Annotated in this window: 61 protein-coding genes, 1 tRNA gene, 1 rRNA gene, 1 other RNA gene and 1 pseudogene; 48 read left to right on the top strand and 17 right to left on the bottom strand. The window is 32.5% G+C overall.

Going from position 1 to position 53991, the window contains the following annotated elements:
• Positions 1-94: 94 nt before the first annotated feature.
• The 7 genes from BDW31_RS09875 to BDW31_RS09855 all read right to left on the bottom strand — a co-directional run bounded on the left by BDW31_RS09875 (position 95) and on the right by BDW31_RS09855 (position 3642).
• Positions 95-1309, bottom strand: a complete 1215-nt coding sequence (locus tag BDW31_RS09875; RefSeq protein ID WP_110709610.1) for a tyrosine-type recombinase/integrase — start codon at positions 1307-1309, stop codon at positions 95-97.
• 48 nt (positions 1310-1357) lie between these two features.
• Positions 1358-1591: a hypothetical protein gene (locus tag BDW31_RS09870; protein ID WP_037551762.1), complete on the bottom strand. Its 234-nt coding sequence runs from the start codon at positions 1589-1591 to the stop codon at positions 1358-1360.
• 51 nt (positions 1592-1642) lie between these two features.
• Entirely contained in the window at positions 1643-1780 is a 138-nt protein-coding gene (locus BDW31_RS12510) for a hypothetical protein (RefSeq protein WP_176743793.1), read from the bottom strand.
• 40 nt (positions 1781-1820) lie between these two features.
• Positions 1821-2225, bottom strand: coding sequence for a sporulation protein (locus tag BDW31_RS09865; protein ID WP_053023591.1), 405 nt, complete (start codon positions 2223-2225; stop codon positions 1821-1823).
• A 65-nt stretch (positions 2226-2290) separates the two neighbouring features.
• Entirely contained in the window at positions 2291-2452 is a 162-nt protein-coding gene (locus BDW31_RS12505) for a hypothetical protein (protein ID WP_176744458.1), read from the bottom strand.
• A gap of 279 nt (positions 2453-2731) precedes the next feature.
• The gene (locus tag BDW31_RS12770) at positions 2732-2866 is read right to left on the bottom strand and encodes a hypothetical protein (protein ID WP_256268614.1); all 135 of its coding nucleotides are present in this window, start codon (positions 2864-2866) and stop codon (positions 2732-2734) included.
• A 77-nt stretch (positions 2867-2943) separates the two neighbouring features.
• Positions 2944-3642: a helix-turn-helix domain-containing protein gene (locus tag BDW31_RS09855; protein ID WP_053023590.1), complete on the bottom strand. Its 699-nt coding sequence runs from the start codon at positions 3640-3642 to the stop codon at positions 2944-2946.
• 162 nt (positions 3643-3804) lie between these two features.
• Between BDW31_RS09855 and BDW31_RS09850 the strand changes: the two genes are divergently transcribed.
• The 21 genes from BDW31_RS09850 to BDW31_RS09755 all read left to right on the top strand — a co-directional run bounded on the left by BDW31_RS09850 (position 3805) and on the right by BDW31_RS09755 (position 16703).
• Complete coding sequence (locus tag BDW31_RS09850; protein ID WP_053025272.1) at positions 3805-4014, top strand: helix-turn-helix domain-containing protein; 210 nt, start codon at positions 3805-3807, stop codon at positions 4012-4014.
• Positions 4015-4017: 3 nt separating this feature from the next.
• On the top strand, positions 4018-4290 hold the full coding sequence (locus BDW31_RS09845) for a helix-turn-helix domain-containing protein (RefSeq protein ID WP_053023588.1): 273 nt from the start codon (positions 4018-4020) through the stop codon (positions 4288-4290).
• Positions 4291-4306: 16 nt separating this feature from the next.
• Positions 4307-4465 carry a hypothetical protein gene (locus BDW31_RS12500; RefSeq protein WP_176747284.1) on the top strand — a complete coding sequence of 53 codons (159 nt, stop codon included), beginning with the start codon at positions 4307-4309 and terminating at the stop codon, positions 4463-4465.
• Between the two features lie 91 nt (positions 4466-4556).
• A complete protein-coding gene (locus tag BDW31_RS09840; protein WP_370863313.1) occupies positions 4557-4901 on the top strand; it encodes a pathogenicity island protein in 345 nt (114 codons plus the stop codon).
• Positions 4870-5178, top strand: coding sequence for a type II toxin-antitoxin system toxin TscT (gene tscT, locus BDW31_RS09835; RefSeq protein WP_053022415.1), 309 nt, complete (start codon positions 4870-4872; stop codon positions 5176-5178). The genes BDW31_RS09840 and tscT overlap by 32 nt, the downstream gene beginning before the upstream one ends.
• 82 nt (positions 5179-5260) lie before the next feature.
• The gene (locus BDW31_RS09830; protein WP_110709609.1) at positions 5261-6874 is read left to right on the top strand and encodes a phage resistance protein; all 1614 of its coding nucleotides are present in this window, start codon (positions 5261-5263) and stop codon (positions 6872-6874) included.
• A gap of 170 nt (positions 6875-7044) precedes the next feature.
• Positions 7045-7866, top strand: coding sequence for a bifunctional DNA primase/polymerase (locus BDW31_RS09825; RefSeq protein ID WP_053023584.1), 822 nt, complete (start codon positions 7045-7047; stop codon positions 7864-7866).
• Positions 7841-8122, top strand: coding sequence for a hypothetical protein (locus BDW31_RS09820; RefSeq protein ID WP_053023583.1), 282 nt, complete (start codon positions 7841-7843; stop codon positions 8120-8122). The genes BDW31_RS09825 and BDW31_RS09820 overlap by 26 nt, the downstream gene beginning before the upstream one ends.
• Positions 8119-8763: a pathogenicity island protein gene (locus BDW31_RS09815; protein ID WP_053023582.1), complete on the top strand. Its 645-nt coding sequence runs from the start codon at positions 8119-8121 to the stop codon at positions 8761-8763. The genes BDW31_RS09820 and BDW31_RS09815 overlap by 4 nt, the downstream gene beginning before the upstream one ends.
• Positions 8760-9344, top strand: a complete 585-nt coding sequence (locus BDW31_RS09810) for a hypothetical protein (RefSeq protein ID WP_053023581.1) — start codon at positions 8760-8762, stop codon at positions 9342-9344. Before BDW31_RS09815 ends, BDW31_RS09810 begins: the two co-directional genes overlap by 4 nt.
• 348 nt (positions 9345-9692) lie before the next feature.
• Entirely contained in the window at positions 9693-10025 is a 333-nt protein-coding gene (locus BDW31_RS09805) for a hypothetical protein (protein ID WP_020477383.1), read from the top strand.
• Positions 10026-10034: 9 nt separating this feature from the next.
• Positions 10035-10391 (top strand): hypothetical protein, encoded by a 357-nt coding sequence (locus tag BDW31_RS12495; protein ID WP_257643515.1) that lies wholly within the window; start codon positions 10035-10037, stop codon positions 10389-10391.
• Entirely contained in the window at positions 10388-10786 is a 399-nt protein-coding gene (locus BDW31_RS12765; RefSeq protein WP_257643514.1) for a hypothetical protein, read from the top strand. The genes BDW31_RS12495 and BDW31_RS12765 overlap by 4 nt, the downstream gene beginning before the upstream one ends.
• 14 nt (positions 10787-10800) lie before the next feature.
• Positions 10801-11391, top strand: coding sequence for a BAR domain-containing protein (locus tag BDW31_RS09795; RefSeq protein ID WP_053023579.1), 591 nt, complete (start codon positions 10801-10803; stop codon positions 11389-11391).
• Positions 11391-11603: a hypothetical protein gene (locus BDW31_RS09790; RefSeq protein ID WP_002476277.1), complete on the top strand. Its 213-nt coding sequence runs from the start codon at positions 11391-11393 to the stop codon at positions 11601-11603. Before BDW31_RS09795 ends, BDW31_RS09790 begins: the two co-directional genes overlap by 1 nt.
• A gap of 54 nt (positions 11604-11657) precedes the next feature.
• Positions 11658-12107, top strand: coding sequence for a pathogenicity island protein (locus BDW31_RS09785; protein ID WP_053025274.1), 450 nt, complete (start codon positions 11658-11660; stop codon positions 12105-12107).
• The gene (locus BDW31_RS09780; RefSeq protein WP_053025275.1) at positions 12104-12442 is read left to right on the top strand and encodes a sigma-70 family RNA polymerase sigma factor; all 339 of its coding nucleotides are present in this window, start codon (positions 12104-12106) and stop codon (positions 12440-12442) included. Before BDW31_RS09785 ends, BDW31_RS09780 begins: the two co-directional genes overlap by 4 nt.
• Position 12443: 1 nt before the next feature.
• On the top strand, positions 12444-13016 hold the full coding sequence (locus tag BDW31_RS09775) for a terminase small subunit (RefSeq protein WP_053025276.1): 573 nt from the start codon (positions 12444-12446) through the stop codon (positions 13014-13016).
• Positions 13017-13426: 410 nt separating this feature from the next.
• Positions 13427-15343, top strand: a complete 1917-nt coding sequence (locus BDW31_RS09765) for a CDP-glycerol glycerophosphotransferase family protein (RefSeq protein ID WP_053025278.1) — start codon at positions 13427-13429, stop codon at positions 15341-15343.
• Positions 15333-15971 (top strand): YdcF family protein, encoded by a 639-nt coding sequence (locus tag BDW31_RS09760; protein ID WP_245151269.1) that lies wholly within the window; start codon positions 15333-15335, stop codon positions 15969-15971. Before BDW31_RS09765 ends, BDW31_RS09760 begins: the two co-directional genes overlap by 11 nt.
• A 300-nt stretch (positions 15972-16271) precedes the next feature.
• On the top strand, positions 16272-16703 hold the full coding sequence (locus tag BDW31_RS09755; protein ID WP_180529085.1) for a GNAT family N-acetyltransferase: 432 nt from the start codon (positions 16272-16274) through the stop codon (positions 16701-16703).
• A gap of 6 nt (positions 16704-16709) precedes the next feature.
• Here the strand turns inward: BDW31_RS09755 and BDW31_RS09750 are convergent, their stop codons facing one another.
• From BDW31_RS09750 to BDW31_RS12955, 3 genes are all read right to left on the bottom strand, one after another.
• The gene (locus BDW31_RS09750) at positions 16710-17138 is read right to left on the bottom strand and encodes a GNAT family N-acetyltransferase (RefSeq protein ID WP_053025279.1); all 429 of its coding nucleotides are present in this window, start codon (positions 17136-17138) and stop codon (positions 16710-16712) included.
• 33 nt (positions 17139-17171) lie between these two features.
• Positions 17172-17531: a DUF1304 domain-containing protein gene (locus BDW31_RS09745; RefSeq protein WP_037551719.1), complete on the bottom strand. Its 360-nt coding sequence runs from the start codon at positions 17529-17531 to the stop codon at positions 17172-17174.
• Between the two features lie 377 nt (positions 17532-17908).
• Complete coding sequence (locus BDW31_RS12955) at positions 17909-17971, bottom strand: alpha family phenol-soluble modulin (protein ID WP_089046351.1); 63 nt, start codon at positions 17969-17971, stop codon at positions 17909-17911.
• Positions 17972-18487: 516 nt separating this feature from the next.
• On the opposite strand from BDW31_RS12955, the gene BDW31_RS09735 reads away from it, so the two are divergent.
• The 8 genes from BDW31_RS09735 to BDW31_RS09700 all read left to right on the top strand — a co-directional run bounded on the left by BDW31_RS09735 (position 18488) and on the right by BDW31_RS09700 (position 26594).
• Complete coding sequence (locus tag BDW31_RS09735) at positions 18488-19987, top strand: NADH dehydrogenase subunit 5 (RefSeq protein WP_037551718.1); 1500 nt, start codon at positions 18488-18490, stop codon at positions 19985-19987.
• A gap of 15 nt (positions 19988-20002) precedes the next feature.
• Entirely contained in the window at positions 20003-22573 is a 2571-nt protein-coding gene (locus tag BDW31_RS09730) for a DUF2309 domain-containing protein (RefSeq protein ID WP_053025280.1), read from the top strand.
• A gap of 69 nt (positions 22574-22642) precedes the next feature.
• Positions 22643-23005 (top strand): Na-translocating system protein MpsC family protein, encoded by a 363-nt coding sequence (locus tag BDW31_RS09725; protein ID WP_011276808.1) that lies wholly within the window; start codon positions 22643-22645, stop codon positions 23003-23005.
• Positions 23006-23204: 199 nt separating this feature from the next.
• Positions 23205-23897 carry a GNAT family N-acetyltransferase gene (locus BDW31_RS09720; protein ID WP_037551714.1) on the top strand — a complete coding sequence of 231 codons (693 nt, stop codon included), beginning with the start codon at positions 23205-23207 and terminating at the stop codon, positions 23895-23897.
• Positions 23898-23956: 59 nt separating this feature from the next.
• A complete protein-coding gene (locus BDW31_RS09715) occupies positions 23957-24643 on the top strand; it encodes a phosphatase PAP2 family protein (RefSeq protein ID WP_053025281.1) in 687 nt (228 codons plus the stop codon).
• 32 nt (positions 24644-24675) lie between these two features.
• Positions 24676-25533, top strand: coding sequence for a patatin-like phospholipase family protein (locus tag BDW31_RS09710; RefSeq protein ID WP_053025282.1), 858 nt, complete (start codon positions 24676-24678; stop codon positions 25531-25533).
• Between the two features lie 66 nt (positions 25534-25599).
• Entirely contained in the window at positions 25600-26331 is a 732-nt protein-coding gene (locus BDW31_RS09705) for an alpha/beta hydrolase (RefSeq protein WP_053025283.1), read from the top strand.
• Positions 26332-26345: 14 nt separating this feature from the next.
• On the top strand, positions 26346-26594 hold the full coding sequence (locus tag BDW31_RS09700; protein WP_037551707.1) for a hypothetical protein: 249 nt from the start codon (positions 26346-26348) through the stop codon (positions 26592-26594).
• Positions 26595-26949: 355 nt separating this feature from the next.
• Here the strand turns inward: BDW31_RS09700 and BDW31_RS09695 are convergent, their stop codons facing one another.
• Entirely contained in the window at positions 26950-27237 is a 288-nt protein-coding gene (locus BDW31_RS09695) for a hypothetical protein (RefSeq protein WP_037551705.1), read from the bottom strand.
• A gap of 149 nt (positions 27238-27386) precedes the next feature.
• Between BDW31_RS09695 and BDW31_RS09690 the strand changes: the two genes are divergently transcribed.
• Complete coding sequence (locus BDW31_RS09690; protein ID WP_053025284.1) at positions 27387-28715, top strand: sodium-dependent transporter; 1329 nt, start codon at positions 27387-27389, stop codon at positions 28713-28715.
• Between the two features lie 52 nt (positions 28716-28767).
• Here the strand turns inward: BDW31_RS09690 and BDW31_RS09685 are convergent, their stop codons facing one another.
• Positions 28768-29307 carry a hypothetical protein gene (locus tag BDW31_RS09685; RefSeq protein ID WP_053025285.1) on the bottom strand — a complete coding sequence of 180 codons (540 nt, stop codon included), beginning with the start codon at positions 29305-29307 and terminating at the stop codon, positions 28768-28770.
• 121 nt (positions 29308-29428) lie between these two features.
• Positions 29429-29959, bottom strand: a complete 531-nt coding sequence (locus BDW31_RS09680) for a pentapeptide repeat-containing protein (RefSeq protein WP_037551702.1) — start codon at positions 29957-29959, stop codon at positions 29429-29431.
• 178 nt (positions 29960-30137) lie between these two features.
• On the opposite strand from BDW31_RS09680, the pseudogene BDW31_RS09675 reads away from it, so the two are divergent.
• The 4 genes and pseudogenes from BDW31_RS09675 (at position 30138) to BDW31_RS09660 (ending at position 34470) form a co-directional block, all read left to right on the top strand.
• A pseudogene (locus BDW31_RS09675) lies at positions 30138-30810 on the top strand (IS6 family transposase).
• Positions 30811-31038: 228 nt separating this feature from the next.
• Complete coding sequence (locus BDW31_RS09670; protein WP_110709607.1) at positions 31039-31935, top strand: PLP-dependent cysteine synthase family protein; 897 nt, start codon at positions 31039-31041, stop codon at positions 31933-31935.
• Between the two features lie 2 nt (positions 31936-31937).
• Positions 31938-33083 (top strand): bifunctional cystathionine gamma-lyase/homocysteine desulfhydrase, encoded by a 1146-nt coding sequence (locus BDW31_RS09665; RefSeq protein WP_037552590.1) that lies wholly within the window; start codon positions 31938-31940, stop codon positions 33081-33083.
• A gap of 397 nt (positions 33084-33480) precedes the next feature.
• Positions 33481-34470, top strand: coding sequence for a LysM peptidoglycan-binding domain-containing protein (locus BDW31_RS09660; protein ID WP_053025618.1), 990 nt, complete (start codon positions 33481-33483; stop codon positions 34468-34470).
• A 62-nt stretch (positions 34471-34532) separates the two neighbouring features.
• Here the strand turns inward: BDW31_RS09660 and BDW31_RS09655 are convergent, their stop codons facing one another.
• Positions 34533-34811, bottom strand: coding sequence for a hypothetical protein (locus BDW31_RS09655; protein WP_011276795.1), 279 nt, complete (start codon positions 34809-34811; stop codon positions 34533-34535).
• 128 nt (positions 34812-34939) lie between these two features.
• Here BDW31_RS09655 and BDW31_RS09650 point away from each other — a divergent pair, with 128 nt between their 5' ends.
• Entirely contained in the window at positions 34940-35329 is a 390-nt protein-coding gene (locus BDW31_RS09650) for an NUDIX hydrolase (protein ID WP_037552586.1), read from the top strand.
• Between the two features lie 7 nt (positions 35330-35336).
• Positions 35337-35801 (top strand): GNAT family N-acetyltransferase, encoded by a 465-nt coding sequence (locus BDW31_RS09645; RefSeq protein WP_037552585.1) that lies wholly within the window; start codon positions 35337-35339, stop codon positions 35799-35801.
• Between the two features lie 97 nt (positions 35802-35898).
• On the opposite strand, the gene BDW31_RS09640 is transcribed toward BDW31_RS09645, so the two are convergent.
• The 3 genes from BDW31_RS09640 to gltC all read right to left on the bottom strand — a co-directional run bounded on the left by BDW31_RS09640 (position 35899) and on the right by gltC (position 38833).
• Positions 35899-36708 carry a YibE/F family protein gene (locus BDW31_RS09640; RefSeq protein WP_053025617.1) on the bottom strand — a complete coding sequence of 270 codons (810 nt, stop codon included), beginning with the start codon at positions 36706-36708 and terminating at the stop codon, positions 35899-35901.
• On the bottom strand, positions 36705-37787 hold the full coding sequence (locus BDW31_RS09635; RefSeq protein ID WP_037552594.1) for a YibE/F family protein: 1083 nt from the start codon (positions 37785-37787) through the stop codon (positions 36705-36707). Before BDW31_RS09635 ends, BDW31_RS09640 begins: the two co-directional genes overlap by 4 nt.
• 158 nt (positions 37788-37945) lie before the next feature.
• The gene (gene gltC / locus BDW31_RS09630) at positions 37946-38833 is read right to left on the bottom strand and encodes a glutamate biosynthesis transcriptional regulator GltC (protein WP_053025616.1); all 888 of its coding nucleotides are present in this window, start codon (positions 38831-38833) and stop codon (positions 37946-37948) included.
• A 163-nt stretch (positions 38834-38996) separates the two neighbouring features.
• Between gltC and gltB the strand changes: the two genes are divergently transcribed.
• The 12 genes from gltB to BDW31_RS09570 all read left to right on the top strand — a co-directional run.
• Positions 38997-43517: a glutamate synthase large subunit gene (gene gltB, locus BDW31_RS09625; RefSeq protein ID WP_110709606.1), complete on the top strand. Its 4521-nt coding sequence runs from the start codon at positions 38997-38999 to the stop codon at positions 43515-43517.
• An 18-nt stretch (positions 43518-43535) separates the two neighbouring features.
• Complete coding sequence (locus tag BDW31_RS09620; RefSeq protein WP_053025615.1) at positions 43536-44999, top strand: glutamate synthase subunit beta; 1464 nt, start codon at positions 43536-43538, stop codon at positions 44997-44999.
• Positions 45000-45111: 112 nt separating this feature from the next.
• A tRNA-Ser gene (locus BDW31_RS09615) sits at positions 45112-45204 on the top strand.
• A 198-nt stretch (positions 45205-45402) separates the two neighbouring features.
• On the top strand, positions 45403-46851 hold the full coding sequence (gene treP, locus BDW31_RS09610; RefSeq protein WP_053025614.1) for a PTS system trehalose-specific EIIBC component: 1449 nt from the start codon (positions 45403-45405) through the stop codon (positions 46849-46851).
• A 93-nt stretch (positions 46852-46944) separates the two neighbouring features.
• The gene (gene treC / locus BDW31_RS09605; RefSeq protein ID WP_053025607.1) at positions 46945-48579 is read left to right on the top strand and encodes an alpha,alpha-phosphotrehalase; all 1635 of its coding nucleotides are present in this window, start codon (positions 46945-46947) and stop codon (positions 48577-48579) included.
• Between the two features lie 32 nt (positions 48580-48611).
• A complete protein-coding gene (gene treR / locus BDW31_RS09600; RefSeq protein ID WP_037552567.1) occupies positions 48612-49337 on the top strand; it encodes a trehalose operon repressor in 726 nt (241 codons plus the stop codon).
• A gap of 90 nt (positions 49338-49427) precedes the next feature.
• Positions 49428-49697: signal recognition particle sRNA large type (gene ffs, locus BDW31_RS09595), an RNA gene on the top strand.
• Between the two features lie 306 nt (positions 49698-50003).
• A complete protein-coding gene (locus BDW31_RS09590; RefSeq protein ID WP_053025604.1) occupies positions 50004-50531 on the top strand; it encodes a GNAT family N-acetyltransferase in 528 nt (175 codons plus the stop codon).
• A 68-nt stretch (positions 50532-50599) separates the two neighbouring features.
• Positions 50600-52315, top strand: a complete 1716-nt coding sequence (gene dnaX / locus BDW31_RS09585; RefSeq protein WP_053025601.1) for a DNA polymerase III subunit gamma/tau — start codon at positions 50600-50602, stop codon at positions 52313-52315.
• Positions 52316-52467: 152 nt separating this feature from the next.
• Positions 52468-52785: a YbaB/EbfC family nucleoid-associated protein gene (locus BDW31_RS09580; protein WP_001213992.1), complete on the top strand. Its 318-nt coding sequence runs from the start codon at positions 52468-52470 to the stop codon at positions 52783-52785.
• A gap of 6 nt (positions 52786-52791) precedes the next feature.
• On the top strand, positions 52792-53388 hold the full coding sequence (gene recR / locus BDW31_RS09575) for a recombination mediator RecR (protein WP_011276782.1): 597 nt from the start codon (positions 52792-52794) through the stop codon (positions 53386-53388).
• A 510-nt stretch (positions 53389-53898) separates the two neighbouring features.
• Positions 53899-53991 (top strand): 16S ribosomal RNA (locus BDW31_RS09570); the annotation flags it as partial.

Here is a 53991-nt window from a genome sequence, read left to right as displayed (position 1 = left end):
TAATAATTATAGAGGTAATTGTGCCATTTTTGTATTCAAACATAAAAATTGGACTGATGATTTTTAGTCATCAGTCCAATTTATTATAGAGCCATTAATTTCCAACTTTTTCTAATTTATTCATCATATCTTTATCCATTTGCTCGGTGACGTGGCTATATATTTCTAATGTTGTTTTATGGTCTGTGTGACCTACACGCTCCATTATAGCTTTAAGAGATACACCTAATTGCGATAATAATGATATGTGAGTGTGACGCATGGTGTGAGTTGTCACATGTTTTTCTATCCCTATATTTTGTGTAGCTATTTGTATGTTTCTGTTTATTGATGTGAGAGGTAGAGGGTTGCCTCTGTGACTTGTAAATATAAAACCTCTATCAACATACATGTTTTCCCATTGTATCGCTTTCTTATTTTCCAACATAACCTTACGCAAAATATCACAACTTCTAGTAGTTAAAGATATAGTACGATATGATGACGCTGTTTTTGTAGTATCTTTGAAACCTATTTTGTTACCATCTTTGTACCAGTGTATAGTGCCATCAATGAGAAGTTTCTTATTTTCAAAGTCAATATTATCGGGTTGAATTGCTAAGAGTTCGCCAATACGCATGCCATTTAATGCTTGAAATTCAACTATGTAAGCAGTAAATAAGTATGATCTTTTCATATAACTAGCACGCTTTTTATTTGCTATGCGTTTTAATTCTACAGCAATAGCCAGAATTTCAGCCATTTCTAAATAATTTTCACGTTTAGCTTTAATTTCTTCTCTTGTAGTCGCTTTTTTAGGCATAACAACATCATCTATGTATGATATATCAGTGATGTTATATTTCTTTTGAGTATATCGAAGTATATTTTTGATGATACTTAAATCGTCTTTAACTACTTTATGGCTTAGTCCATCTTTTAATGATGAGTTAATTAAATCTTGTATAACTTTAGCATTCATATTTTGAACAAGAATATCTTTGTCTATATTTCTTTTGATGTGAGCAACCTTATAGCTTTTAGTAGTAATAGTTGACTGTTTAGATCCAGATATTAATTTATAATGTTCAAACCACTCATCACATGCAGCATGGAAAGTTAGCGTCTTGAGTGTAGTAGGTGTCTTATCATTCACCTTTGCCTCTATACGCTCATTTAAGCGTTTCTGAGCCTCTTTTTGTGACTGCTTACCATTCTTATTAAGTACCACGCTAACACGTCGCCATTTATTTGTGAGTGGATCTTTATACTTCTCATAATAGCGATATTTAGTTTCACCATGTTTATTAGTAAATTTCTCATGCCACATGTGTAAGAGCCTCCTTAACATATTATGAATTTTTTCTCTTTTGTTTAATTATTCATCATCTTCTAGTAAGTTTGTTACATTAACTGTGATTTCTTTTGTTATAGGGTTGATACATACATCCTCTCCATAGCCTAATGATTTCACTTGAATAGTATCATTTACTAATTTTAATGCTATTTCAACATGTTGATAATCTTGCAAAATTAACAAAGTATCTTCATTTGTCACAACATCATGTGAGCCTTTTCCGTTAATAGTAACTTTCCAATCATTAAAGTACATTCTACATTTCTCCTTTAAATTAATTCATATTAAAGCGCCACTAGGGCGCTATTAATCGAAAGTTTGGTAGTTATAAATAACTTTCCCTATTACTTCGATTTCATCAATATGAGTCGTTGGGTACTTTAAGTCATTTATCAATGATTTTACATGTTCATCATTAAGCTTGTGTAAATCAAGTTTTTCCATCCCTCAATCTCCTTATTTATGTTGAAAAAGTAGAACACAATTAATCAATCAACCTTATTTCATCTTCATCGTAAGCATCAACAGAATGAGAAAGGTAAGCATGTGTTTTTAAAATCAATTTATTAGGATTAGTTTTAAATTCTAGTTCATCAATATTAAATTGGAAATGTTCAATTTCTTTGGTATTTTCACATATACTACGGTCTACATGTAAAGTAAATGTTTGTAATTCATTTTCTAAAATAGGAAATTGACTTCGCTTATCGGGATTATCATATCTTTCAATTAATGTAAGCTCAATTTGATTAATAGTTTGTTCAGATGCGCCGCTTTCTATGACCACGCTCCCGTCCAACACACCATTACTATGAACTTGTTGTGTTTTTAACACAGTGTTTATTTCTAATGATTCTATACCTATTGAAGTTAATAATTTTTCGAACATCTCAATTCCTCCTTTATTTATATTAAAGCACCACTAGAATGGTAAAATAATTAATCTGTGAAATGTTATTTTAGCTCTTTTTCAATTTTTTCACCCTTAGCTCTACCTTTATCATCCACTTCAGTTTTAGGATCTTTCCTTTTCTTTGTGCTATCTTCCACATCTTTAGTGTCACATGCTCCTAAAATTAATGTGCTTACGAAAATTAATGCTAAGAATTTTTTCATTCTACATTTCTCCTTTGTTTAATTTATATTAACTCGCCACTAGGATGCTAAAAGATAAGTTTTATATTCCTAAATAATGCGAAGATAAGTACTGCAGAAGGTAACCCATTAAGCAAAGCACCCCAATTGCAATAAAAATAATAGATATAGTTCTACAGTTATTTTTATAATATAAACCTTCATTTTGAGCTAAAAAGAAACTTAATATATACAAAATGGCACTTATTAAAAATATAATAATGATGAGTATTAACATAAAATCCTCCTTTATTTATATTATTATTCTTTCTCCAATCCTATAATTAGCATTATCACTACTGAAATAAGCATGAACGGTACAAAAATAGAAGTTACTAAAAACCCACCAATCATGATTAGGTAAAATTCATCAATCTTGAAGTTACCGAATTTCATAATACCTCTCCTAATTCATTTGTATTATTTCATTTAGTAGTTATTTAGATTAATTTCATGATTCCCATTTGTTTATTTTATTTTTTCTTTTTAAGTGATTGGATATTGTTTTGGATAGCAAACATTTTTAATTGCTTTTTATTTAACATAGATTCTTTTCTAAAATCATTAAAGTCTTTTTGTAGTTGTTCAATATCTTCACTTAAGTCAACCTGTTCTTGGGATAATTTAGTGACTAAAAATGAGTTGATGATTTCATTTATCATATTTTTATCATAATCATTTAATATTACACCGTTATAAAATTTTTGGTTTTCACTGTCTTTTAGATGAAATGCTATATCATTTATAGGCTTTTCTAAATTAATTAATTGTAAAGTTTTCTTATCATCCTCATATGCAAATATATTCTTGTTTTTATTTCTTTCATCTTTATTTCCAATTTTATTGTGCAAATCTTCATAAAAGGTATTGAAATCGTTATACAAATTTTCTAGTTCTTCATTATCAATATCGCTATCTTCAGCAGTTATAAAATTATTTAAAATATCTTTAATTTCACTGTCTATATCTTGTTTTGATTTAGATTGGTCGTTTATTTTTGAGTTTTTAAATCCTACTAATAACAAGAATAATGTCCTAGTGGTGGGGAATTTTCTTTTATTGTTCTCAAGTTTACTAATATAAGCATTTGATACTCCAGATAGTTTTGAGAGATTATTTACGGAAATATTTTCTTGCAATCTAATATCTTTTAATAACTTTGAAAATTTCATTCTGTCACCTCTAATCTATAATAAAACATATTGTACTTCGATACAAATAAAAATCAGTGATAACAATTCAATAAAAATTGTTGACAACAATACTTGAGAAGTGTTAACTTAATATTGTACTTTTAACTGTACACAGTTAACAATAACAAAAGAGGTGATAATATGAATAATAATTTAAGCATGCTAATGGGCAGAGATCGAGTAAGTGCCTTGAAATTAAGTAAAGAAACTGGAATTTCAAGAACTACAATTCATGGTTTATATCATGAAAGAACTAAAAACCCAGATATGCAAATTGTTATGAAGTTGTGTGACTATTTTAAAGTTACACCTAATGAGTTTTTTGGAATTAAAGAAAAAGAGGAGGCCTAAACTATGCCACATGTTAAGCTGCAAGATTTACCAACTCAAGAAAATGTAGTTACTGAACCTAAACAAGTGATAGTAAAGCCTATCATGGCAAAACCTAATGCCATTGCTAAGTTATTCGGAATTTCATACAGTTCAGTCAATCGTATTCTTAAAGAATATGATAAAGATAACCAAGGTGTAGAGGATCTATATTATAGTTTGTCGTCTACAATGACAGTTATCTCTATTGATGGCTTTAAAGAGTATTTAAGCAAACGTCATAAAGGTTGGCTTTAAATGGAGGTGATACAACATGGCTAAATTCATAGTCACACTAATGTTAATTTCAGTAATCTCATTCCTTAGTGGTTGGTTACTAGGAATACATGTAGCTTTCGCAATTTACATGTTAGGTAGTTTGATCGCAGTATTAAATATTGAAGAAAATGGAGGAGCAGTAAATGAAGATTAAAGAAAAATATCAATTATCAAAAGTAGTAAAAGTATTAGAGAAAGTGGTTTACAAAGATAATCAAAACGGAGAACTATTCACACCGAAACAAATGTTTCATTCATTCACGGAATATCGTTATGACGATACAGCATTTTATGAACATATGCTTAAACTTATTCACAAAGAGTTATTTAATATTCTTGCTGAACTGGATTTTGAAGATGAGGTATTTTCTATACTTGATGAAGTAACAATGACGTTAGGTAATGTCATGAATGAAGATAAAGAAGTTTATCATTACAGCGTAATTGATGATAAAGGTGAAACAAAATATACAACAGATCGTAAAGGACACATAGTCGGAATTTTAGAATGGGCGTTTGATTATATTGTAGGAAATATTGAAGTGGAGGAAATGGAATATGAATTGGGAAATGAAAAATTTACTTTGTGATTTAGAAATAGTAAAACAGAAAATTGACGATGTGATTACTTCTTTCGCATGGTTTGATGAAGAATATTTTACACACGAACCTAATCACGTATTAAGTATGGAAGAAATTAAGGGACACGGTTACAGATACCATGAACATAGAATACAAAACACGCAAACAATCGATTTAATGCTGATGTATATGAAGGAATTTAATGAATTAATCAACAAATTCCACGAAATAGAAAAAGCGTCATCTGATGTAAGTTTGGCGACAGAATCAGATAACGCTGAGTAAGTGCAATTTGCAAATCAAAAGCACAGGAATAATATACCATTTCTGTGCTTATTCTTAAAACATAAAACGAAAGGTTGATTAAATGGATGAAGTTTCTTTATATAAAAAACATTATCAATTCCATTCTAAATTAGATAATGTTGATACACCTAATTTATCTCGTATAAAAGAGATTAGTAAACGAATTTACTTTGCTGCAATTACAACAGAAAAACAAATTTTTAATAATAAAGGAAGTGTTTATCACCAAACAAAAGATGAATTTGCAGGTGATTACATTAATAACCTTACTTTAGATTATACCATAAAACCTAGAGAAATAGGTGCAGTCTATGGAACTATTTCTGTAAAAACAACAGTAGAGAACGGTGAGGAGAAGAAAGAGGCACATTTTAAGCCTAGTAAAACAAATAGCTATGCAAAGTTTATTATTGATCTAATTACTGAAAAAGTAATTTACTCAAAAGAATTGGATAGCTTTATCAAACTAAAAAATAATCAATATGAAATTATAGATAATACTAATTTTTCATTAGGGTATCCAGTAGACAATAAGTATCATATCAATGATTTTCTTGATGTAATGCTAGAGGTTTACAAAGAATATTTCATTAATGATTATCAATATAATATCTATCCTTACGCTATTGCAGGTAATGATTGGATATATAATTGCAAAGAATTAGAATTTGTAGATAAGAAAATTAATAGTAACGATTACTATATCATTAAATATGATGTATATAAGAAGAATATAAACATTAACTTAGCACAACAATTCTTTGACTTAGTAAGTGACAATGAACGCAGTAAGAGTAATTTAATGTTGGTGCATGCTTATACTATGTATCGAAAAATGAAACTTATTCAAGCTGAAAAATGGTTCTTAATTAAAGATTTTGGGAGATCTGGTAAAGGTTTGTTTATGGAAACTTTTGAGAAACTTCTAAATGTAAATAAAGTCAATTTTGATAGCTTATTATCATCTGGCTTTGAGGCTGTAAATGAATGGCTTAACTTTTATGGTGCAGATATTGCTCATGCAAATGAAACAGGTGAAATAAATAAAAGCATGATGAGAATATTACGCAAAATAGCTACTGGTGAGAATATATCAGGGCGTGGCATACAACGAAATAACGTTAAGTTTAAAAATAATGCAGTGTTAATCTTAGATACTAATGAAAGTGTTGATACTGGTGAAATTACTGCTAATAGAACACGTACAGTTAAGATTGCATTTAAGGATAGACCGAAGAACGAAACTGATGAAGAACGTTATAAAGTATTTAAACCATTTTGGGACTTTGTTAAGCCTAACGGGGAAAACTCAGTCAATGCGTCAGTATCATTTTTGATATTAAGTCTTGAGTATCTTAAACGAATAGGCAGGGAATTTAAGTTTAATAATGTAACACTTAAAAACTATTACACCGAAGATGAATTGACGGACACTCAAATCTTAATACTAGAAACATTATCTAAACAGGACTTCATCTTTTCAGGTGATGAGATACTACAAAAAACTATTGAAGAAGATTATAAAAATCTGAGATATAAAAAAGCAAAAGAAGATATGAAAAAAATAGGTGTAGCTATCAATAAGCAAAAATGGATAGAGGGACAAAATACTAAAGTTCATATTGTAGAAAATAAAGAACTATTCAAAATGGCTTTAGATTTAATTGAAACTTAAGTTAGTTTAACTCTTACTAACCTTTGTACTAACTTTGAAATCACTTTAATAACAGGCACTAACCTTTATAACTTAAATATTCTTTAGCATATTTTATGTATAAATAAATAGATGTATGTATAGAGAAAAGAAAGAGTTTAAAGGGTTAGTGTTCTATTGGAGGTATTCTCATGAAAATGTACAATGCAGCAAAGTATCTACTTAATAAAGATGTGCAAGTTGTACCCTTAAACGATAATAAAAAGCCAACAGTATCATTTAAGAATGTAACTATTGATGATGATTTTATAGATAATAACTTTTTAGCATATGCAAACACAAATGTATTAGGTGTCCTTACTCGAGGTTTATGGTGTATCGACATTGATATTAATCACGTAAACGGTGAAAGTGGCTTTGATAGTTTGAAAGACATTCCTTACTATGATGAGTTTGTTTCTAATGCACAAAATACGCTAGTGCAGACAACAGCAAGTGGAGGAAAGCATGTAATATTTAAAAAACGTGATGGCGTTGAATATGCTCAGAAAATAGGATATTTACCATCAGTAGACATTAAAGCACATGATAATAACTATTTTGTATTAGCTGGAAGTAAAACAGTTAAAGGGCTATATACAAGTAATAAGAAACCAGTAATCGCTTATGATGGTGAATTTGAAGATCGTATATTTTCAAAACGTGGGAATTACCTACAACAGACTATGGAAAAGTTCTCAGTAAAAAGTGTGTTGCCTAACCACAATTTCAATCATTTACAACATACTGGTAAAGGTGGACTAGGTAAAGAGGCATACAATCGTGTAATCAATGGTGAAAGCGTAGAACGTAATAATGATGTATATAAGGCTATTAGTTACGCATTACAATGTAACGTGGATATAGAGCCTCTAAAAGTAATTATTGGTGATATTAAAGCAAATGGTGATGAATTTACTTTAGAAGAGTGGGAGGCCTCATATAACAGTGCAAGAAACTCATTACGAATTTAATTTAGATGACGAATTAAGAAAACTAGGTTTATTAGTTGGAATATCCGAAGAAATGTACTACTGCTCAATTAGTCGCATATCAACATTGTATCTTGAAAACTTTGGGACAAAATGGGTAGCTTGGCGTGAAACTTACGATTTACAGAATAATAAAAGAGTATCGTATAGAACAATAGCAGATGGCAGTTTTGAATTAGTAGCTGCAAGAACTAAAAACTATTTAAATTACATTAAAAGAAAGCAGGGAATAAAATGAACGTTGAAATTATAGCAAATGAATTTGAAACTAGAGCAGCAACGCTATTAAGATATTTTACTGGACTATGTGAAAGTAGTTATAAATTACCTTTTGCATTTAAGATATATAACGATCCGTTTAATATTGTGTATCTAGTAAGTAAAGGTAAAATGTATGGTCATGTATTAATAAAAGATTGTGAAGTGAGAAAAACTTTTGAGATTGCCTCAGAAAAGCATACTGAGAGACTTATAGAGAGTATCGAGGGTCATTATGCAGGTTATGAAATACCAGATGGCACACATGACACTATAAGCGATATGATGGCTAGTTTCATGTTTGATAACGATTATTTCATGTATGGCCTAGAAACTTTTGCAGAAAGTAATAATAGTGACATGTTCGACTACATGAGTAAAGATTTTAATATAGATGAACTTGAGGGCGTTCAAACTAGTAATGCTGATGTGATAGGTAATATGGAAGCGTTGTACCAGTTAGCTACTGGAATTAATGAACCAGAACCAGAATTAGTTGAGGGCTTGAAAATTATTACTGAATTTATTCAGAATGAAAAGGCTAATGAAGATGATAGTAAAGTATTAATTGAACGATTAAATGAGTTGAAACACTCTTATTACAATGGAGTGAGCCAATGACAATAATTGATAAAGACATTAAAGACTTAAATCTAACTGATGATGTGTTGATAGAATTTCTAAAACTAAATGAAGAAGATTATACGCTAAATAGTAATGAATATGTATTGATAGATCATCATGATAATGTAGTAGGTAACTTATTGCCATTGGTCGTTGCATTAGATGTAAATAAATCATCTGTAACATGTGAGTATGTAGAAGTTGCTACTATTACTTATTATGAGAAAAGTATTATTCCAACTATTCCTTACAAGTGGGATAACAGCAAAGCTAAGTATATTAATATTTGCTTAGAATTAGAACAGGTAGAAAAACATTTTGAGTTTGCAGCATGGAAATTATATTGTGTGTTGAATGGTATCAATAAAAATAATTATGATAAGTATAAGTGGGTGCTAGAGAGAATTAAGAGAACGCCAGATGATATGCCTAATGTAGATATTCCGATAGGTCGAGCATTTGAAATTGCTCAATTACCTAAAAACTTGATTGAACATACTTATAACGTAAATGGTAAATCTAAACCGATTTATAAGATGAATATTAAACAGATTAAAAATTTAAAAGAATATGTATAAATTTATAGGTCATGCACTTAGTAGGTGCATGGCTTTTTTATATGTAAATCGTAATTGTTAAGATTTGTTAATGATTTTAGATTGAGTTTAGGTAAAAGGGAACACTAGTTCTATAAAAGAAGGTGTGTGAAATTGTATGAAAAATAGTATAAACGCTTTATTTATAGTGTTAAATGGAGTGTTAAGAAGTTATATAAACGTTATAAAAATAAGAACATACGTTTGTAATTTGAGTGTAAATTTAGTATAATAGAGTTGTAGGGAACTCCTGCACAATCGAAAGGAGTAATAGTGGAATTGTTAAGCATTAGATGATTGTATTAACTAAAAATAAAATGGAGGTTCACAATGCCCACTATTATAAAAAATGAATTAACGAATGATCATATTAAGGTGTTAAATGTATTACGCAACACTAAGCACAATATTATTACTAAACAAAATATATTCAATCAATTGAATATGGAGTTTACTAAAAACAATGAAAGATGGTTACAACATACTATTAATAGTTTAGTTGTAGATTATGGTTATCCAATCGGATATAGCTATAAGAAAGATACTAGGGGTTATTTCTGGATAAAGTCGAAAGAACAAAAAGAATTGGCCTTACTAAGTATTAAGCGTCATATTGAGGGCAGTATGAAACGATATGAGGCACTAAAGAAAACTGAGATTTAAGGTGATGTAGTGAGTGCAGCGATTGAAATTATTCAAGAGAAAGTTAGCGATTACGAATTGTTCACTAGATTTAATACTTACTACATTCAATCAAAAATAGCACTCATAGAAAGTGATATAGAAGATATGTATAACCGAACTACACCTAGCTTATGTAGTGATACGGTATCAGAAAACATTTACTATGAGAGTTATTCCGTTGAAAATCTAGTAATCGCTATATTAGAAGAACGTCAGAAATTGGAACGGTATAAGAGTAGAAGTCAAAGAGATTTAAACGCCTTTTATACTGTTCTAGGGCGTTTCTCTACTAAAGAACAAAAGTATATAAAAACTATATTAATACACGCTCAGAGGCTCATATGAATGTGATAGAGCGTTTTAAGATTGAACTATACAAATATATTCAAACAAATAGAAATGAGCGTAATAAAGGTATAGAAAACAATTATTCATATATAAATGACAAGCATCAAAAATTAAAGACTTATCCTCATAAGTTGACGCTTAACCAAGAGAAAGCACTCAGGGAAAAAGAAGATGGTGCTACTGAAAAGAATATGAATAATGATGAGTTTGAAGCAAAGTTGAATGATCTAGATAAGAAATCATTTAAAGAATTTATTTATAACAGAAATGAAAATAATATCGACTTTGAGAAAGTCTTAATATTGCTGCAAACTATACCGAAAAGATTACCACAAAAAGAGATCAAAAAGCCATATAACTACATAAGAGAAATAGGCTTAAATACTAATTGAAACGAGGGACTTAATTGAAAACTGCAAAATATTTTGATGAATACAACGAATATGTCACAGGTCAAAGAGAGAATATCAATAAAATTGAAAATGAGCGTCAAGAGTTATCGCAACGAATTAAAGAAGATAAAGCAAAGTATAAAGAATTAATTGCTAACTCACAAGATGATGAGGCTGACGCACTCTATACTACATTTGATAGTAATGAGAAGAAATTGAAAGCCTTAGAGAAACGCTTATCGACTAAAAAAGAAGTATTTGATGAGGCTAGACGTAAAAAGGCGATTGAACTAATTAAACATCAAGCAGATTTACCTCATTTGTACAAAAAGGATAAAGAACGTATATTAGCAAAATTCAAGCCAATTATTGAAGAATTTAACACAGTATTAACTGAAATTAATGATTTAAATGCTAAATACGAAGAAGAGTATAACCGTTACACTATTCCATATCATAGAGAAAACTTTGATGAAGATGATGAAGTAAAAAGGGAATTGCGAAATCACTTTAGAGATATTCTATACAGTCCATACATTACAGGTATAGAATTACCATTCACAGATCAATACAATCATAAACTTAAATTTAGAGGTGATAAATAATGACTAGAAAACACAATTTAGATAAGGTATCCAATCACATCATGTTAGAAACTGATTTGTCAGATAAAGATCGTGATAAATTATTAGATGTCGTTGAGGCTCAAATTAACCAAAATAATAATGAACAACGTAGAAAAGAATTATCACAAAAATCAAAAAGAGATGTAAGTCTTATGCAGATGGCTAGAGAAAATCGCATTATCAAAGGTTAATATCATACACGCCTATCCTTAGCGATAGGCTCATTTTATTTGTGAGGTGCATACATGAACCTTAAAAGAGTAAACTACTCACTATCCTATTATGAAACTAAAATATCTGAATATACTTTACTAACTGAGTATAACCCTAAATTTATTAATACCAAGATTAAGGCCATCACTATACAAATAGAGATGATGTATCACTTAAATATCTCACATATGACTACAAATGATGTTCATGGCGTTGTATCAATATCCTATCCACTAGAAAAGTTAGTGATTGATATTATAGGTGAAAAAGAAAAATTGAAATGTTTCAAAACAAAATCGAATAGAAATATGCAGCAATTAAAACAAGTTATTAAGCGATATACACCAGGTGAACAAAAAGAAATCATGTATTATATGCAGTCCAATGGTTCGACAATAGATTATGACCTCATAGAACGCCTACAACGTGATTTATACAAGCTAAGACATGCAAATAAACAGAAAGTAAATGTAAGGGCATGAGTTACGACAGAGAGGCTATTAAGCAGTTTATATGTGACTACTCAAAAGAGAACCATAATACTACATATAATGATAAAAATACCAATATAGATGATTTCTTTTCACTGAGTGATGAAGTCGAACCCTTTGAACTAAGTGAGAATACTAGTAAGCAAGTATTCTTTAATGAACTGGATCAACTTATTTATGTAGTAGGGACTAGAAGGGAATACTACATATTTTTCTTACTATGTGAAGGGAAATCTATGAATGAAATCGCAAAGATATTTGAGTTAAGTAGAGAAAGAATACGTCAACTATGGAATGATTTATTAGACAAATTAGAGGAGGGATAACATGAGTGATTTAAACCCTAGACAAGAAAAGTTTATATCTGAATACCTAAAGACGTTGAATGTAACACAAAGTGCAATTAAGGCTGGTTATAGTCCTCATACTGCAAGTGTACAAGGTAGTAGATTGCTAAAGAATGAAAAAGTGGCTAAGTACATTGATGAGCAACGTAAGAAAGTGATTGATGAGGGCGTGCTATCAGCTAACGAACTACTTCATATCCTAAGTAATGCAGCAGTAGGTGATGAAAGTGAAGTGAGAGAGGTCGTTGTTAAGCGTGGGGAATTTCAACGCAACCCAGACACTGACAAAATGAACTTAGTTTACAATGAACATGTAGAAATGGTGGAAATACCTATTAAGCCTAGTGATAGATTGCGTGCTAGGGATATGTTAGGTAAGTATCATAAGTTATTTACTGATAAAAAAGAATTATCCACTGACACGCCTATTATTGTAAACATTGGTGATTGGCCGGATGATGAGGAAGAAGAAAAACAAAAAGCACTAGATGAATTACATGAGCAGCACCCTAACAGAACAATGATTATTGATGATGTACCATTAGAGGACTGATAACCATGTGTTCAAAGATAGAACAGATTAATGTAAATGATATGTTCGATAGGGCTATGAGCATTAAAAAGAATACTGTGATTACTTATACTGATCTAATGACGGATAAGGAAATAGAGATATGGAACGAACTAAACGCAGCAGAGCGAGTAGGCATTATACTATCCTTTAATTTAATGCTAGTGAAGAATGATGTAGACAGAAGAATAGTGCCATCTATAAAGTTAGATGATGAAAGGATATTTATAAATAATAATTAAATATGGCCACACAGTATTTTTTTGATAAAGTTGGAAAATTTAAAGAAAGCATTAATATTTTTTTCAAACCTTCAAAACCACAAAAATAAATGTTAAAATTTTTAATAGTTTTTTTATTTAATCGTAAAATTTTAGAGAGGGAAATATTAAATGATAAATATTGATGGTTTTCAAGTAAGTTTGTCTAATGGTTTTCATGATTTTAATTATACAAAAGTTATCAATAAGAAAAAAAGGTTGGAATTCAAAAAGTTTTACATATATGAAGATGGAAAAATTGTAGTAAAAAACAATCCTGAGAAAAATGTCAAAATATTAAAAAATATTAAACATCCAGAGGATGAAGAAAAAAGAATTGTAATTTATATTGATCCAAATGGTAGATTATCTTTTATGATAGTTAAAGAACACAAAGTTTTAACTCTGGAAAAAGTTATTGAAAAAGCTGAAAGTAATCCACCTCATAAGGTGATTCCAATATCATTTTTTAAAAAATTAATTTTTGTTGGTGTTATAAGATTTAGATATGCTAATATGCAAAAAGTGGAATTAGCTATTGGATATGATAAGTCTTTAAGTAATAATTTTACTTATTTTTTCCCACATAAAATTAGAGATTTTCTTGCTGAGAAGACTAATAAATTAGCATTATTGGCTCATTCTGGTTATTTTAGTGTTGATAAAAAAGATATACTATCTAAATATGAAAAGTCTGGTGAGATTAATAATCCAGTTTACATAAAGTCTATTACTGAAGAAGGTTTAAATTATTATTATCCGTTAAAATATGATGGTTATGATAAATATAACAAAAAACATTATGTATATAGCACAAAAAGAATAAAACTTAGAAAAAGACAAATATATAGCTTTATTAGAAAATCAATAACAGGACAATATGTCATAGTTATGACTGATTACTTAAAGAAGAGTATTATATTTAAAGAAAAAATAGGTAAGTTTTTAAGTCTTTTTATAAGAACAAATAAAGATATATACTTCGAGAAATTCAGTAAAGGGGCAAATGAATCGGCTTTTGAAGTGTTTAAATTATCTAAAAAGTATAATGATAAAAATTCAGTATATATTTTAGACAAAAATCATGACCAATTTAATAAACTAAGAAAAATATATGGAAAGAAAAGTGTAGTAGCTCATAATTCAATAAGAGGATTTATAAATATATTTAATGCTAATAAAATTATATCTTCTGATTTATCTACACATATGTTCCGAACATTATATGATAACAGTAGATTCTTAAAATCAAAAATAAACAATAATAATAAAAAGATTTTTTTACAACATGGTATTTCATTAGCTACTAATGTATTTGAAAGAGGGTATTTTAATCCTAAAGTACCTATTGCACCAGATTTTATAGTAACCAATTCAGAAGTGGAACAAAATTTATTTAAAATATATACAGATTATAAGCCAAAACAATTAATTTTGACTGGGACACCGAATTTAGATTTATATGTTAAAAATACAGAAAAACAAACAGATATTACTTTTATGCTTACATGGAGACCTTGGGATTTAGTGGGTGAAATTTCATCAAATAGTTATATTGATAGATATTTACATTTCATAAAGTTAATAAATAAATTACATTTTGCGGAAAATGTAAATGTGATATTACATCCTAAGGCTAGAGAAATATTAACTGAACAGTTTCCTGATGTTTTAAAAAGTATAGAAGAGTATTTATATGAGGGTGATATAAAAGAAGCTCTAATGAAATCAAAGGTATTAATTACGGATTATTCATCAATCTGTTTTTATGCATATGCTGGAGGAAGTAAAGTTATTTTCTTTTGGGGAGATAAAGAAGAAAGTGAAAAGCAATATGGTGCTAAAAATATACTCCAAGAAGAAAATGCCTTTGGTGATATTATTTATGGTATAGATAATAAATTATTGAAAATTATAAAAGATAATTTTTATAACAATTATGAAAATAAACAATATAGAAAAAATTTTAATAAACTTGTTGAAAAAACTGATGGTAATAACACAGAGAATATCTATAAGTTAATCAAAGGTGGATATTTTGAAAAATAAAATTTTGTTCTCTTTTCTATTATTTCTATGCTTACATAATTTATTATTTCCTGATACTACAAAAGAATCTATGGTATTAAGTCGATATAATAGTCAAAATATAGATCAACTCATTTTAAATACGAAGACTTCCACTGATTTTAATAATAATCATCATGCTTACATTGTTTTAGGTACAAGCTTGTCTAAAGATGGAACATTGAAAAGAGAAACCATTAAGCGTTTAGCTACATGTTTGAAAGCTAAAAAACAGAATGAAAAAGCATATATAATTGTATCTGGTGGAAGACCAGTAAATGGGAATACACAAGCTAATGAAATGAAAAAGTGGTTAATACAGCACTGTGTAAAGGAAAAAGATATTATTACTGAACAGAATTCAAGTGATACTATTGAGAATGCTATAGAGACATTAAAAATAGCAGACAAAAGAGATTTTAATTCATTAAGCCTTATCACAAGTGGTGATCATGTGAGAAGGGCTACTTTAATATTTGAAAAATTAGATAAAAATAAAAAAGTAAATGAAATAATAATACCTAAGGATGAAGTTGGTACAAAGTTTTCTTATCAAGAAAAAGAAAGAATTAAAAAAAGTATGCTTGATTTAAACAATATGACAAAGTGACAATGTTTTATTCGATGTAATCCTTTTTTAAGTTTAGAGAGTTATTCTAAATTAGATGGAATTTTATTGCTGAAAATTTAAGGGCAAAAAAAGGGCATATTTTTGATAATAAGGGCAAAGGTATGAATATATTTTTTAGAATATATAGTTATAAGCACTGATATAAAGAGCTTTTGAAAGATTATGATGTTGTATAAAATAAAACTTACGATTGAGTGGGAATAGAGGACAATAAATAATTATAGGTTAGAAACACTTTTTGATAGGGTTTCTAACCTTTTTATTATGTGAGGTTATAAAATGAAACTAAGTAAAATCGAGCTTCAAGAAAAGGATTATCCTAAGGCATTGGCTATTTGGGAGCGTTCAGTTATTGCTACACATGACTTTTTAAAAGAGAAAGATAGAGTAGAACTTAAAAAGGAAATCCCAACATACTTCCCGCATGTTGAGACATATTTGTGGTTTGATGGTGATGATGTCATTGGATTTTCAGGGACTGATGATGCTAATTTGGAAATGCTATTTTTAGATCCTAAATACTTTAAACAGGGTTGTGGCACGGAAATACTACAAATTTTAATTCAAGAGCATAAGGTTCAATATGTGGATGTAAATAAAGATAATCCTAATGCCTTGTCATTTTACCTTAAAAATGGATTCAAAAAATATGATGAATCTGCAAAAGATGGACAGGGTAGGGATTATCCAATCATACATCTTAAATTGTAAACTGTTTTATTTCTTCCATTGCATTAGTAAGTTTGTATGGTTTGTTTTATCAACACTGGACTCCATTTTTATAAATCCTAAACTTTTATAAAAATGAACAGCTCTATTATTTTGTTCAAATACTTTTAAAGATAAATGATTGTATTCTGATTGTAAATGTTTGATGAGGGCATGACCTATACCTTTATTACGGTATTCTTCTTTCACAAACAATCCGGCTATATAATTATCTCTTAAGCCACAGAAAGCAACTATTTGTTCATTTGCCTTATACACATAAACATCGGCATCTTGAAGTGAATCAAGCACATTACTATAGTTGTCTATCCAGTAGAAACTATCAATAAAGGTATGTGTATCTAAATTTGCATTAAGCCAAATGTTTCCTAATACTTTTATAGTTTTACGATTTTTCTTTTTTAAATGTTCTATCATAGCAGACACCAACTTTGCTTGTTTAGTAGATAACTAAAGTAATAAAGAGATTAAAGCAAGAATTGGAAGGGTTCCTTGTTTAAGGAAAATACTAATATGACTCGTTAAGCCACCGTAAATAGCTACTATAATGGTGTAAATTAGAATTGGAATGCATAGTTGTTTAGGAGCACTACTGAAAAAAAGACCATAAATTAGAAGTAAACCAATCAAGCCATTATACACTCCTTGGTTCTTAAGTAGGGTATTTATGTTTTTATTATTGAGTTGACTGACAGTAATACCGAAGACTTTGCTCGTTCTATCGGAGGTCGTTGCTATGGTCTCTAAATACATAATAAATAGAAATTCAATCGCTACAAGTAAAATGAGTATTATGGATAGTATATGAATTTAAATCAGTCCTTTTTTGTAAATTATAAATTGTATTTTTATGTGCGTCTCTATTACTTATTTGATTATTACCCTAATTTTAGTAGCATTTGTGTGAAATAGAAGTTTTAATAAGAAAAATTCACTAAATATTAACTTATTTTAAGCTTTTGAGAAAATTTTCGAAATATTTTTAAGCGTTTTCACAAAATTGTTACATGCACGACCGTTAAAATATGTTACTTTATAGTTAAACAAATAAATTCATTTTATCCACTGACGTTCAATCTTTATATATATATAGGGATTGAGCGTTTTGTTTATAGGCATAAAAAAAGAGTGAAATCATCCGATTTCACTCTTTTTTATATGGAATGTTTACGTGCGTAATGCGAGACTTATTTTTTAGTTAAGTCGATGATGAATTTAACAAGTTCAATAATACCAGAAATGATTCCCATTTTGAGTACCTCCTTATTAAATGTTAAATAAAGTATATCGTGACTTTGAGAGGATGTGTTTGATAATTCTTAACTCAATGAAAGCGTTTCGTATTCGTTAGATTTCAGACAACTTAATACGATAAATCATGCCTATCTGAAAGATTGAAGAGTAACGTGTTATTAAATGTATGAAAGAACTTCTAATTAATATAATATATTGACTTTTCAGCAATATTTTCATATATTGTATGTATTACGTTGATTTTTACATAGGTGTTTATCAAGCATTTGTGCAAGGATTTTCAATATCCATTGTTCATTTGAAGGATAAGGCATATGTTCAACCATACATATTAGGTAGCTTGAAAAAGCATTTTTACATATTAAGTAAATGAGTTCTCATAGAAACCTACAATAGTTAGTAAATATCTGATACCTAAGGATAAAACTAGACTATTGTAGGTTTTTTCTTATATTGTTAATAGTATAAGGGAACTTTTTGTTGAAATAGATTGAAGACATGGAGGAGCGGCAATGTTAAGTTCTGGTTTTTTACTAACATTATTTTTCGTAACGCTTGTCATTGCAGTGTTAAGTGGCTTGATTTTTTTAGTGCCATCGGTTCCTGTAAAATACATACGTTTACATTTAACTTTACTTCTATTACCTGTCATTGTAGGAGTAATTGGATTAATTACTATTAATGGCAGAGAAGTTATAGGTATCTTTGCTCTAGATAAACTAGCTTGGTTAGTAGGTGCTTTTGTATTAGCTTTAGGTTTTATTATTCAGAAATTTTCTGCACGTTACTTATTAGGCGATCGTAATTATCGTAAATACTTCCCGTTATACACATTTACAACAGTATTTGCGTCTATTGGCTGGTTAAGTAATGATTTACGCTTGATGGTTATTTGTTGGGGACTAACATTATTTTGTCTAACACAACTTATACGACTAAACCGTTCTTGGAAAGTGCCGGCTGAAGCAGCAAAAGTATCTGCGCGTTCATTTATCATTGGATGGGTTGCTTTATTATTAGCTGTAGTTGTATTTTTCATCGGTACTGGCGATTGGGTTATCGATCCATCACAAGATTACGATGTTTCAATGAGTTATGGACTGAAATTAATTGTAGATTTATTACTTGTTATTGCTGTTATTATCCCAGCAGCACAATATCCATTTCAAAGTTGGTTAATTGAGTCTGTTGTAGCACCAACACCCGTATCTGCAATTATGCATGCTGGTATTGTAAATGCTGGTGGTATTATTTTAACGCGTTTTTCACCAGTATTTGATAATAATATTGCATTAACGTTATTACTTATTATTTCAAGTATTTCAGTACTTATTGGATCAGGAATTAGTTTAGTGCATGTTGACTACAAAAGACAACTTGTTGGTTCAACAATGAGTCAAATGGGTTTCATGCTTGTGCAATGTGCTTTGGGTGTTTATTCTGCTGCGATTATTCACTTGATTTTACATGGCGTATTTAAAGCAACACTATTTTTACAATCAGGGTCAATTGTTAAACGCTTTAATATTCCGACACCACCAAATGTTAAGCGTTCTTATGCTTGGACAGTATTAGGAAGAACATTAGCCGTTGTTATTGCTATTATCTTCTTTTTAACAAGTTCGCATACACCTTACACATTAATTAGCGCCTTTATCCTAGCATGGTCATTATCTGTATCATGGAATCAAATGGTTGCACTAAATAGAGGTATGATGGGAAGAGTAATTGGTATTGCGATGCTTATCATTGTGGCACTCGTTTACGTTGTGACACATGAAGTATTTGTTAATATTTTAAATAGTGTATATATGGTAACGCCACATCCACCATTAATTAGCGTTATCATTTGTGTGGCCATTCTAGTATTAGGTAGTATCTTTAGCATTTGGGTAGCACGTCGTCGTTCATCAACAGCTTTCGCTAAAGTATATTTATGGCTTGTAAAAATTGGAGAAGCAAAATTTAAATCGGTTGAAAGTCATCCGAACTACTTAAAGAATTATTTATAAGAGGTGAAATCTAACATGACAATAACTAAACATAACATAGAAGAAACAGTTAAATCGGCACGTCGTGTGATTACACCACTATCTCCTATATCTATCTTTGCAGCACGTAATCCATGGGAAGAAATGGAACATGAAACGTTTGATCAAGTAGCTCAATGGTTTAAACATGTTCGTGATATAGATTTATACCCAAGTCATGCGTCAGTGATGACTGCTTTAGAAAATGGCGAGATAGACCAGAAACTTGTAGAAACAGAAGTACAACAAGCTATTAAAGACTACGACACTTCAGTGCCAAAATCACATATAGATATTTATTGTAAAAATGCGATGTGCATCAAAGATTTGCCTACAAACCTAATTACTAAAGAAGCATACTTAAAGATTGAAGTATCTAAGCTCAAACGTGTGTTTGAAAATGAGCCTTTTAAATATGCACGATCAAAAAGTGCGAATGCATTTAATGCTAAAGGTGAATCTTTAATGGATGAACTTAATACACATATTATTAAGTGGTCCAAATTATATTTAGATAATTTCCAATCAAGTTGGACTATGCCTAAAAGAGAAGAAGGATTCTATATTTCTTGGCTACATTTAGCACAACATGATCCAATGCTTACTAAAACACAACGTAAAATGATTAAGACATTGCCTCAAGATTATAGAGAGGCTTTAATCATGGCATTAAATCATTTAGATATAGCTGAAGATGAACGTGAATCATATTTAACAGGTCATTTCCTATCATTACCAGGTTGGGCAGGCATGATGTACTACCGTGCTGAACAACATGAACATGAAGCGGATTTGTTAACACAGTATCTTGCTATAAGATTAACGATGGAGTGTATTTTACTAGATACTGAAAAAATGAGCCGTCCGGCAGTCTTAAATGTTGAAAGACGAATCAAAGAACTTGTAAGTAAATGGTTATATTATGGAGAGATGTCAATTGATGATTGGGCCTCAATGTCTATAGAAGACCAACTGGAACATTTAAGGTTTGCTCACGATTTTAACCCACTCTATTTCAAAAAATTATGGCTTGAAGCGTGGGAAGAAACACATGAACGTGAGTTAGTCGAAGCGATTTATGATAAATCTGTTAAACCAGTAGAGCAAGAAACTCAAGTCCAATTAGCTTTTTGCATTGATGTGCGTTCAGAGCCTTTTCGTCGTCATTTAGAGAGTGAAGGACCGTTTGAGACGATAGGTATTGCAGGGTTCTTTGGCCTTCCAATTAGAAAAGAAGTGTTAGATGAACAATTTACGCATAATTCATTACCTGTCATGGTACCACCAGCCTATGCCATTAAAGAGTATGCCGATCGCCATGATTTAAATACGTATAACCAACAACAACATTCGGTTACATCCATGTTTTATACATTCAAATTGATGAAACATAATGTCTTACCGAGTCTACTATTACCAGAATTAAGCGGATCATTTTTAAGCTTAAATACAATAGCGAGTACATTAATGCCGAAGAAGACAGGCCACTTTGTTCGTAATTTTACGAAGAATTGGTTGAAGAAACCTGAAGCTAAATTAACAATAGATCGTGAGCATGAAATTTATAGTGATTTACCAATAGGATTTACTGAAGAAGAACAAGTTGCTTTCACAAGACAGGCATTACAGTTGATGGATTTAACGACAAACTTTGCACCTTTAATTGTATTAGGTGGTCATGGAAGTGTGTCCAATAACAATCCTTATCATGCTTCGTTAGAATGTGGCGCTTGTGGAGGCGCGTCAAGTGGATTCAATGCTAAGCTATTGGCAATGATGTGTAATTTACCACATGTACGTAAAGCTTTAAAAAATGAGGGTATAGTGATTCCTGACTCAACCGTCTTTGTTGCTGCAGAGCATAAGACGTCTATCGATGAATTAGAATTTATTTATATGCCAGAATTAACTAAGGAAGCTCAAAATGCTTTGGATATGTTAAATGAAGCTATGCCACGTATAAGTTATAAAGCGAATTCGGAACGTCTCGCTAATCTTCCTGGCTTAGATCAAGATAATTTGAAAGACCCGGTTGCAGAAGCGCATCGTTTTGCGAATGACTGGAGTGAAATCCGTCCAGAATGGGGCTTAGCTCGTAATGCAGAATTTATTATTGGTCAGCGTAATATTACTGCAGGTACCAACTTAGAAGGACGAGCTTTCTTACATAATTATGATTGGAAGAAAGACACTGATGGGCAATTATTAAATACAATTATTTCGGGTCCAGCTTTAGTAGCACAGTGGATTAATCTACAATATTACGCGTCGACTGTTGCACCACATTTTTATGGAAGCGGAAATAAGACTACCCAATCAGTAACATCTGGTGTTGGCGTTATGCAAGGTAATTCAAGTGACTTATTGGCTGGGTTACCTTGGCAATCAGTTATGGCTGCAGATAACAAAATTTATCATTCGCCAATTCGATTGTTAGTTGTTATCCAAGCGCCAGATCAATATATTAAAGACTTACTTGAGAATAATATTAAATTCAAACAGAAAGTTGATAATCAATGGGTACGTTTGGCAAGTATTGATGAGAATGGTAGTTGGAAAGACTGGTAGAGAGTTCGGTTTTTTCGGGAAAAGTGATAAAATAAGGTTAATCAATTAATAGGAGATAAATGATTAATCATGGCTAAATCTAAAGGTGCTTATGAGGCAGAGATTAGTAAGGCGATTACACAATGGGAAAAGGATTTTCTCGGACGTGGCTCGCTTTCAGTAAAAACTGATATACTACGCGATATGATTATCGTCAACTTACAAGGCGTATTAACTCCTGCAGAATATCGAGTATGCAAGACACAAGAAGGCCTACTTAACATTAAACGTACGCGTTCGGAACTTGTGGAGTCAGGACAAGATGATTTGATGCAACTAATCTTAGATATTACTGGCGTCAGTGTGAGTAGTTTCCATAGTGATTTAAGTACGATTACAGGCGAACGAGTGATTGTATTTAAACTTGATACTAATTTGGAAAAGCAACTTTAAACTCAATGTCGTTAATGTTAATACAATTTTAAAGAGGCACCCTAAAAGTTAGATTATTATGCTGACTTTGTAGGGTGCTTTTACGTATAAGCGTTTTAATTAATGAATTATCCATTTATATTTAAACATTTCTAATTAAGAGATTATTTTATTGGATTAGTGTACAATTTACACAAAGAGAATCTAGGAGTTGAAAGTGATGCGCGTAAATGAGTTTAAGCAACCAATTGGAGAAGCATTAGATGATTTTGTGACGCCGTCTTTTCCTGATGCACAAACGCTAGAGGGCAGTTATGGAAGGCTAACAAAGCTGAGTATTGAACACATAAATGATTTATATGACGTTCTATGTGATGTTGAATCGAGACGCATTTGGACGTATCTTTATGAGGGCCCTTTTGATTCTAAGACCGAATTTGAACAATACATTAAACAACTTATTGATAGTAAAGATAAATATTTCTTTACGATTTTAGATAATGTGCAACAAAAACCTTTAGGTATTCTAGCATTAATGCGTATAAATCCAGAACAAGGGTCTATAGAAGTAGGCAATATTATCTACTCTAAAACGTTAAAGAAAACACGTGTGGCTACAGAAACTCAATATTTGTTAGCGAAATATGTGTTCGAAACGTTAGGCTACAGACGATATGAATGGAAATGTGATAACTTAAATGCACCTTCCAAACGTGCTGCGCAACGATTTGGATTTACATATGAAGGATTATTTAGACAATCTAATATTTGTAAAGGTCGTAATCGTGATACTGCTTGGTTCTCAATGTTGGATAGTGAGTGGCCAGATGTAAAAGCAAGATTTGAACACTGGCTTAAACCATCTAATTTTGATCAGGAGGGACAACAAATTAAACATTTAAATGACTTTTAATAAGTAAAATACATGTTTAATTATTTTTGAAAATAATGAAATTAGGGACTGGTGAGCGTATGAATAAACAAATAAGTGGAATTTCACCTAAGATGACGGTGCCTATGTTCATGATCGGGTTAATTATTTTTGTCGTTGTTTCAATAAATGTAATTCACGATACATTATTGGTTCAAAATATCGATATAGGTTCTTTACATTGGCTGACAGATTATTTTGGTAAGCCGGAACGTAAATACGGCGATGGTATTTGGCATAATTTCATGACTTTTTGTGCTGAGATAGGAGAAGTAAAGTCAGTTATCTATATCACACTATTTTTAGCAATTGTTTTATTGTTTAAACATTATAAATTATCAATTTGGATGATGTTAACTATAACGAGTGGTACGTTATTAAATTATTTAATTAAACAACTCATCGAGAGACAACGTCCATTTAATCATTTGATGCGAGACCAAGGATATTCATTTCCAAGTGGGCATTCTAATGCAAGTACGTTACTTGCTTTAATATTGTTAATTATTTTAATTCCTTTAATAAAATTCAAAGCAATAAGGATAATAGCCAGTATTATCACTATTATTATTTGGATAGGTGTGCTGTGTTGCCGACTATATTTTCATGCGCATTATATTACAGATGTAGTTGGAGGCGTTACACTAGGTATCATTTGGGTAGCATTGTTTTTAATGATATTACCATTGTTTTATCTTAATTTACGTAATAAGCCTAATAATAAATAGTTCAATATCTTTTTTACAAAGGGGAGATGGCAATGTCAAAAGATAAGGAACATACTTTAGTTCTTGGCGGAGGCGGAATTACAGGAATTGCTTGGGAATCTGGCGTGTTAGCTGGATTGATTGAAAGTGGTGTAGGTTTAGAGTTAGCAGATAGAATCATAGGCACATCTGCAGGTTCGTTTGTAGGTGCAGTACTAGCTAACGGTTATGATATGCGTACATATTACTATGAGCTAAATGAACGAAGAGATGATAGTGATCATGCGAAGCTTTCTTCAGATATTTATCGGTTATGGCAGAATGCATTTATCGTAGGACGTGATGATGCGACTAAAGTAGGTCAAATGATGGGTGATATTGTATATACGCGACCTTCACGTGTTGATTTAACTAAACGTAAACAAGCCATTCGTCAACGTTTAGGTGATGTAGGGTGGCATGATAATTTAGAAATTACTGCTATGAATGCTAAGACAGGAGAAGTCGCTACATTTCATTCACATAGCAATGTAACACTTGAGGAAGCCGTGACAGCGAGCGGTGCAGTACCTGGCATTTGGCCACATATACGTTTGAACAATCGTGATTGGATTGATGGAGGTATGGTTTCTCCGACAAATGCTATGTTAGCTAAAGGTGCAGACAATATTATTATTTTAGCGCCGATAGCAGATGGTTTAGGTATGATGCCAGGTGCATTTGATGATGCGAAATTATTAAGCGAGCATAGTCATGTTTTAGTAATTAGTCCAGATAGTAAGAGTAGAGCTGAAATTGGAGATAACATTTATAATCCCAATAACATACTAAAAATTGGCAATGCTGGTTATGAGCAAGGAAAGTTACTTGCACAACGTATTCATCTGGAATTTTGCGAGTGGGTTGAATGATTTGAAGATTTTAAGGCTACGCGCAGTATTATAATATGCTAATTTTAGAATAAGGAGAGAGTAAGAATGAAAGTAAAATCACCACGCCCAATTAATTTAAAGGGGACACGTAAAGAAGCGGTCTTATTGCTTCATTCATTTACTGGAACGATTCGTGATGTGAAACCCTTAGCACAAAAACTTAATCAAGAGGGTTATACCTGTTACGCACCTAATTATAAAGGACATGGATTACCATTAGATCAGTTTACGCAATATACTGTTCACGATTGGTGGAATGATGTCTTAAATGGTTATCAATACTTGAAAGATGAAGGGTATGAAACCATTTATGCAACAGGGGTATCATTGGGCGGATTATTCACATTGAAATTAGCTGAAACAGTAGATGTAGCGAAAATTGCAGTTATGTCAGCACCAAGTGAAAAAGAAGAAGCTGGTATAGTATGGCGTATGGAACGCTATGGTCAGCGCATGAATGAGTTAATGAATTTAGATAGTGATGTTTCACAGGCACAGTTTAATCATATAGAGGACTATCGCCCAAGTGTTCGTGTATTCAAAGATTTCATTTCCAATATTACTGCGCATTTAGGCGATATCAAGACACCAGCGAGAATTCTTTATGGAGAAAAAGATGAACAATCTTATCAAGATAGTGCACATTATATTTATGAGCACATTAATAGTGAAGATAAAGATTTAACAAGTCATCCTTTATGCAAGCATCTCATGACGCATGGTGAAGGCAGTGATAAAGTAGAAACACAAATTGCAGAATTTTTCATGACTAATTGAGAGGAGCGAATGTGATGAAACGTACATTTTTACTAACTTATATAACAACATCTGGAAAAAATTATACTGAATTTAAAACTTTTCAAAATGGTCCTGATAAAGGTGCATGTATTCAACGTCTTATTGATGAATTTGATGAACTTGCTTATTTATTTTTAAAAGATGGCCAACAATCTCATTATATCAATGTTGATCATATTGAAAGTTTGAGTATTCAAGAAGTTACTGAGGGACAAAACGTAATGTACGATTTTAATGGTTAATTTAATTATTAGCGTGACTAATGTAAATAGAGGGAGCAGGACAGAAATAATATTTTCCAAAATTTATTTCGTTGTATCCCCAGCAAAGAGAATTTTTTTAAGAAATTCTCTTTGCTGGGGCCTCGCCTGCCAGGCAATATTGACTAGAAATAAAAAGCTTGTTACGAATGCATTTTTAATTCAGTCAACTACTGCCAATATGTAATTTTAGCCTGAACATTGATTTATGTCCTAGGCTCTTTTTTATGCTAAAAAATGCACAACGACTTGATCTATAAATTTAAATATTGTGCTCCTATTGATAATTTAGTTTAAGTAAGTATAAGACAATGAATATCATTATACCTAATACGAATCACTTCATTTCGTTTAGAAATTTAATGATTTTTCCTCGTTGATTAACAACTATTTTATGAACATTTTTGTCCTTATCAATTATTTTGACACCATTTGGGACAACGAATAAAGTATTAACTTTTGAAATTTCTTGAATATGTTGATAAGGTACGAAGACTGAATCAGCTTGAATGTTAAATGAGGGAGGAGTAAATCTAAATCCATCATCCATAAATACAATGTGGCCCCATACAGCTTCTATGCCTTTCCAATAATTAGCTTTAATTCTTTTATGAAGTAAACTCATTATATACCCTCTTAGGCAATCAATATTAGTTAAATTTTACTATAAAGATAAAAAATAAAAAATCTATGTATATTGCACTTATAAGAAAGACGTGTTAAAGTATTACTTAAGCGCATAAACGCTTTAACGCGTTAAAGGGAGTGGATGGATTGAGCAAAGAGTCACAATGGAAGACATCAACCGGATTTATTTTAGCCAGTGCGGGATCGGCAATAGGACTAGGAGCAATGTGGAAGTTTCCGTACATGGCAGGCATTTATGGTGGTGGGGCTTTTTTACTTTTATTCTTAATTTTTACTATATTTGTAGGGTTACCGCTATTAATTATGGAATTTACAGTAGGTAAGATGGGACGTACTTATACTACTCAAATATATAGTAAGTTAACTGGTAAGAAATGGCTAAATATTATTGGATGGAATGGTAATTTAGCAGTATTTATATTATTTGGATTTTATAGTGTTATTGGTGGATGGATCATTATATATATCGGTAATGTCATTTTACAAATGTTATCCATTGAGAAAACGACACTAACAAACATTAATTTTGAAGCAATTATTAGTAATCCGTGGCTAACGGTTCTTGGTCAGGGGATTTTTATCTTTTTAACAATGATTATCGTCATGTTAGGCGTTGAAAAAGGGTTAGAAAAAGCATCTAAAGTAATGATGCCACTATTATTTATCTTTTTAATTATCGTGGTAGTCAAATCTTTAACTTTAGACGGCGCGATAGACGGCGTGCGTTATATTCTACAGCCACGTCTAGAAGATATTTCAATGGAAGGGATTCTATTTGCGTTAGGTCAGTCATTCTTTACGTTATCATTGGGAACAACTGGGATGATTACTTATGCAAGTTATGCGCCAAAAGAAATGACAATAAAGTCATCAGCAATTTCAATAGTAATTATGAATATTTTAGTATCTGTATTAGCTGGTTTAGCCATATTCCCAGCTTTAAAAACGTTTGGATATGAACCTCAGGAGGGGTCAGGGCTATTATTTAAAGTTTTACCATTAGTATTTAGTCAAATGGGCTTTGGCGTTATGTTTTATTTCATATTCTTAATCCTATTCTTATTTGCTGCATTAACTTCGTCTATTTCGCTATTAGAATTAAACGTATCTAATTTCACTAAAAATGATAATTCTAAGCGTAAATCTGTAGCATTTATCGCAAGTATATTGGTATTAATTATTAGTATTCCAGCTACGCTATCATTTAGTAGTTTAAGTGCTGTTAAATTTGGTGCAGGAACTATTTTTGATAATATGGATTTCATAGTTTCAAATATTTTAATGCCTTTAGGCGCACTTGGGACAACATTAGTAGTAGGGCAATTATTAGATAAAGAAGCTTTAAAAGAAAGTTTCGGTCGCGACAAGTTTAAATTCTTTGCGCCATGGTATCTTTTAATTAAATTCGTCATGCCAGTCGTTATTATACTCGTGTTTATCGTTCAATTATTCTAAAGATCATACAATATAAAAAGGTTAGTCACACATATGTGGCTAACCTTTTTTACTACTTGAAACGAGCATTTATATAATCTCGTTCAATTTCTAATAACTCTAAATAATCTTCAGACATGATTTCTTTACCAATTTCAATATTTTTAGAAACAATAAAGTCAGCAAGTTTATGGTTTTCCTCATCAGAGTCAAAGAATGAAAGTGCTCTTTTTATTGTATCTTTTTCAGAAAAAAGGATTAACGTACGACCGTACACTAAATCTTCCTTACTTCTTTGATAAGAAGCCTCTAAAAAAGCAAATATTTTTGAGCCATCATTATATTCAAAAGCTGAGTCTATATCACCTTGAACTTTATCAGCAATATTAGACAATCTTGACTGTTCAGCTGGATCTTCTGGTCTATATTGATCTCGTACATACTCTTTCCACTTAATTAATTCTGAAGCAATATGTTCTTTTAATTCTGACTCATTATTATTTGTTTTAAATGCGTCAACTTGTTGTCTTAACTCGCTTAAATCCATTAAATCTTCACGGTTAAGTTGACTCGATTCAAACGCTTCATAGTGATCATTTTCATGTGTAGACATCAATCATTCCCCCCTTAAGATACTTTGATTCTTTATTCCTTTTAACACTACATCTAAAACATATCAGTTTTGATATTAAAAAGGGATAAGTTGGAAATGATATAAATGGGAAACAGTAGGATTACATGTTTTCAAAACGAACGTCTTGTTTGCGTAATTCTTTCATCACTTTCTCAGAAATTGCTGAATTGTTGATTGAAACATTTTTAAAAACACAATCTTTAATTTTAACATTATCTAGGTTACATAAATCTAAGGCGACATTTTCAAACACGACTTTCTTTAAAACAACATCGTTGAAAGTGACGTTGCGTAAGCTACAGTCTTTGAAGGAAGTCTGTTCTATAGTTAGTGTGTTGAATTGACTATCATCGAATGTAGTTACACTGTAGTTTACTTTACTCATTAGAGTTTTAAAGAAATTAATGTTTACAAAAATACTACTGCTAAAGTCACAATTAATTAATTTAGTGTTAGACACGGTATGAACATTTTTAAATATGCCCTCAGAAAAGTCGCAGTTTTTAAAATAACTCTTATTAATTTCTAAATCGTCGTACATAGCGTTTCTAAAGGTACTATTGGTATATTTTTTGCTTTTATAGTGTTCATTAGTAAACACAGATAGAGATAAATCGGCTTTTGATGTCATTACGATTCTCCTTTAAGTATTATTAATACGTATAATCAATTATTGCGTTTGCATCGATATTATCGTAACACGAGTATTAAGTTGAACGATAGTTATTGAGTTCTTAGATACATGTATAATCAGGTTCTGTTGCAAAGTTGAATTTATAGTATAATTTTAATAAAATGGAGTCTTTTATATGAACTATTTCAGATATAAACAATTTAACAAGGATGTTATCACTGTAGCCGTTGGCTACTATCTAAGATATGCATTGAGTTATCGTGATATATCTGAAATATTAAGGGAACGTGGTGTAAACGTTCATCATTCAACGGTCTACCGTTGGGTTCAAGAATATCCCCCGATTTTATATCAAATTTGGAAGAAAAAGCATAAAAAACTTATTACAAATGGCGTATTGATGAGACGTACATCAAAATAAAAGGAAAATGGAACTATTTATATCGTGCCATTGATGCAAAGGGACATACATTAGATATTTGGTTGCGTAAGCAACGAGATAATCATTCAGGATATGTATTTATCAAACGTCTCATTAAACAATTTGGTAAACCTCAAAAGGTAATTACAGATCAGGCACCTTCAACGAAGGTCGCAATGGCTAAAGTCATTAAAGCTTTTAAACTTAAACCTGACTGTCATTGTACATCGAAATATCTGAATAATCTCATTGAGCAAGATCACCGTCATATTAAAGTAAGAAAGACAAGATATCAAAGTATCAATACGCAAAGAATACTTTAAAAGGTATTGAATGTATTTACGCTCTATATAAAAAGAACCGCAGGTCTCTTCAGATCTACGGATTTTCGTCATGCCACGAAATTAGGCATATGTTAGCCAGTTAAGGGAACAACGACATGATAAAAAGGTAATTAGCTATATTTTTCTAACTTTGCAACAGAACCTATAATTACAGGGGAAAGTTTGAAATTTGCAGTTTTGCATAAATCTAAAGATTATCGTATAATTCATAGTGATTGAGTAAGGATTACAAACAAAATTTGGGGTTGATGAATACTATAAACAGAAGGTAGGTTGAGTCAAAGCGAGTAAGAGCGCTTTAGATAATTAATATGATTGCATTTGACTTAATAGGACAAACACCACTCGTATTACTGGAAAGTTTTAGCGATGAGAACGTTCAGATTTATGCTAAATTAGAGCAATTCAATCCAGGTGGTAGTGTGAAAGATAGACTAGGTAAATACCTTGTTGAAACAGCCATAAAAGAAGGTCGAGTTTCTTCGGGGGGTACGATTGTTGAAGCTACAGCAGGAAATACTGGAATAGGACTTGTAATTGCTGCCAATCGGTATCATTTAAAATGTGTTATTTTTGCGCCAGAGGGCTTTTCTGAAGAAAAAATATCAATTATGCGTGCATTAGGCGCAGATATTAAACGTACGCCTAAAGATGAAGGCATGATTGGTGCACAAACTAAAGCAAGAAGCTACGCCCAAGAATTTGGGGCGATATATATGAACCAATTTGAAACGGAACATAATCCAGCGGCATATACGCATACGTTAGGTAAACAACTGACTGATACTTTGCCAAACATAGACTACTTTGTTGCAGGCGTGGGTTCAGGAGGTACGTTTACAGGCGTTGCACAACATCTTAAACAATATAGTGTAAAGAATGTGATTGTTGAACCAGAAGGCTCAATATTAAATGGTGGCGAAGCACATTCACATGATATTGAAGGTATTGGTTCAGAAAAATGGCCCATCTTTTTGGAACGAAGTTTAGTAGATCAAATTATTACAGTAAGTGATAAAGATGGCTTTGACAATGTTAAACGTTTAGCACAACAAGAAGGATTATTAGTAGGTAGCTCATCAGGCGCTGCTTTACAAGGTGCTTTAGATATTAAAAATCAAATCGATAAGGGCGTTATTGTAACCATTTTTCCAGATGGAAGCGATCGTTATATGTCGAAAAAAAAATTTGAATACAAAGGAGAATAATGATGAAGAAAAAAACACAAATGATTCATGGTGGACATACAACAGATGACTTTACAGGTGCAGTTACGACACCTATTTACCAAACAAGTACGTATTTACAAGACGAGATTGGTGACTTAAGACAAGGATACGAGTACTCCCGTACAGCTAACCCAACACGTACAGCGATTGAAAGTGTTATTGCTAATTTAGAAAATGGTAAACACGGTTTTGCTTTTGGTTCAGGTATGGCGGCTATCAGTGCGGTCATCATGTTGTTAGATAAAGGTGATCATCTTATTTTAAATTCTGATGTGTATGGTGGAACTTATCGTGCATTAACTAAAGTATTTACACGTTATGGCATCGATGTTGATTTCGTAGATACAACTCATATTGAAAATGTCAAAGACTATATTAAACCAGAAACTAAAATGTTATATGTAGAAACACCATCAAATCCATTATTACGTGTAACAGATATTAAACGTACAGCAGAAATTGCAAAAGAAAATAATTTAATTTCAGTAGTAGATAATACATTTATGACACCTTACTATCAAAATCCATTAGATTTCGGTATTGATATTGTATTACATTCAGCTACTAAATATATTGGTGGTCATAGTGATGTTGTAGCTGGTTTGGTTGCAACTGCAGATGACGAGTTAGGAGAACGTTTAGCCTTTATTTCAAATTCAACAGGTGGTGTTCTTGGACCACAAGATAGTTATTTATTAGTTCGTGGTATTAAAACATTAGGATTACGTATGGAACAAATTAATCGTAATGTTAAAGCTATTGTTGAAATGTTACAAAATCATCCATCAGTTCAACAAGTATTCCATCCAAGTATTAAAGACCATTTAAACCATGATATTCATGCCGCTCAAGCAAGTGGTCATACAGGCGTGGTTGCTTTTGAAGTAAAAGATACTGAAGCAGCAAAACAACTTATTCGTGAAACAAACTACTTCACATTAGCTGAAAGTTTAGGTGCAGTTGAAAGTTTAATTTCAGTACCTGCTTTAATGACACATGCATCTATCCCTGCTGATGTCCGTGCTAAAGAAGGTATCACTGATGGACTCGTACGTTTATCAATCGGTATTGAAGATACAGATGATTTAGTTGAAGACTTAAAACAAGCTATTGATACTTTGAACTAAATCAAATGAGTTAAGACAAAATAATATTTTAATTCTACATTATAGTTAGAATCAACCATATAGGGGTGGGACAATCAATTTTGTTCCACCCTCTTAATTTTAAATAAAAGTTAAATCTCAATAGTTGAGAATGTGTTATACACTTATGAAAAGTAAATTATATTTCTATGCATATTATTTAAAATTCAAAAGTAGTGTACAAAAAATTCATAGATATGTAATCAAATTGAAATGGAATATCATGTCGAATTGTATTAATTTAGTATAAGTACACTACTTGAACGGATAAAAGAAAGAAGTATGTAATAAAGATTTAATACAGATAAGTGTCTAGTACAAATAGAATTAAGTGGTAAGTAACCCAATGAACAAGCATAAGATTAAGGAGGCGCTTTGTATGAATAAAAAAATTCTAGCAACAGCAGTATTAGGGACAGGAGCACTTAGTACATTATTTGCTCATCAAGCTGAAGCATCAACAACGCACACAGTTCGAAGTGGTGAATCTTTATGGTCTATTTCACACCATTATGGTATCACTGTATCTAAATTAAAATCATTAAATGGCTTATCATCAAATCTTATTTTTCCAAACCAAGTATTAAAAGTTTCAGGATCTTCTAATTATTCAAGTCGTTCAAATTACGGTAATTCAAGTAGTACATATACTGTTAGAGCAGGGGATAGTTTATCATCTATCGCTAGTCGATATGGTACAACATATCGTCATATTATGAATTTAAATGGATTAAATAGCTTTTTAATTTTCCCTGGTCAACAATTAAAAGTATCTGGGTATGTAAGTTCAAATTCACACTCAAGTTATAATTCAAATAGTGGTGGTTCATCAAGTACTTATACAGTACGTTATGGGGATTCACTATCATCTATTGCTAGCCGATATGGTACAACATATCAACATATTATGAGATTAAATGGATTAAATAATTTCTTTATTTATCCTGGTCAAAAATTAAGAATTAGTGGTTCAGCTTCTTCAAACACTTACTCAACGCGTACAGCACAATCAACGTATTATTCATCACCAGTATTTAATCATAGAAATTTATATGATTGGGGACAATGTACATGGCATGTGTTTAATCGTCGTGCTGCTATTGGAAAAGGTATTAGTACTTATTGGTGGAATGCTAATAACTGGGATAATGCTGCAGCTAGAGATGGGTATCGTATTGATGGTAACCCAACAGTAGGTTCAATTGCACAATCGGATGCCGGTTATTATGGTCATGTAGCATTTGTAGAACGTGTTAATAGCAATGGTAGTATTTTAGTTTCAGAAATGAACTTTAGTGCGAGTCCAGGTATTTTAACATATCGTACAATCCCTGCTTATCAAGTAAGCAATTATAAATTTATTCATTAATTTATCAAAAAAAGCTAATCAAAAGGAAGTATACTTTACTTCTTTTGATTAGCTTTTTTATCTTATTGGAAATTATAGTCTTCTTTAACTTTTCTAAAGCTTGAAGCTAAACGTGTAACATTAATAATGAATGATACGAATGACGTTAGCTTACGGAATTTGTAAGGAGATTTCATTGATACTACGAAATCTAAGAGTGTGCCTACAGTGCTTAGGCCTAAAGATAAATAAACTAGATTTTTATTTTTCGCGTCGAATTTAATACCGTTATAACCATCTACGATAAAGCCGGCTGTACTAACTAAATTTGAAACGCGCGTTAATTTTGATTTTTTTGCCATGAATAATACCCTCCGAAATATCTAAATGTCATCAAATAATCATTTAGTATATTATTATATGTTAACATCATACTAAAATAACATATATTTTTGAAGTACAAAACATTTCGTTAAAAAGGTGTGATTATATGATAAAGTGTGTTTGTTTAGTGGAGGAAACAGAGAACCAAATCTTATTAGTACAAGTAAGAAATAGAGAGAAGTATTATTTCCCGGGTGGTAAAATTGATGAAGGTGAAACGCAATTAGAAGCGATACAAAGGGAAGTAAAAGAGGAACTACAATTAGAGTTTCCACAAGAGGATTTCACATATATTGGAACGGTCATAGGCGATGCATACCCGCAAACGAACATGCTAACAGAACTAAATGGATTTAAACTTCAACAAGAAATTGACTGGAATAACGTTGAAATTGACAATGAAATTACTGATATACGTTGGTTCGATAAATCTGAAACAATGTTAATAGCACCCGCTGTTATAAAGTGGATTGAAACATTTTCAGAGAGAAAGTAGGGGCATAATGGAAATTCGACCATATTCAATTCAAGATTACCCGTTATTAGATGTATTTGAAATATTACCAGAAGATAGAAAATTCACTCGGACACCTATCCATAATATTGATTTAGCTAAAGGAGACGACGAGCGTCACCCGACTCTTGTTATGAGGGATAATCAATGTGTAGGATTCTTTACTTTACATGAAGGTCGGGGTGTTAAACCATATAGTGACAATAATAAAGCTATATTTTTCCGTTCATTTAGTGTGGATGCACGATATCGTGGTCAAGGTCTTGGAAAAGCAGTGATTCAACAACTACCAAGCTATATAAAGTCAACATTTCCTTACATTAATGAAATAATATTAACTGTGAATACTGACAACGACAAAGCCATCGGATTATATAAACAAGCCCAATATTCTATTACTGGAGATGCAATTTTAGAAGGGCGACCAGTTTACGTTATGAATTTTAAAATATAGATGCTTATAAATAAACAAGCCAGTGAATGAATTTATCAAGACTCATTTACTGGCTATTTTTGAGAGAACTGTGTCCCGCCTATTATATTTTTATAAGTTAATTTTTAAAATTTTGATTCGTAGATTGCGAAGAAATTTCAGAATGCTTTTGATTAAATTTAGGGTGTTTAATTAATAAAGCTGTAATCCATGCCGTAATCGGGATACTAATCGCTACGGCAATTCCACCTAGTAAGATAGAAATAAATTCTTGAGCAAATATTTTTGAGTTAATGATATGTCCTAAAGAATAATGTAATTGGAAAAACCAAAAGAATAATGTCAATTGACCACCAAAATAAGCTAAATATATCGTATTGGCAGAAGTTGCTAGAATTTCTCTACCTACACGCATGCCTGATTGGAACAATGCCTTACGTGAAAGGGTGGGGTTGGTTTCATTAAGTTCATACATTGGTGAACTTATAGTTATGGTTAAGTCGATGACCGCTGCAATTACTGCCAAAATGACTGTAAATACTGAGAATTGAACCATATCAATACCGATATTCATTGAAAAAATATATGTTTCGTCTTGTTGTTCTGTTGTAAAGCCTTGTAAGTGACCGATGCTTATTGATAGATAAATACCAACTATTAAGAGAATGGTAGTAATTATTGTAGCAATAAAAGCTGCTTTGGTCTTAATGTTATAACTATTTAAAATAAATAAGTTACATGCGGCAATGACAATGCAAAAAACTAGTGAAACTAGGTATATAGGTGTTCCAAATAAGATGAACACAATACTAATTAGCAGGATAATAAAATTTAAGAATAATGTTAAGTATGAGATTAAGCCTTTTTTACCGCCAAAAATGAGCATTAAAATTAATAAAATTAGTGCTAGTAGGACGACTGCATTCATCTTGTCACACCCTTCCATTTCATCCACATAACCATCAAACTAATTGTAATTGGAATCGTTAGAACGATACCAATACCACCAGTTAAAGCACGAGCAATTTCTAAAGACCAGTTCATCGAAATCGTATACGTAAATGTGTTAGCATTTTTTAAATAGATTAAGAACATCGGTAGACTTCCAGATAAGTAAGAAAAAAGTAAAATGTTCGTCATTGTACCCATGATATCTTGTCCTATATTACGACCTGCTAAAGCCCAACGTGATAAAGAAATGTTAGGCGTACGTTGTAATATTTCATACATACCGCTTGATATTGTAATAGCAACATCCATCACTGCACCTAATGATCCTATAAGTACAGAAGCTAAAAATATATCTTTAGGTGGCAGCGTTAAAAAACTCATTGTTTCATATTTAATACCAGCACCATTGGTTAACTGAATAATAATTTGAGTGATACCAATACATAAAAATGTACCTAATAAAGTACCGACTGTTGTAATCCAAGTGCGCATGTGCCAACCAGTGACGAGCAATAACGTGACAATGGTGGAGAAAATGATCGCCACACTCATCAAATTGAATAGATTAGTAGATGGATGTTTATCATGAATTGCAATAGCTATCAAGATAGCACCAGTGTTAAAGATGAGTGACAGAATAGATTGTAAGCCTACATTACGTCCTACTAGTAAGAGAGACATAATGAATATACCTGCGATTGCTACAGTTAAGTTATCGCGTTTTTTCTCTAAGATAGTTGCATCTTTAGGACTATTTTGAATATGCATTAGCACCTTGTTATTTTTGCTAAAGTGCTCAGAATCTGCTTGAGATTTAACATATGTATTGTCTATCGTAGTTGATTCGCCTTTAAATTTTCCATTTAATATCTTTATTGTTAAATGCTGTTTGTATTTAAAATCTGTATTATGTTGCTCATCAACAACCTTTTGAGCGTTACTTTTTTCTACATGAGTAACTTTACCGATAGGTGTATTGTAGAAACTAGCATTGAAAAACGTAAAGATAAAAGCACCGATAATAAGTACACCAATTAGAACTATGATGCGATTCATCACGCGATGACTAGAATTGTTGCGTTTTTGTGCATTCATTAATTTAACCCTCATTTATAAATCAAATTCTATTCTTAATTAAGTCAGAGTGATTATACGCTCGTCAGCATTATTATTCAAATAGTATCCATTTAATTATCGAATACCTCTTTATAACATTAGTGGTATGTAGATACTTTGCTTAAAAGTTGATGTATTAAATTCGATAAATTAAGTATATCAACTTTTTTATTAACCTTTTTAAAGACGGCGCAAAATGATCGCTTTAATTCTGTATGGCCTAACGAAATATCACATAATTCATCTTTATCATTTTCTAAAGATAAATAATCTGGCAAGATAACATAACCACGTTGATGTTTAAGTAAATAATTCGCTAAAGATTTAGAACCAACTATATTAACTGGCAGCTTTAAAGTGTGCTGTAAACGACTTTCAATTGTCGATGCCAAAGGTTTTAAAGTGAATAGTTGTGTTTTGGCAAATTGTGTTAGCGGAGGATTAATCGATAAAGCAATGACGTCATCTTTAGGTACATAAATATGATATGTTTCCTCAAATAATGGTTTCAATGATAAATTAGTATTCTTCTGAAGTTCGGCGTTAATTTCAACTAGGCCAATATCTATTTTGCCAGTATAAAGTGCCTCGGAAATATCAGATGATGACATAATATGAGGAACGATGATGCTATCATATTGTCGTTCAAATGCTTGAATAATCGCAGTAATCATTTGAGAAATATAGCTTTCCTCAAAACCAATATTCAGAACACGTGCATTTTTATGATTTGTTTGTTGAAATAACGCTACCGTTTCATCTAATTGCTCTAAAATTTGCGTAGCTTGATTGAGTAAAGCTTTACCATGTGAGGTTAAATGAATATTTCTCCCTTGTCTATTGAATAACGTTACTTGCAATTCCTGTTCTAATAATGTAATTTGCCGACTTATTGCAGATTGGGCTATGTTCAACTCAAGTGATGCTTCAGAGATGTGTTCTCTACGTGCTACTTCTACAAAATATTTTAATTGTTTAATTTCCATATACATGCCCCTTCCAACTTTTCAAATTTACCTATTAGTATTAATTGTTCTAATTATTAGAATAAAGTCATCTAATTAATATATTGTTCAGATAAATATTTTACATTATATTAAATATTATTAACAGTAAATTTTCTGAAAATTCTCAAAAGGAGTGGGCATCATGTTTGATGAAAGATTAAAAAGAGGATTATACGATTACCGTGAGGAACATGATGCATGCGGTATTGGGTTTTACGCAAACATGAATAATTTAAGGTCACATGATATCATCGAAAAATCACTTGAAATGTTGCGTCGTCTTGATCATCGTGGTGGTGTTGGCGCAGATGGTATAACAGGTGATGGTGCCGGTATTATGACCGAAATACCATTTCAATTTTTTAAAGCTCATGTCAATTTAGACTTACCTAACGAGGGAGATTATGCGATAGGTCTTTTTTTCTCTAATAAAAAGATTCAAGGTACGAAACATGAAACGCAATTCAATGACTACTTTCAAAGTGAAGGTTTAAAGGTAATTGGCTATCGTGATGTGCCTGTCGATGTTAATGCAGTGGCACCTCATGTTGCGTCTACGATGCCACACATTCAACAAGTGTTTATTGATATTAGATCTATTGAAACACCGGTTAAACCATTGTATATAGCGAGAAAGCAAATAGAGCAATATGCAGAACGACAAGATTTAGGACTTTATTTCACAAGTTTATCGCATAAGACAATTGTTTATAAAGGTTGGTTACGCTCAGATCAAATTAAGAAACTATATCTAGATTTAAATCACGAAGACTATCAATCTAAACTAGGACTTGTTCATTCAAGGTTTAGTACAAATACGTTCCCGAGTTGGAAGCGTGCGCACCCAAACCGATTATTGATGCACAATGGTGAAATTAATACGATTAAAGGTAATGTGAATTGGATGAGAGCACGACAAAGACAATTAATTCAAACATTATTTGGCGAAGAACATACTAAAATACAAAACATTGTTGATGAAGATGGTAGTGATTCAGCGATTGTAGATAATGCGTTAGAATTTTTATCATTAGCGATGGAACCCGAAGAAGCAGCGATGTTGCTTATACCTGAACCGTGGTTATACAACAAAGAAAATGATGCCAATGTTCGTGCGTTCTATGAGTTTTATAGCTATTTAATGGAACCATGGGATGGACCAACGATGATTTCATTCTGTAATGGAGATAAAATTGGTGCATTAACTGACCGAAATGGATTACGACCAGGTCGTTACACAATTACAAAAGATAATTTTATTGTTTTTTCATCTGAAGTGGGTGTAGTAGATGTACATGAAGACAATGTTGCTTATAAAGGACAGCTCAATCCTGGGAAGTTATTACTTGTAGACTTTGAGTCTCATAAAGTGGTTGAAAATAATGAATTAAAAGTTCGAATTGCCAATCAATATCCTTACAAAGAATGGTTGGAAAGCCACAAAGTGGACCTAAACTTAGAAGCCCAAACGTATCATCAACCTTTATTAAACAATGAGAAATTATTTAAGTTGCAGCGTCAATTTGGATATACGAAAGAAGATATCTATAAATATATGTCTGAATTAGTGATAGGTAAGAAAGATCCAATTGGTGCTATGGGTTACGATGCGCCACTTGCGGTATTAAATGAAAGACCAGAGTCCCTATTTAATTACTTTAAACAATTATTTGCACAGGTAACTAACCCACCTATTGATGCTTATCGCGAAAAGATAGTAACAAGTGAGTTATCTTATTTAGGTGGAGAAGGTAATTTGTTCCATCCTGATGAAACAGTATTAGACCGTATTCAACTGGCAAAACCCGTCCTAACTTTAACGCAATTAGATAAGATTAAACAGAGTAAGTTTAACGTGAAACACTTATCTACACTATATCAAGATAACCTTAAAGAGGCATTGGAAAGACTGGGTGAAGCGGCGATACAAGCTACTCGAGATGGTCATACTATATTAGTTCTTGATGATAGTGAACTTATTGATAATGATGATGAAAGTAAAGTGAAAGAACAACGCTACGCTATGCCAATGCTATTAGCTATAAGTCATATTCATCAGTTATTAATCAGAGAAGGTCTACGTATGGATACTAGCTTAGTGGCACTATCTGGAGAAACGCGTGAAGTTCATCATGTAGCATGCTTATTAGGCTATGGTGCAAATGCTGTTATTCCATATCTAGCTCAGCATACTATTGCACATTTAACTGAAACACATCGTTTAGAAGGCGCCGTTTCCGACAACGTTGAAACTTATACACGTGTGCTATCAGAGGGTGTTATTAAAGTAATGGCGAAGATGGGTATCTCTACTGTTCAAAGTTATCAAGGGGCTCAAATCTTTGAAGCGGTTGGTCTATCTCAAGAAGTGATTGATGACTATTTCACTGGAACACAGTCTAAGTTATCAGGGCTAAGCATTCAACAAATTGATACTGAAAATAAAATGCGTCAACAAAGACATAATGAGTACCTAGATTCAGGAAGTATCTTCCAATGGCGACAACAAGGTCAACATCATGTGTTTAATCCTACAACAATTCATTTGTTACAACATGCATGTCGTGAGAATGATTATACACAGTTTAAAACTTTTTCTAATGCTGTACATGATCAGAGAAATGATCATCTACGTGATTTATTAGAATTTAAAGCACAGCAGCCGATTCATATTAGTGAGGTTGAATCAGTAGAGACCATTGTTAAACGTTTTAATACGGGGGCAATGAGCTATGGTTCTATTTCTGAAGAAGCGCATCAAACATTAGCACAAGCTATGAATAAACTAGGTGGTAAAAGTAATAGTGGTGAAGGTGGAGAAAATCCTAAACGCTATGAAATCCAAGAAGACGGTAGTGTGTTATCAAGTGCTATTAAGCAAGTCGCTTCTGGCCGTTTTGGTGTGACTAGTAATTATTTGCAACATGCAAAAGAGTTACAAATTAAAGTTGCTCAAGGTGCTAAGCCAGGAGAAGGAGGACAGTTACCGGGCACAAAAGTATATCCTTGGATTGCTGAGACACGAGGTTCAACGCCAGGTATAGGATTGATTTCACCTCCACCACATCACGATATTTACTCAATTGAAGACTTAGGACAATTAATTCATGACTTAAAGAATGCAAACAGAAGCGCTGATGTAGCAGTTAAATTAGTTTCGAAAACAGGTATCGGAACCATTGCATCGGGTGTCGCTAAAGCATTTGCAGATAAAATCGTCGTGAGTGGATATGATGGTGGTACAGGTGCATCTCCTAAGACGAGTATTCAACACGCCGGTTTACCTTGGGAACTTGGTTTAGCTGAAACGCATCAAACATTGAAATTAAATCATTTACGTAGTCGTGTTCGTTTAGAAACAGATGGTAAGTTGATGACAGGTAGAGATGTTGCATTAGCATGTGCACTAGGTGCCGAAGAATTTGGATTCGCGACTGCACCATTAGTTGTTTTAGGGTGCATCATGATGCGCGTTTGTCATAATGATACATGTCCAGTAGGTATCGCGACTCAGAACAAAGATTTAAGAGCGTTGTTTAGAGGTAAGGCTGACCACGTTGTTAACTTTATGCATTTTATTGCTGAAGAGTTAAGAGAGGTCTTAGCATCGTTAGGACTACGAACAGTTGAAGAATTGGTTGGACGTACCGACTTGTTACAACGCTCAAGTCGAATTGATGAACAATCAAAAGCAGCAACACTAGACATTGATAAGTTATTGGATTCAGTTGATGGCCCTAACTCAAAAGAAATTAATCAAAATCATCATTTAGATATAGGTTTCGATTTAAATTATCTATATAAAGATGCTAAACAAAGTATTGAGGATAGAAAATTATTTAAAGGGAATTATGTGATTAATAATGAACAACGAGATGTAGGTGTTATCACAGGAAGTTACATTACTCAGTGTCACGGTATTAAAGGGTTACCAGAGGGGACAATTGTAGCTAAAACACATGGTCATGCTGGACAAAGCTTAGCGGCATTCGCACCATCAGGATTGTTAGTCCAACATACAGGTGATGCAAATGATTACGCTGGTAAAGGGTTATCTGGTGGTACTGTTGTGATTAAGGCACCAAATAAACAACGCGAACGTGAAATTATTGCTGGGAATGTATGTTTCTATGGTGCTTCAAAAGGTAAAGCCTTTATTAATGGTAGTGCTGGCGAACGTTTTTGTATTAGAAACAGTGGTGTTGATGTAGTAGTAGAAGGTATCGGTGATCATGGTTTGGAATATATGACTGGAGGACATGTAGTCAATTTAGGAGATGTAGGTAAGAACTTCGGTCAAGGTATGAGCGGAGGCGTTTGTTACGTATTTCCAAATAATCTCGAATTATTCAAACGTAAAAACCAATTACCAACCCTAGCTTTTGAGAGAGTGACACACAAAGAGGAGAAAGCGTTACTTAAAACAATGTTAGAGGAACATTATCGTTATACCCAAAGTACAAAAGCAGCGGCAATTTTAAATGATTTTGAACATGTGGCAGACAAAGTTATTAAAGTGATTCCAAAAGATTATGAACTAATGATGCAAAAAATTGAATTACAAAGTCGTCGTTTACCACAACTTGATGATGCTAAACTGGCAGCATTCTATGATGAACGTACGACAATTGAACAAGAATTACAGCCAGCAGTTATTTACTAAAGAAAGGAGAGGTCTGTTATGGGTGAGTTTAAAGGATTTATGAAATATGAAAAGCAATCATTATCTGAACTGTCTTTAGTTGAACGCCTAAAACATCATGATGCGTTTCAACAACGTTTTTCACGTGATGAGGCGTCTGTTCAAGGCGCGCGATGTATGGATTGTGGGACACCATTCTGTCAAACAGGTCTTCCTTTCGGTAGAGAAACCATTGGTTGCCCTATTGGTAATTATATTCCTGAGTGGAATGATTTGGTTTATCGTCAGGATTTCAAAGCTGCATATCAACGTTTAAGTGAAACAAATAATTTTCCTGAATTTACAGGACGTGTTTGTCCTGCACCTTGCGAACAATCTTGTGTTATGAAGATTAATCGTGAATCAGTCGCAATTAAAGGAATAGAACGTACAATTATTGATGAAGCATATGATAACGGTTGGGTTAAACCTAAATATCCTAAGCAAAGGTTAGAACAATCTGTAGCGATTGTTGGGAGTGGTCCTGCAGGCCTCTCTGCAGCTGAAGAGCTCAATTACATGGGTTATCAAGTGACGGTGTTTGAAAGAGCCGCAGAAGCGGGTGGTTTATTAATGTATGGAATTCCCAATATGAAATTAGATAAGGATGTTGTGCGTCGCCGTATTACACTGATGACAGAAGCAGGTATTACATTTAAAACGAATACCAACATTGGTGTGGATATCTCACGCGAAGAACTAGAACAGACATATGACGCTATTATCTTATGTACAGGAGCTCAAAAAGCACGTGACTTGCCATTAGAAGGACGTATGGGTCAAGGTATTCACTTTGCTATGGATTATTTAACCGAGCAGACTCAATTACTAAATGGTGAAATTGACGAACCAACTATTACGGCTAAAGGAAAAAATGTAATCATCATCGGTGCTGGTGATACTGGCGCGGATTGTGTTGCTACTGCCTTACGTGAAAATTGTAAGTCAATTGTGCAATTTAACAAATATACGAAAGCACCTGAAGAAATTGCGTTTGAAAGTAATACGTCGTGGCCACTTGCATTACCTGTTTTCAAAATGGATTATGCTCATAAAGAATATGAAGCACGTTTCGGTAGAGAGCCTCGCGCTTATGGTGTTCAAACTATGCGATATGATGTTGATCATATTGGTAATGTGCGTGGTGTATATACACAAATCTTAGAGGAAACACCAGAAGGAATGGTTGTCGTAGATGGTACTGAAAGACATTGGCCAGCAGATCTTGTTCTTTTATCGATAGGCTTCGAAGGTACCGAACCTACAGTACCCAAATCTTTTGATATTGCTACACAACAAAATAAAATCATCGCCAACGATAAAGATTATCGCACTAATAAAGAAAAAATATTTGCCGCTGGGGATGCGAGAAGAGGTCAAAGTCTTGTAGTTTGGGCGATTAAAGAAGGACGTGCTGTTGCTCAATCTGTCGATAAATTCTTGAAACAAAAGGTATTCGTGTAAGTTACTTTGAAAATAAGATAGTAGTGAAAATAAAATGGATATTTTTACACTTTAAACTTAAAAGTAATTGACTTCCGATGAACCGTGGTATATGATATTTATTGTGTTCATTGGAGGAATACCCAAGTCCGGCTGAAGGGATCGGTCTTGAAAACCGACAGGGCCTTAACGGGCCGCGGGGGTTCGAATCCCTCTTCCTCCGCCATTATAATTAAAATCCAAGACTAATAAATATAAAAAAGACAAGTACTCAATTTATAACATATTGAGTACTTGTCTTTTTTATTGCCTCCGAAGTCAGTGATAAATTTAATGCACAAATTAGCACACAATAATGAAAACCTTTACAAAACTTGTCTAGACAAGTTATACTTGAGTTATTATAAACAAGGGAGTGAAGGGTGTGGCTGTAAAAAGAAAAGACGTGCAAGACATCGTTAAAGCAATTGGTGGGAAAGAAAATATTGACACTGCAACACATTGTGTTACTCGATTGCGTTTAGTTTTAAAAGATGACAATAAAGTCGACAAAGATGCACTAGACGACAACGCACTTGTCAAAGGCCAATTTAAAGCGGATAACCAATACCAAATTGTTATTGGGCCTGGTACTGTAGACGAAGTATATAAGCAATTTATTCAAGAAACGGGTGTAGAAGAATCGTCAAAAGATGATGCAAAAGCTGCTGCATCGAAGAAAGGTAATCCGTTACAACGACTTATAAAATTATTGGGAGATATTTTTATACCGATTTTACCGGCATTAGTTACAGCGGGTCTTTTAATGGGGATTAATAATTTACTTACCATGAAAGACTTATTTGGTCCTAAACCACTTGTGGAACAGTTTCCACAGTTAGGTGATATATCAAATATTATTAACGTAATTGCAAGTACAGCATTTATCTTCTTACCAGCTTTAATTGGTTGGAGTAGTATGAAAGTGTTTGGTGGCAGTCCTATTTTGGGGTTGGTACTAGGGCTTATTTTGATGCATCCACAATTTGTTTCACAATACGATATTGCTAAAGGACATATTCCGACATGGAATCTTTTTGGTTTAGAAATTAAGCAATTAAATTATCAAGGTCAAGTGTTGCCTGTTTTAATTGCGGCCTATGTCTTATCACTCATTGAAAAAGCATTAAATAAAGTTGTTCATGATTCTATTAAAATGTTGGTTGTTGGACCAGTAGCGCTACTCGTAACAGGTTTCTTAGCATTTATTATTATTGGTCCGATTGCACTTGCAGTAGGTACAGGTATAACTGGAGCAGTACAATTTGTTTTTGAGCACGCTGGTTGGTTAGGCGGTGCACTTTATGGTTTCTTCTATGCACCACTTGTTATTACAGGATTACACCATATGTTCTTAGCAGTAGATTTCCAATTAATGGGTAGTAAACTAGGTGGTACATATTTATGGCCTATCGTTGCGATTTCTAATATTTGCCAAGGTTCGGCTGCTTTTGGAGCATGGTTTATTTATAAACGACGTAAAATGATAAAAGAAGAAGGTTTAGCATTAACTTCAGGTGTATCATCATTTTTAGGTGTTACAGAGCCTGCAATGTTTGGTGTAAACTTACCGTTAAAAGTACCTTTCTTCGCTGCTATTTGTACATCAAGCGTTTTAGGTGCCATTATTGGCGCTAATAAGGTGTTAGGCAGTGTTGGTGTAGGTGGTGTTCCAGCATTCATATCAATCCACAGTGAATTTTGGTTCATTTATATACCAGTCACATTACTTGCTATGGTGATACCAGCTATTTTGACAATCATCTTTGCAAGATTTACAACAATTAAAGCTAAAAAAATGGTGGCAACGCCAGACGAAACTGTAGCGAAATAATTAATACAAATGAAGACGTTCAAATTTCACATGTTAAGTGTTTGAGCGTCTTTAATGCATATAAAACTATAATTAAATGGAAGGTGACTATCTATGGCACATAAAGATTGGAAGAAATCGGTAGTTTATCAAATTTATCCTAAATCATTTAACGACACTACAGGTAATGGTGAGGGTGATATAAATGGCATTATTGAGAAGTTGGACTATATTCAATATTTAGGCGTCGATTATATTTGGCTAACTCCTGTTTATGAATCCCCAATGAATGATAATGGGTACGATATTAGTAATTATTTAAAAATAAATGAACGTTTTGGTACATTGGAAGATTTTGAAACTTTAATAAGCGAAGCGCATAAGCGTGATTTGAAAGTCATGTTAGATATAGTTATTAATCATACGTCTACAGAACATCGATGGTTTAAAGAAGCGATTAGTTCTAAAGATAACCCTTATCGTGATTATTATTACTTCAAGCCTTCTCAAGATGGCCCTCCAACTAATTGGGAATCTAAGTTTGGTGGGAATGCTTGGCAATATGATGAGAAGACGGATGAATATTATTTACATTTATTTGATGTTACACAAGCAGATTTAAATTGGGATAATGAAAAGGTTAGACAATCTTTATATGAGGTTGTTAATCATTGGATTCAATTTGGTGTAGATGGTTTCCGCTTTGATGTAATTAATCTTATTTCAAAAGGTGAATTTAAAGATTCACCACAAATTGGTAAAGAATTTTATACTGACGGTCCACGTGTACATGAATATCTCCATGAACTTAATCGTCATACATTTGGTGATAAAGATATGATGACGGTAGGAGAAATGTCCTCTACAACAATTGATAACTGTATCAATTATACAAGACCAGATCGACAAGAGTTAAGTAGTGTCTTTAATTTCCATCATTTAAAAGTAGATTATGTCGATGGAGAAAAATGGTCGAACGCTAAATTAGACTTTTTAAAATTAAAAGAAATTTTGATGGATTGGCAAATTGGAATATTTGAAGGTGGAGGATGGAATGCGATTTTCTGGTGTAATCATGATCAGCCACGCGTTGTTTCTCGTTTTGGCGATGATTCTACAGAAGAGAATCGTCAAGCAAGTGCTAAAATGTTGGCAATCGCATTACACATGTTGCAAGGAACACCTTATATCTATCAAGGTGAAGAAATTGGCATGACAGATCCACACTTTTATTCTATTCAACAATATCGCGATGTTGAGTCGCGTAATGCTTACGATAATCTAGTGCAACAAGGTATTGATGAAAGTGAAGTTCTAACAATTTTAGGTCAAAAATCACGTGACAATTCTAGAACACCTATTCAATGGACATCGGAGAAACAAGCAGGTTTCACTTCAGGTACGCCATGGATTGATATTCCTAACAATACAGAACACATTAATGTAGAAGCGGCAATCGAAGATACTACCTCTGTACTACACACGTATCGCGAACTTATCAAATTACGTCATGAACACGATATCATCACGTATGGTGATATCGAGCCGATGTATATGGAACATCCACAGTTATTCATTTATCGTCGAAATTATGACAACCAAACGTGGCTAGTCGTTGCTAACTTTTCAAAAGAAACAATAAAATTACCTGAAGACCTTAATAGTGAGGGGACGACGATAATTCAAAGCGGTACAATAGAAAATGGTGAAATATCTCCATTTGGTGCAGTAGTGATTAATGTTCAATAAAAAGTAAATAGGTTGATGTAATGGAGAAACAAATGGCAACACAAAAATTCATAACAATATATGAACAACTTAAACAACGAATACATGAGGGCGAATACACATACGGACAACAACTACCTTCAGAACATGAATTATTAACGCTGTATGGAGCGTCACGTGAGACTGTTAGAAAAGCATTGGATTTATTAGCAAATGATGGCATGATTCAAAAAATTAGGGGTAAGGGGTCCATTGTAATAGATCAAGGTATCACGGAGTTTCCGTTCTCAGAATTGATTAGCTTCAAAGAAGTGCAAGAGGAACTTGGTCTCAAGCATGAAACGGAAGTGCTCATTAACGAATTGGTTAAAGCAAACTCAGTTCCTCATGTTAAAAAGCAATTGAATATTAGTAATGATGATGTACTAATCCATGTAGTACGCACGAGAAATGTCAATCAAAAGGTCAAAATTTTGGATGAAGATTACTTTTTAACTTCAATAGTATCCGATATTTCGAATTCAGTGGCAAAAGATTCTATATATCATTACTTAGAAACGCAATTAGGATTAGATATCAGTTATTCAAGTAAGTCGATTACCTTTGAGCCTTTTACTGAAAGAGAATATGATGTTTTTGGGAAAATACAACCGCCATATACCGCAACAGTGAGAAGTGTCGTTTATTTAAATAATACGATGCCATTCCAATACAATGTGTCGAAGCATTTAGCGACAGAGTTTAAATTCCAAGAATTTTCAAGACGACACAAATTATAAGATGAAATTGTACTGGTTTCGATTCATTGAATTACTAATTGAAACTTTACGCTTGCAATCTGAAGAAAGTTTATAGTATTATAAAACTTACCGTGCTAGGTGGGGAGGTAGCGGTTCCCTGTACTCGAAATCCGCTTTATGCGAGACTTAATTCCTTTGTTGAGGGTGTGTTTTTGTGAAGTCTGCCCGAAGCACGTAGTGTTTGAAGATTTCGGTCCTATGCAATATGAACCCATGAATCATGTCAGGTCCTGACGGAAGCAGCATTAAGTGGATCCTCATATGTGCCGTAGGGTAGCCGAGATTTAGCTGTCGACTTCGGTAACGTTTGTGATACACACTCGATTCGAAGGTGCACGGTTTTTTAATGTTTTAAAGTAACCGAGACAAATAAAATTTTAAATATAAATTTAAGTGAGGAGTAGGACAGGAATTTTTATGAATTCATTGTCCTGCCCTGGCAAGATTGACTAAAATTAAAAATGCTTGTTATAAGTGTAGTTTTAATTCAGTCAACTACTGCCAGTATATAATTGTAGCCTGAGACATTGATTTTGTCCCAGGCTCGTTTTTTGTATAGAATATGTATGAATGAGTATAAAATGAGAAAGTGGTTTGTTCGAATATAAAATGGGGATCGCTCGGACTAATCAAAAGGGTGTCATTATGCGACTGTTCTTAAGTACATTAACTGAAATGGATTATATTGAAACATTAAATAAGATTGAATCAAGTTACGATGACAAAGGTCAAAGTGTTGGTCAAAAGCAAAGAGAACTCATTTCAAGACTACGCAGAGCATTAAACTATAATTATGAACTTGAAGTGATTGCAAAAAATGAAGCTGGCGATATTATAGGGCACATCATGCTCAGTGAAATTAACCTAAAGGCGGATGATCAACGGTACAAAGCTTTGGAATTAGCTTCTCTTATAGTAGATAAACCATACCGTAATGAGGGATTAGGTAAAGCTTTAGTTCAAGCTGTTGAAGAACGTGCTAAATCTCAACATTATACGACTATTGTTGTGGGATGTTGCCCGGCATATTTCGAAGAAGTAGGTTATGAACCGGCGGACAAACATAATATTTTTTCAAAAGAAACCAATCCATCCGCTTTGCGTGTAAAATTCTTATGGGATCAACTGGATGAATACCCCCATGGCATTGTGCAAGATGCTGATATGACTTAATAAATTCATTGAAACTTAGATGATAATGCGTGGTATAATGTAGAGTAATTGTTAACGGAGGTGCGGATGTGAATTATCAAGCTTTGTATCGAATGTTTAGACCCCAAAGTTTCCAAGATGTTGTGGGTCAAGAACATGTAACTAAGACGTTACGTAACGCCATTTCCAAAAGTAAACAGTCTCATGCCTATATCTTTAGTGGACCTCGTGGGACTGGTAAAACTAGTATTGCTAAAGTATTTGCTAAAGCGATAAACTGTTTAAATCCTCAAGACGGTGAACCATGTAATGAATGTGCGATATGTAAAGGCATTACACAAGGTACGAATGGTGATGTTATCGAAATTGATGCTGCGAGTAATAATGGTGTAGATGAGATTCGAAATATTAGAGATAAAGTGAAGTATGCACCTAGTGAGTCGAAATATAAAGTGTATATTATTGACGAGGTACATATGCTAACAACTGGGGCTTTTAATGCGTTATTAAAGACGCTTGAAGAACCACCAGCACATGCCATATTTATCCTTGCTACAACTGAACCACACAAAATCCCGCCTACAATTATTTCGCGTGCACAACGTTTTGACTTTAAAGCGATTGGTACTGAACAAATTACTGATCGTTTACGCTTTGTCGCTGAAGAACAACAGTTAGATTATGATAATGAAGCACTTGAGTTTATTGCGAAAGCATCTGAAGGTGGAATGCGAGATGCATTAAGTATCATGGACCAAGCTATCGCATTTGGTGATGAGCACCTTACGCTACAAGACGCATTAGACGTAACAGGTAGTGTAGATGAAGCGGCTTTAAATGAATTATTTAAAGATGTCGTTGATGGTAATGTTAAAAATGCATTTACACGCTATCATCAATTTATTTCTGAAGGAAAAGAAGTTAACCGTCTTATAAATGACATGATTTATTTTGTTCGCGATACAATTATGAATAAAACTGTAAATAATCACGCTGAATTTGATGCGTTAATGAATTTTGATTTAGACATGCTCTATCATATGATTGATATTATTAATGATACATTAGTTTCAATACGATTTAGTGTGAATCAAAATGTTCACTTTGAAGTGCTATTAGTGAAAATTGCTGAAATGGTGAAATCACAACCTGATACCGTTACTAATGTAGCAACGACTCAAGTTGCATCACAACCTAACAACGAAGTGTTATTGCAACGTATGGAACAATTAGAAAATGAACTGAAAACACTTAAAGCACAAGGTATTGCTCAAGCAAGTTCTAAACAACAATCATCACAAACAAACACACGTGGTAAACGTCAGAATAAAGGCACATTTTCAATGACAAATATTGCTAAGGTATTAGATGAAGCAAATAAAGAAGATATTCAATTATTGAAGAAACATTGGCTAGAAGTAGTAGATTATGCGAAAAAGAATGATAAAAAATCATTAGTAAGTTTATTACAAAACTCAATTCCTGTAGCTGCTAGTGAAAAACGAGTATTAATTCAATTTGATGAAGAAATTCACTGTGAAATTGTGAATAGAGATGATGAGAAAAGAACTAGCATTGAAAATGTAGTAAGAAATATCATCAATAAGAATGTTGAAGTAGTTGGGGTCCCTTCAGATCAATGGATGAGAGTGCGAACAGAATATATTAATAGTAGAAAACAGTATGATAAAGAAGAACATCAAACGCCATCTGATGATAGAGAAGAGCAACAAGACACTGATGTAGCACAGAAAGCACGTGATTTATTTGGAGAAGAAACAGTTCATTTAATAGACGAAGAATAGAATTTATTTTATGAATAGAATGAACTTACTTTAGTTAGTGAATTGTCGAAATGAGTCATGAAACAGAGATACATGACAATAAATATAAACGTATGTATAATAAAATATAAATTAAAAGATAATGTCGATACATTCAAGGAGGAAATGATATTATGCGCGGTGGCGGAAATATGCAACAAATGATGAAACAAATGCAAAAAATGCAAAAGAAAATGGCTCAAGAACAAGAAAAATTAAAAGAAGAACGCATTGTAGGTACAGCTGGTGGTGGCATGGTAGCAGTTACAGTTACTGGTCATAAAGAAGTTGTAGATGTTGAAATTAAAGAAGAAGCAGTAGATCCAGATGATATTGAAATGCTACAGGATTTAGTTTTAGCAGCAACAAATGAAGCGATGAACAAAGCTGACGAATTAACTCAAGAACGTTTAGGTAAGCATACACAAGGCTTAAACATTCCGGGAATGTAATTATAGATGCATTATCCAGAACCGATATCTAAATTAATAGATAGTTTCATGAAACTGCCAGGCATTGGTCCCAAGACGGCTCAACGTCTGGCATTTCATACTTTAGATATGAAAGAAGACGATGTAGTCCAATTTGCTAAAGCATTGGTAGATGTTAAACGTGAGCTTACCTATTGTAGTGTATGTGGACATATAACTGAAAACGACCCTTGCTATATTTGCGAAGATAAGCAACGTGACCGTTCAGTTATATGTGTGGTCGAAGATGATAAAGATGTTATTGCAATGGAGAAGATGAGAGAATACAAAGGTCTCTATCATGTATTGCATGGATCTATCTCCCCGATGGATGGCATTGGGCCTGAAGATATTAATATCCCAACTTTAATAGATAGATTAAAAGATGAAGAGGTTAAAGAATTAATATTGGCAATGAATCCTAATTTAGAAGGTGAATCAACAGCAATGTATATATCTAGATTAGTGAAACCTATTGGAATTAAAGTAACTAGATTAGCTCAAGGACTTTCAGTAGGTGGAGATTTAGAATATGCAGATGAAGTTACTTTATCTAAAGCCATAGCTGGAAGAACAGAAATGTAAAATAGGATCGCTATTTACAAATTGTCAGTAAATATAGCTATTAAAGTTATATTTCGATTTGTAATAGCGATTTTTTAATTTATCTTAAAAAAATCGTAAATTTTTTAAAGTTTGTTATTTGAGTGAATAAAATGTTGGATATAGGGTATTACATTCCAATTTCTTCTCAAAGACGAACAAAAATTTATTTAAATCTATATTTAGTTCGCTTATTAAGGTTTTATATAGATTTTTAATTATTGTTAGTGTAATTTTTACCATTGTTAAAACGACTGAAAGCCTGTATAGTATATATTTGTTGAGCGAAACAAATCAACGAACATTAAAATACTTCAAAAATTAATAAAAAGTTGTTGACTTTAAAGTTTATAACGAGTATAATTAATTCTTGTGGTAATAAAAATGAACATTGAAAACTGAATGACAATATGTCAACGTTAATTCCAAAAACAGTAACTTAAATGTTACAAACACTATTTAGTATTATGAGCTAATCAAACATCATAAATTTTTATGGAGAGTTTGATCCTGGCTCAGGATGAACGCTGGCGGCGTGCCTAATACATGCAAGTCGAGCGAACAGATAAGGAGCTTGATCCTTTG

The sequence above is a fragment of the Staphylococcus sp. AtHG25 genome (genome assembly GCF_003217445.1).
Lineage (GTDB): Bacteria > Bacillota > Bacilli > Staphylococcales > Staphylococcaceae > Staphylococcus > Staphylococcus haemolyticus.
The sequence above is the reverse complement of the archived record's forward strand: the minus strand, read 5'-3'. Positions and strand labels throughout refer to the sequence as shown.

Bases quoted from the DNA above. Each gene is read 5' to 3' on its own strand.
- BDW31_RS09875 (WP_110709610.1), bottom strand. From the start codon at position 1,309: ATGTGGCATGAGAAATTTACTAATAAACATGGTGAAACTAAATATCGC.
- BDW31_RS09870 (WP_037551762.1), bottom strand. From the start codon at position 1,591: ATGTACTTTAATGATTGGAAAGTTACTATTAACGGAAAAGGCTCACAT.
- BDW31_RS12510 (WP_176743793.1), bottom strand. From the start codon at position 1,780: ATGGAAAAACTTGATTTACACAAGCTTAATGATGAACATGTAAAATCA.
- BDW31_RS09865 (WP_053023591.1), bottom strand. From the start codon at position 2,225: ATGTTCGAAAAATTATTAACTTCAATAGGTATAGAATCATTAGAAATA.
- BDW31_RS12505 (WP_176744458.1), bottom strand. From the start codon at position 2,452: ATGAAAAAATTCTTAGCATTAATTTTCGTAAGCACATTAATTTTAGGA.
- BDW31_RS12770 (WP_256268614.1), bottom strand. From the start codon at position 2,866: ATGAAATTCGGTAACTTCAAGATTGATGAATTTTACCTAATCATGATT.
- BDW31_RS09855 (WP_053023590.1), bottom strand. From the start codon at position 3,642: ATGAAATTTTCAAAGTTATTAAAAGATATTAGATTGCAAGAAAATATT.
- BDW31_RS09850 (WP_053025272.1), top strand. From the start codon at position 3,805: ATGAATAATAATTTAAGCATGCTAATGGGCAGAGATCGAGTAAGTGCC.
- BDW31_RS09845 (WP_053023588.1), top strand. From the start codon at position 4,018: ATGCCACATGTTAAGCTGCAAGATTTACCAACTCAAGAAAATGTAGTT.
- BDW31_RS12500 (WP_176747284.1), top strand. From the start codon at position 4,307: ATGGCTAAATTCATAGTCACACTAATGTTAATTTCAGTAATCTCATTC.
- BDW31_RS09840 (WP_370863313.1), top strand. From the start codon at position 4,557: ATGTTTCATTCATTCACGGAATATCGTTATGACGATACAGCATTTTAT.
- tscT (WP_053022415.1), top strand. From the start codon at position 4,870: ATGAATTGGGAAATGAAAAATTTACTTTGTGATTTAGAAATAGTAAAA.
- BDW31_RS09830 (WP_110709609.1), top strand. From the start codon at position 5,261: ATGGATGAAGTTTCTTTATATAAAAAACATTATCAATTCCATTCTAAA.
- BDW31_RS09825 (WP_053023584.1), top strand. From the start codon at position 7,045: ATGAAAATGTACAATGCAGCAAAGTATCTACTTAATAAAGATGTGCAA.
- BDW31_RS09815 (WP_053023582.1), top strand. From the start codon at position 8,119: ATGAACGTTGAAATTATAGCAAATGAATTTGAAACTAGAGCAGCAACG.
- BDW31_RS09810 (WP_053023581.1), top strand. From the start codon at position 8,760: ATGACAATAATTGATAAAGACATTAAAGACTTAAATCTAACTGATGAT.
- BDW31_RS09805 (WP_020477383.1), top strand. From the start codon at position 9,693: ATGCCCACTATTATAAAAAATGAATTAACGAATGATCATATTAAGGTG.
- BDW31_RS12765 (WP_257643514.1), top strand. From the start codon at position 10,388: ATGAATGTGATAGAGCGTTTTAAGATTGAACTATACAAATATATTCAA.
- BDW31_RS09790 (WP_002476277.1), top strand. From the start codon at position 11,391: ATGACTAGAAAACACAATTTAGATAAGGTATCCAATCACATCATGTTA.
- BDW31_RS09785 (WP_053025274.1), top strand. From the start codon at position 11,658: ATGAACCTTAAAAGAGTAAACTACTCACTATCCTATTATGAAACTAAA.
- BDW31_RS09780 (WP_053025275.1), top strand. From the start codon at position 12,104: ATGAGTTACGACAGAGAGGCTATTAAGCAGTTTATATGTGACTACTCA.
- BDW31_RS09775 (WP_053025276.1), top strand. From the start codon at position 12,444: ATGAGTGATTTAAACCCTAGACAAGAAAAGTTTATATCTGAATACCTA.
- BDW31_RS09765 (WP_053025278.1), top strand. From the start codon at position 13,427: ATGATAAATATTGATGGTTTTCAAGTAAGTTTGTCTAATGGTTTTCAT.
- BDW31_RS09755 (WP_180529085.1), top strand. From the start codon at position 16,272: ATGAAACTAAGTAAAATCGAGCTTCAAGAAAAGGATTATCCTAAGGCA.
- BDW31_RS09750 (WP_053025279.1), bottom strand. From the start codon at position 17,138: ATGATAGAACATTTAAAAAAGAAAAATCGTAAAACTATAAAAGTATTA.
- BDW31_RS09735 (WP_037551718.1), top strand. From the start codon at position 18,488: ATGTTAAGTTCTGGTTTTTTACTAACATTATTTTTCGTAACGCTTGTC.
- BDW31_RS09730 (WP_053025280.1), top strand. From the start codon at position 20,003: ATGACAATAACTAAACATAACATAGAAGAAACAGTTAAATCGGCACGT.
- BDW31_RS09725 (WP_011276808.1), top strand. From the start codon at position 22,643: ATGGCTAAATCTAAAGGTGCTTATGAGGCAGAGATTAGTAAGGCGATT.
- BDW31_RS09720 (WP_037551714.1), top strand. From the start codon at position 23,205: ATGCGCGTAAATGAGTTTAAGCAACCAATTGGAGAAGCATTAGATGAT.
- BDW31_RS09715 (WP_053025281.1), top strand. From the start codon at position 23,957: ATGAATAAACAAATAAGTGGAATTTCACCTAAGATGACGGTGCCTATG.
- BDW31_RS09710 (WP_053025282.1), top strand. From the start codon at position 24,676: ATGTCAAAAGATAAGGAACATACTTTAGTTCTTGGCGGAGGCGGAATT.
- BDW31_RS09705 (WP_053025283.1), top strand. From the start codon at position 25,600: ATGAAAGTAAAATCACCACGCCCAATTAATTTAAAGGGGACACGTAAA.
- BDW31_RS09700 (WP_037551707.1), top strand. From the start codon at position 26,346: ATGAAACGTACATTTTTACTAACTTATATAACAACATCTGGAAAAAAT.
- BDW31_RS09695 (WP_037551705.1), bottom strand. From the start codon at position 27,237: ATGAGTTTACTTCATAAAAGAATTAAAGCTAATTATTGGAAAGGCATA.
- BDW31_RS09685 (WP_053025285.1), bottom strand. From the start codon at position 29,307: ATGTCTACACATGAAAATGATCACTATGAAGCGTTTGAATCGAGTCAA.
- BDW31_RS09680 (WP_037551702.1), bottom strand. From the start codon at position 29,959: ATGACATCAAAAGCCGATTTATCTCTATCTGTGTTTACTAATGAACAC.
- BDW31_RS09670 (WP_110709607.1), top strand. From the start codon at position 31,039: ATGATTGCATTTGACTTAATAGGACAAACACCACTCGTATTACTGGAA.
- BDW31_RS09665 (WP_037552590.1), top strand. From the start codon at position 31,938: ATGAAGAAAAAAACACAAATGATTCATGGTGGACATACAACAGATGAC.
- BDW31_RS09660 (WP_053025618.1), top strand. From the start codon at position 33,481: ATGAATAAAAAAATTCTAGCAACAGCAGTATTAGGGACAGGAGCACTT.
- BDW31_RS09655 (WP_011276795.1), bottom strand. From the start codon at position 34,811: ATGGCAAAAAAATCAAAATTAACGCGCGTTTCAAATTTAGTTAGTACA.
- BDW31_RS09650 (WP_037552586.1), top strand. From the start codon at position 34,940: ATGATAAAGTGTGTTTGTTTAGTGGAGGAAACAGAGAACCAAATCTTA.
- BDW31_RS09645 (WP_037552585.1), top strand. From the start codon at position 35,337: ATGGAAATTCGACCATATTCAATTCAAGATTACCCGTTATTAGATGTA.
- BDW31_RS09640 (WP_053025617.1), bottom strand. From the start codon at position 36,708: ATGAATGCAGTCGTCCTACTAGCACTAATTTTATTAATTTTAATGCTC.
- BDW31_RS09635 (WP_037552594.1), bottom strand. From the start codon at position 37,787: ATGAATCGCATCATAGTTCTAATTGGTGTACTTATTATCGGTGCTTTT.
- gltC (WP_053025616.1), bottom strand. From the start codon at position 38,833: ATGGAAATTAAACAATTAAAATATTTTGTAGAAGTAGCACGTAGAGAA.
- gltB (WP_110709606.1), top strand. From the start codon at position 38,997: ATGTTTGATGAAAGATTAAAAAGAGGATTATACGATTACCGTGAGGAA.
- BDW31_RS09620 (WP_053025615.1), top strand. From the start codon at position 43,536: ATGGGTGAGTTTAAAGGATTTATGAAATATGAAAAGCAATCATTATCT.
- treC (WP_053025607.1), top strand. From the start codon at position 46,945: ATGGCACATAAAGATTGGAAGAAATCGGTAGTTTATCAAATTTATCCT.
- treR (WP_037552567.1), top strand. From the start codon at position 48,612: ATGGCAACACAAAAATTCATAACAATATATGAACAACTTAAACAACGA.
- BDW31_RS09590 (WP_053025604.1), top strand. From the start codon at position 50,004: ATGCGACTGTTCTTAAGTACATTAACTGAAATGGATTATATTGAAACA.
- BDW31_RS09580 (WP_001213992.1), top strand. From the start codon at position 52,468: ATGCGCGGTGGCGGAAATATGCAACAAATGATGAAACAAATGCAAAAA.
- recR (WP_011276782.1), top strand. From the start codon at position 52,792: ATGCATTATCCAGAACCGATATCTAAATTAATAGATAGTTTCATGAAA.